Origin of the sequence: Neoaquamicrobium sediminum (assembly GCF_040970315.1) — a bacterium.
In the GTDB taxonomy this organism is placed as follows: domain Bacteria; phylum Pseudomonadota; class Alphaproteobacteria; order Rhizobiales; family Rhizobiaceae; genus Aerobium; species Aerobium sediminum.
In genome coordinates, this window is sequence record NZ_JAZHFV010000006.1 from 702,149 (window position 1) to 757,698 (window position 55,550).

The window sequence follows — 55,550 nt, forward strand, 5'->3', positions numbered from 1 at the left end:
GAGCGAGCCTGCCTCACCGTTCCAGTCGACGGCCTGTCCGTTCGAGGTCCAGACACGCTTGAGGTTGCCGGTGGATTCCAGCTCGGCTGCCTTGCAGGTTGCAGCGTCGGCGACGAGCCAGAGACCGTCGACATCATCGTGCTTGGCCAGCACGCTCGCGAGTTCGCCTGTGCGCCCGGTGACGATGTTGACAGCGCCTGCGGGAATATCCGACGTTTCCAGCACTTGGTAGAGGTCGGTCGCGACCAGCGGCCAGCGTGCTGATGGCACCGCGACGACGCTGTTGCCCATGGCCAGCGCCGGGGCAAGCATCGCGACGAGCCCGAGCAGCGGCTGCTCGTCGGGCGCGACGATGCCGACCACGCCGACCGGCTCGTTGAGCGCCAGTGTCACGGCGCGGGCAGGGGGATTGTGCACGGTGCCTTCGAACTTGTCGGCCATGCCTGCGGCTTCGAACAGGCGTTCGATCGAGGCGTCGACCTCTGCGCGCGCCGCCTTCGCCGATGCGCCGGTGAGGCTTGCGATGCGCGCGGCGAACTCGTCGGCGCGGATCGTCAGGTTCTCGGCCAGAAAATAGAGCACCTGCGCGCGATTGTAGGCCGTGGCGCCCGCCCAGCCCTTGGCGGCGCGTGCGGCGCTGACGGCGTCGCGGATGTCCTTGCGGCTGCCCAGCCCGGCTTCGCCGGCATGGCGGCCCTTGGCGTCGTGAACGGCCATGGAGTAGTTGCCGTCCGGACGCGTCTGCTTGCCGCCGATGAAAAGCTTCGGCGTGCGGTCGATGAAGGAGCCGTCGCCGTCGGAGCGCTCCGAGGTGCCGCCTGGCGCCTCATAGGCCTTGATCGGCTGGCTCTTGGCCTTTGGCAGGGCGAGATACTCGACCATACCCTCACGGCCGCCTTCGCGCCCGAATCCGCTTTCGCGATAGCCGCCGAAGCCGCAGGCGGCATCGAACATGTTGGTCCCGTTGATCCACACCACGCCGGCCTTGAGCTGCGGCGCGACATGCAGGGCGAGATTGACGTTTTCGCTCCACACGGAAGCGGCCAGCCCGTAGCGGGTGTTGTTGGCGAGCTCGATCGCTTCCTCCGTGTTGCGGAAGGTCATCGTCGCCAGAACCGGGCCGAACACCTCCTCCTGGGCGAGGATGTTGGCGGGGGCTACGTTGGTAGCAAGCACCGGCAGGTGATACCAGCCGGTCGCTGGCACTTCGCCAGCCGGCTGCCAGCATTGCGCACCCTGCTTTTCGCCCTCGGCGACTAGGCCACGCACGCGCTCGAGCTGGGTGCGGTCGACCAGAGGGCCGATATCGGTGTTCTTGTCAAGCGGGTCGCCAAGCCGCAGCTTCTCCATGCGGGCGCGCACCTTGGCGAGGAAGGCGTCGGCGATGCCTTCCTGCACCAGCAGCCGCGAGCCGGCGCAGCAAACCTGGCCCTGGTTGAACCAGATGCCGTCGACGAGGCCTTCCACCGCGGAATCCAGATCAGCATCCTCGAAGACGATGAAGGCCGATTTGCCGCCCAGTTCCAGCGACAGCTTCTTGCCCGAGCCGGCGGTTGCCTTGCGAATGATCTTGCCGACCTCGGACGAGCCGGTGAAGGCGATCTTGTCGATGTCGGGGTGATTGACGATTGCCGCGCCCGCTTCCGGGCCGCCATGAACGATGTTGACGACGCCCTTGGGTACGCCGGCTTTCTCGCAGATTTCGGCGAACAGCACCGCCGTAAGCGGCGTGAATTCGGCCGGCTTCAGCACTACCGTGCAGCCTGCCGCGAGCGCAGGCGCGATCTTCCAGGCGAGCATCAGCAACGGGAAATTCCACGGGATGATCTGGCCGGCCACGCCGACCGCTGCATAGCCCGGGAACTCCTTGCCCAGCGACTGCGCCCAGCCGGCATGATGGATGAAGTGGCGGACGGCCAGCGGCACGTCGATGTCGCGGCTTTCGCGGATCGGCTTGCCGTTGTCGAGCGATTCCAGCACGGCGAACAGCCGCGCATGGCGCTGCATGGCGCGACCGATGGCGTAGAGCACGCGCGCGCGCTCATAGCCGGAAGCGGCCTGCCACTTCGGCAACGCCTTGCGCGCGGCGGCCACAGCGGCGTCGATGTCGTCATGCCCCGCCTCGGCCAGGCTCGCCAGATGCTTGCCGGTGGCGGGCTCGGCCGTGTCGAACGTCTTGCCGCTCGCCGCCTTCTTCCACTGGCCGCCGATGAACAGGGACGCCGCGAAGTCGCGCGAGGCAAGCCACGCATCGGCTTCGTTGCGCGCCTCCGGGGCAGGGCCGTATTCCATGGCGTGATAGCGTTCGAGAATGTTCACGGTCGTTCCCCGTCAGGCCATGGCATGTCGATGGGCGGCCGAGTAGTGGCCGGTCAGGTGGTGTTCGAGCTGCCGCTCGATGTCGGTAAGCAGGCTCGACGCGCCGAAGCGGAAGAGGTCCGGTTCCAGCCAGCGGCGGCCGAGTTCTTCCTTCATCAGCACCAGCCAGTCCAGCGAGGCTTTGGCCGTGGAGATGCCGCCGGCAGGCTTGAAGCCGATCTTGAAGCCGGTGCGCTCCTCATAGGCTCGGATGGCGCGCGTCATGATGAGGCCGACCGGCAGGACGGCATTGACGCTTTCCTTGCCGGTCGAGGTCTTGATGAAGTCGGCACCCGCCATCATCGACACCATCGACGCGAGCATCACATTGCGCAGCGTCGACAATTCGCCGGTGCCGAGGATGACCTTCAGGTGCGCTTCCCCGCAGGCTTCGCGGAACTGCGCGACTTCGTTGTAAAGCACCTGCCACTTTGCGCCCAGAACCAGGCCGCGCGGGATGACCACGTCGATCTCGTCGGCCCCATCGGCGACCGACGCCCTGATTTCGGCGATCCGTGTTTCCAGCGGCGACAGCCCGTGCGGAAAGGCGGTGGAGACGGCGGCGACATGGATGCCGGTGCCTTCCAGCGCCTTGACCGCGGTCGCGACAAAGGGATGGTAGACGCAAACAGCCGCTGGCCGGATCACCGTTTCGCCCAGCCCGAGGCCGGCGACCAGATCGGCGCGCAGCGGGTTGCGCGCCTTGGCGCAGAGGCGGCGCACGCGCTCGTCGGTGTCGTTGCTGTTCAGCGTCGTCAGGTCCATCAGGCTGATTGAGCGGAGCAGCCATGCCGCCTGATTGTCGGCCTTGATCGAGCGGCGCTTGGTCAGCGTCGTCGCGCGACGCTCCAGTGCCGAGCGGTTCACATGCCGCATCTCTTCCAGCCAGCCCAGATCCAGCTTAATGCCGGGATTGCGCGGCAGGTCGGTATGCGCAGCCGCAGCCGCTGTCGGCAGCGTATGCAGGCTGGCGCCGGCAGCCTGTCGTGTCGAGGTGCTCGTCATGGCACTTTCTTTGTCCCGTTGGTCAAAGTTTATGCAGCTATCGCACGAATTCGAGCGAAACGAAACGGTGCGACGCAGCATGCCGCAGCGTTGTGAACCCTGTGTCGTCTTTGCGTCTGCACGGTGTCGCTTTCGCGTGTTTGCCGGCGATGCAGCCGTGGTTAGATGTGCGTGCCTGAGGTGCTGCTTCGTGTCGATCGAAGCGGAGAATTGGGAAGCCGGTCGAAATCCGGCGCTGCCCCCGCAACGGTAGCGGAGCTGAATGTCCCGACGGGAGACCACTGGACGACAATGTCCGGGAAGGTGTCGGGAAGGTCCTGCAAGGGACGGCTCCGGAGCCCGGAAACCAGCCTTCGGCATACGAAACCGACTGATCGCGGTGGGCGGTCAAGAGGCGAAGCGGCGCGGACAGGCCTGCATGGCCATGTCGCGGCTCCTCCTTCCCTCCATCACCACCAGTTCAGTCCTTGTGATGACGATGCGAGGACAGGACATGGATGCGCGCAACGAAATGCTGGGGCTGATCCGCAGCCGCAGATACGGCTATTCGCTGGAACAGCCCTTCTACACCGATCCCGAGTTCTTCCGGCTCGACATGGACCTGATCTGGTATCGCGACTGGCTATTCGTGGGCCACGATTGCGAACTGCCGAAGCCCGGCAGCTTCTTCACCGTTCAGGTTGGCCGGTATCCGGTCGTGCTGGTCCGCGATCGTGACGGGCAGATACGCGCCTTCCACAATTCCTGCCGGCATCGCGGCAGCCGCGTCTGCGCGGCCCAGAAGGGCCTCTCGGCGCGCCTCGTCTGCCCCTATCACCAGTGGACCTACGATCTCGACGGCAAGCTCCTGTTCGCACGCCAGATGGCGGATGATTTCGACCCGTCGCAGTTCTCGCTAAAGCCGGTCGCCTGTGAGAGCGCCGGCGGCTACGTCTTCATCTGCCTTGCGCCGGAGCCGGCCGACTTCGGGCCGTTCCGGGCCATGATGGAGCCCTATTTCCTGCCGCATCGGCTGGCCGATGCAAAGGTCGCCTACGAATCCACCATCATCGAAAAGGGCAACTGGAAGCTGGTCTGGGAGAACAACCGCGAGTGTTACCACTGCGCGGCCAACCATCCCGAGCTTTGCAAGACATTCCCGGAGGCCCCGACGGTGACGGGCGTCAACGGCGCCGAAAGCGACCCCGAGATGCTGGCGCATTGGGCGAAATGCGAGGCGGCCGGGCTGCCTTCGCGCTTCCGCATCGACGCGGGCGGCCAGTATCGCGCGACCCGCGCGCCGCTGCTGCGCGATGCGGTCAGCTACACGATGAGCGGCAAGCGCGCGGTGAACCGCAACCTTTCCGACACCGTCTCCACCGACCGCATCGGGTCGCTGCTGCTCTACCACTACCCGACGACATGGAACCACATTCTTGGCGACCACGCCGTTACCTTCCGCGTGCTGCCGATCAGCGCTACCGAGACCGCCGTCACCACCAAGTGGCTCGTGCACAAGGATGCGGTGGAAGGCATGGACTACGACCTTGCCGAATTGACCCATGTCTGGACCGAGACCAACGACCAGGACCGCAGGATCGTCGAGGAAAACGCCTTCGGCATCAACTCGCCCGCCTACGAACCCGGCCCCTATTCCGAGTTGCACGAGGGCGGCGTGATCCAGTTCGTCGAATGGTACGCCTCCTTCATCGAGCCGCGGCTGGCCGAGACGGAAACCCCGGCGCTCAGAAGCGTGGCGTGAGGCAACAGCGATGAACGCGATGACGGACGCCGCACTCTACCGCCACCTCGACGAGATGACGCCGTGGAACGACCGGCTTCAGGTGCTGGAGGTCATCGGCATCGCCGACGAGGCGCCCGACGTGAAGACCTTCACCTTCCGGTCCGACAACCAGACCTGGTTCCGCTACAAGCCGGGGCAGTTCATCACGCTGGAATTGCCGGTTGGCGACGAGCCGCTGCTGCGCACCTACACGCTGTCGTCGTCGCCGTCGCGGCCCTTCTCCATCGCAGTCACGGTCAAGGCGCAGGCCGGCAGTGTCGCAACGCGCTGGATGCTGGATCATCTGCGGCGCGGCGATCACATCAGGGCCTACGGCCCGGCCGGCGATTTCTCCCACCACGAATATCCGGCGGCGAAATATCTGTTCATCTCCGCCGGTTCCGGCGTCACACCGATGATGTCGATGCTGCGCTGGCTGAACGACTGCGCGCCATGGACCGACGTCGCTTTCGTCAACTGCGCGCGCCGGCCAGAGGAGATCATCTTCCGCAAGGAGCTTGAACTGCTGGGGAGCCGCATGCCCGGCCTGTCGCTGGGCTTCCTGATCGAGGAACGCTCCAGCCGGGAGAGCTGGTTCGGCCATATGGGCCGCATCGACGCGGTGCGGCTGCCGCTGCTCGCGCCGGATTTTCGCGAGCGGGAGATTTTCTGCTGCGGTCCGGAACCCTTCATGCGCGCCGTGCGAGAGATGCTGGAAACAGCCGGCTTCGACATGGCGCATTATCATCAGGAGAGCTTTGCCGCTCCCGTGGCCGAACCCGTGCCTGCACCGTTTACGCAGGACGGCGACGCCGCTGTCGGAGAAATCGCCCTGCCGGTCAGGTTCGCGGTGTCGGAGGTCGACGGCGAATGCGTTGCGGGACAGACCCTGCTGCAGACCGCGCGCGCGTCGGGTGTGCGGATCCCGGCCGCCTGCGAGTTCGGCCTGTGCGGCACCTGCAAGGTCAAGAAAGTCTCCGGCGCGGTCGAGATGAGCCACAATGGCGGCATACTCGATCACGAGATCGAGGAAGGCTTTATCCTTGCCTGCTGTTCGAAGCCGCTTTCGGCGCTGGAAATCGAGGCCTGACATGGGATCTTCTCCAATCCATGCCGACCTCAACAAGCCGACGTCACCGATTTCGCCGCGTCCGCCGCTGGCCCAGGCAAGCCCCGAGGAGGTTTTCCTGTCCTGGCTCATCGCATTGCCCGATGGAGAAGACGTCGCCGTTGCTGCGCGCAAGCAGATAAGACGGTTGGATGAGGCAACCACCGTATCGCCGCCGCTGCGCCGACTTCGCGCCTTGCTTGCGGAAGCGGCCGGAACACCGGATTAGATTTCCCCGTCAGGTGCTACGCTGCGTCAGACGCCGTCATGTTCATGTTACCCGCCGGTGTTAGCCGACGCTTGATCGATGTCGTGTTCGCGGGTCTTCTTGTGACCGGATGCGACGAATCTCTCGCGCGATGCGGCCGGAGGAACAAAGATGGATCACGACAGGGCGGGCAACGGTGCCGAGGAATGGCTCAAGGCCGAGCTCGAGGATACGCTCGACGAGGACTACGAGCTCGAACTGTCAGAACCGGCGCTGTCGCTCGAACTGTCCAAGATCTACAAGAAGGCCCACCCCCACGCGCTCGACCGTCATACCTATTTCCACGAGCTGATCCGCCTGCAGTCGGAACTCATCAAGCTCCAGGACTGGGTCGCGCACACCAAGGAAAAGGTGGTCGTCCTGTTCGAGGGCAGGGATTCCGCCGGCAAGGGCGGGGTCATCAAGCGCATCACACAGAGGCTCAATCCGCGTATCGTGCGCGTGGTGGCGCTGCCGGCGCCAAGCGACCGGGAAAAGACGCAGTGGTATTTCCAGCGCTACGTTCCGCATCTGCCGGCCGGCGGTGAGATCGTGCTCTTCGACCGGTCCTGGTACAACCGAGCGGGTGTCGAGCGGGTGATGGATTTCGCTTCGCCGCAGCAGGTGGAGGATTTCTTCCGCGACGTGCCGGAGTTCGAGCGCATGCTGCTTCGCTCGGGCATCAGGCTGATCAAATACTGGTTCTCGATCACCGACGAGGAGCAGCAGCTTCGCTTCCTGATGCGCATCCACGACCCGATGAAACAATGGAAGCTTTCGCCGATGGATCTCCAGTCTCGGGTGCGCTGGGAGCAGTACACCAAGGCGAAGGAGGAGATGTTCGCCCGAACCAGCATCCCGGAGGCGCCCTGGTACATCGTCGAGGGCAACGACAAGAAGCGTGCCCGGCTGAACTGCATGGACCACCTGCTACAGCAGATCCCCTACGAGCCGGTGCCGCACGAGGACATCGCCCTGCCGGAACGCGTCTTCAACCCGGAATACGAACGCGCAACCCTTCCGTACGACCTCTACGTCCCGCAAAAATATTGATCGCGCGCCTAATGCGGCTGGGTGGCCTACTGGGAAACCATCCATAGGCTGATCTGCGGAAAGAGGATCAGGAGTACCAGCGCGGTGATCTGCAGAAGCACGAAGGGAATGATGCCGCGGTAGATCGTGCCGATCGATATGTCCTTGGCCACACCGCGCAGGTAGAACAGCGCATAACCGAATGGAGGGGTCAGGAACGACGTCTGCATGTTGACGGCAAGCGCAATCGCGAACCAGGTGAGGGTCTCGGGTTGCGTCATGCCGAAGTCGAGGCTGGTCACGACCGGGGCGACCAGCGGCACGACGACCAGCGCAATCTCGACCCAGTCGAGGAAGAAGCCCAGCACGAAGACCAATGCCATGATGGTGAAAAGCACGAAATAGGGTCCGGTCCCCAGCGCATCGAAGGCATGGATCACCATCTCGTCGCCGCCAAGGCGCCTGAATATCACGGAAAAGATCGTCGCGCCGATCATCACGAAGATGATCATCGCGGTGGTTTTGGTCGTGTCTCGGACGGCCGTGCGTAATGTCGCGAGGTCGAGCTTTCCGGAAAACAGGGCGAGGATCATCGCGCCCGCCGCGCCGATGGCCGCGGCTTCCGTCGGTGTGGCGATACCGGCGACGATGGTGCCGAGCACCGAGACGACGAGGATGATCGGCGCCAGCAGGTCACGGGCGAGACCGAGCATCGCCGCCTTGCGGCTTTCCGCAGGGGCATGGTCGAGCGGCGGCATGCGGTGCGGCTGGAAGATGGCGATCGCGATCAGATAGAGAAAATAGAGCCCGGCCAGCAGCAGACCCGGCCCTATCGCGCCCATGAACAGGTCGCCGACCGAAACGCGGAGCTGGTCGCCGAGGACGATCAGCATGATCGACGGCGGGATCAGAATGCCGAGCGTGCCTGAAGCGGCGATCAGGCCTGTGGAAACCTTGGGATCGTAGCGGGCCTGCGTCATGGCGGGCAGAGCCATCATGCCCATGAGCACCACGGATGCGCCGATGATGCCCGTGGAGGCCGCCATCACCACGCCAATGATGGCGACCGCGAAGGCGTAGCCGCCGGGCAGCCGGCCGAACAGTGCCGCCAGCGACCGAAGCAGCCGCTCCGCGACGCCGGAACGTTCGAGCATCAGCCCCATGAAGACGAAGAGGGGAATGGCGATCAGCAGCCAGTTGGTCAGGATTCCGGAATAGATGCGCGATACGCCCGTCGACAGGAAGAGGATCGGCACGCCGGCCAGGAAAGCGAAGACGATGCCGATGCCCGAAAGAACGAACGCGACCGGGTATCCCGAAAAGATGCCCGCCACGAGCGCGACGAGCATGGCGAGCGGCCAGGCAAATTCAGTCATGGTTTTCGGCCGGGCCTTGATTGGATGCGGGAGAGAACAGCAGGCGCAGGGTCTGGGCCACGCGCGCCAGCGCGGCGATGCCCAGCAGCGCGAACCCGGCGGGGATCATGGCCTTGATGAGCCAGCGGTCCATCAGCCCGCCATAGGTCGAACCCTCGCCGGATGCGAACGAGGTCGCGGCGAACTTCCAGCCGTACCAGACGATGATGACGCAGAATGGGAGAAGAAAGACGATGTCGCCGAAAAGCGTCAGGCACAGGCGGGCACGCTGCGGCAAGCCCGCCACGAAAACGTCGACGCTCACATGCTGGCCGTCACGCAGGGCATAAACGCCGCCGAGAACGGCGATGATGGCGAAGATGTACCATTGCAGGTCGGCCAGGGTGTTTACGGTGATGCCGTTCCCAAGCACGGGAAGTGCATCTTCCCAGCGCCAGATCGCGTTCCAGCCCATCTTGGCGGCAAAGACCGTTAGTAGCACCGATGCGATCAGCGGCAGCACGAGCCATCCGACCACCTTGCCCGGCAGAACAACCGCGTCGAGCACGGCATCCGAAAGACGTTTCAACCTTCTCCTCCAGCGGTTTTACCGATGAAGCCTGTTACGCGAAATTCAGCGGTTGCGACAGCGCGCGACGGTTGCGGGTCCGGCTTTGTGCCGGACCCGCTCGTTTGCCTATCGCGGCAGGGCCTGGAGTTCCGACCAGCGCGACGTGCGCTCGATATAGGCGGTCAGGGAATCAAGCGCTTCCTTGAAGATGGGGTCTTTGGCCGCTTCTTCCTGAAGCACTTCGCCGGCTGCGGTGCGCATGGCTTCCAGCACTTCGTCGGGGAAGCGCTTGATGCTCACGCCGGCTGCCTCGATCTCCTCGACGGCTGCAACCTGCGCATTGAGCTGGTCGGCCATGTTTTCAGCGATGTTGGCCTTGCACGCCTCGACCATGATCTTCTGCTGATCCTCGGAGAAGCCGTTCCAGACATCCATGTTGACGATGATCGAATCCCAGCTCGATGGCTGGTGCCAGCCGGGGAAATAGTAGTTCTTGACGATTTTCTGGAAGCCGAACCCCTTGTCGAGCTGCGGCGCGGAGAACTCAGCCGCGTCGATGCGGCCGGTCTCGAGCGACACGTAGATTTCACCGGCGGGCACGAGCTGCGTGTTCGCGCCGAGTTTCGCCAGCGTCCGGCCGCCAAGGCCGGCGATGCGCATGTTGAGGCCCTTCAGGTCCTCGACTGTGTTGATCTCCTTGTTGAACCATCCGCCGGCCTCAGGCACGACGAGGTGGCACGGAATGACCTTCACGCCATGCGGGTCATAGGCCTTCTGGATGATTTCCAGACCGCCACCCTCGAACATCCAGCCGAGCGCGATATCGGGCGAGGGGCCGAAGGGCATCGAGCCGACTAGGTTGGCGACGGGAATCGACTCGGCCCAGTAGCCGATCCAGTCGAAGCCCATCGGGATCGCACCGCTCGATACCGCTCCGAAGACCTCGAAAGGTGGAACGAAGTCGCCGGCGCCGTGGACCTTGATGTCGACCTCGCCGTTGGTCATCAACCGCACCTTGTCGGCCCAGTTCACGGGGCTGGGGCCGATCGACGGAACGTTTAGTCCAAACACACTCTGCAGATCGAAGCTCTGGGCCATGGCCGACCCGGCAAATGCAACGGAAGCGGCCAGCGTGGCCGCGGCGATGTAACGTCTCATAAAAATCCTCCCAAGGCACCGCACAGCCGCGGCTCGTCTCCCTGCGACGTGTCCCGGCATCCGTGCCTGGCGTGTCTTCGCAGAATTGCAGTCTTGCAAATTCCGACGTTTGCCTCAATAAGAAAATTCGCGAATAGCAAACTCATTTGCAGATAACGAATGATTGGGAGGATGCATGCTGGGCATCGAGGGAGAGGTCGCGGTGGTGACCGGCGCGGCACAGGGTAACGGCCTGGCCATCGCGCGCGGCCTGGCAGAGGCCGGTGCCAAGGTGGTGCTCTGCGACATGGCGGGAGCGGCTGCCGAAGCTGCCGCAGCGGACATTCGCGCGAATGGCGGTGTGGCCATGGCGACTGAACTCGACGTGACCCAGCCCGAAGCGGTGACGCGATTCGCCGGTCAGGTAGAAGCCTGGCAGGGGCCGGCTGCAATTCTCGTCAACAATGCGGGCATCATCCGTCGTACGCCCATTGATGGCGCGAACTTCGATGCCGACTGGGCGGATGTCTTCCGGGTCAATGTCGACGGTGTTCGCACGATGGTAAGGGCATTCCTGCCCCAGCTTCGCAAGACACGCGGGCGGATCGTCAACCTCGGCTCGATCATGTCGGTCTCGGCCGGACCTGGTCTTGGCGCCTACGCAGCCAGCAAGGGCGCGGTTTTGCAGTTCACCCGCGCGCTTGCACACGATCTCGCGCCCGACGGCATCCGGGTAAATGCGATCGCGCCGGGTGTGATCGCGACGCCGATGACGAAAGTGACGCGCGAGACGCCCGAGGCGATCGGGCGCTTCATGGCGCATACGCCGCTGGGCCGCGTCGGCGAGCCGGAGGAGCTGGTGGGGCCGGTGCTTTTCCTCGCTTCGGCCATGTCGACCTACGTCACCGGAGCGCTGCTCCCCGTCGACGGCGGCTATCTCGCCTCGTGACCCGACTGGACGATTTCTCGGACGCTGTGGACATGACCATGAAAAGACATGAATGCGACGTGCTGGTTATCGGCTCCGGCGCGGGTGGCCTTTCGACCGCCGTATCGGCCGCGCACCGCCATCTGGATGTGCTGGTAGTGGAAAAGGAGCCTGTCTACGGCGGCACGACGGCGCGCTCGGGCGGCTGGATGTGGATCCCCTGCAACGCGCCCGCGCGCCGGGCCGGCGTCGAGGATTCCGCGGACAAGGCACGGACCTATCTCAGGCACGAGGCTGGTAGTCATTTCGACGAGCGCCGTGTCGATGCTTTCCTCGAAGCCGGCCCCAAGGCGGTCGACTTCTACGAGCAGAACACCGCGCTCCAGTTCGATCTCGGTCCGACCTTCGCGGACTATCACCCCGACGCGCCGGGCGGCATGGATGGCGGGCGCTCCATCGTGGCCCGCCCGTTCGACGGGCGCGAGCTCGGCCCCGAGATCAAGCGCCTGCGGCCGCCGCTGGCCGAGATTACCTTCCTCGGCATGATGATCGGCTCGGGCAAGGAACTGCTGCATTTCTTCAACGTTCTGCGCTCGCCGGTCTCGGCGTTCTATGTCGGCAAGCTGTTCGTGAAGTTCCTGCGCGACATGGCGTTTCACGGTCGCCCGATGCGCCTGATGAACGGAAACGCGCTGGTGGCGCGGCTGGCCAAATCCTGCTTCGACAAGGGGGTGCCGATCTGGACGCGCGCGCCGGTGCGGGAACTTGTCCGTGACGGCAAGAACAGGGTCTCCGGCGCAATTGTCGATACGGCGGAAGGGTCGGTGGAGATCGTTGCACGCCGTGGCGTGGTGCTCGCCGCAGGCGGCTTTCCGCAGGACCCCGTTCGACGGAAGGAACTTTTCCCGCATGCGCCTACCGGTTACGAACATGCCTCGCCGGCGCCTCCCGGAAACACCGGCGATGGACTGAGGCTGGGCGAAGCGGCCGGCGCAAGCGTGGACACGAGCCTGCCGCATGCGGCAGCCTGGGTGCCGATTTCGCGTCCTGTCAAGCCGGACGGAACGCTGGGCACGTTCCCGCATTTCGTCGATCGTTCGAAGCCCGGCGTGATCGCCGTCACTCGCTCGGGGCGGCGGTTCGTGAACGAGGCGAATTCCTATCACGATTTCTGCCAGGCGATGGTGGCCCGCTGCAACGACGAGAATGGCGAGGTCTGCGCCTTCTTCGTTGCCGACCATCATGTGCTGCGCAAATACGGGCTCGGCTACGTCAAGCCGGCGCCGGTGCCGTTCCGCCAGCATGTCCGATCGGGCTATCTCTATGAGGGCCGCACGCTGGAGGAGCTTGCAGAACGTATCGGCGCCGACCCGGCTGGGCTGAGACGCACAGTCGAGAATTTCAACAAACATGCCGAGCACGGGGAAGATCCGGAATTCGCCAAAGGCTCGACGTCCTACAACCGATCGCTCGGCGATCCCGACCACAAGCCCAATCCGTGCGTCGCGCCGATCCGGAAGGGGCCGTTCTACGCGGTCAAGCTGGTTGTTGGCGATCTCGGCACCTTCGCGGGGCTTCGCTGCAACGAGAACGCGCAGGTGCTCGCCGAAGACGGGCGGCCGATACCGGGCCTCTATTCGGTGGGCAACGACGCAGCGAGCATCATGGGCGGCAACTACCCCGGTGGGGGCATCACGCTCGGGCCCGCCGTCACGTTCGGCTACATAGCCGCGCGGCATATTTCCGGCGCGAACGACTGACGTGTCGCAAGCCCGGCGCCAATGGGCGGAAGGGGTGGCGCTGGGTTTTGCCGCCACCATCTTCTGGTCGTTCTACAATGTCGGCACGGCGATCGGCCGGGCCGACGGCTTTTCGAGCGCCGATCTTGCCATGCTGCGCTTTGGCGTCGCCGCGCTGGTTCTGGGGCCTTTGCTGGCTTTCAGAACCGATTGGCGTCCGGCCTTGCCGTTCAGGCGCGTGGCAGTGCTGACCCTGCTGATCGGTCCTCCGTTCGCATTCTTCATCAACACCGGCTACGGCATCGCGCCGCTGGCGCACGCAGTGGTGATTTCGCCCGGCGTCACGATGCTGACAGCCAACGTGATGGCAGCCGTCGTCGACCGTCGCGCGGTACCCATGCAGCGCCGCATCGGCATCGCTCTTCTCGTTCTCGGGCTCGTGGCCATCGCGGCGGACCAGCCGGCCGCGGCGCCATCCGGCGTGCCGGTCTGGCTGGGCGATCTGTGCTTTGTAGCCTCCGGCACGCTCTGGGGCATCTTCACATGGCTGGTCGGCCGCTGGAAGCTGCCGGCGATCGAGACGACTGCGGCCGTTTCCGTCTGCGCGGCGCTCTGCTTCCTCCCGGTCTATCTGCTTGCGTTCGGCGTCACGTCGCTGCCAGCAGGCCTTTGGGTTGAGCAGGTCGTCTATCAGGGGCTTTTCGGCGGTGCGCTTGCAATTGTAGCCTTTGCGGGCTGCGTCACGCGGCTTGGTGCTGGAACCGCCGCACTCTTTCCGGCGCTGTTGCCACCCATGGCCGTTCTTCTGGCTATTCCGCTTGCCGGCCAGACGCCGAGCGGCGTTCAGTGGCTGGGCATGGCGCTTGCCTCGGGCGGCCTGGTCGTCTCGCTCGAATTCATGCGTCGGCGGTGACGTCCTCGCGATAGCCGAGCTCATTCGAAAGCTGCCGGGTGAACCCAAGCAGGCCGGTGACCGCCGGGCCGTCCGGCGACAGGTCGATCATCGCCGTCGGACCGATGGCGGTCAGCGCGAGCTGCATCTGCCCGGTGTGATCGAACACCGGAGCCGCAACCGCGCTGACGCCCGGGATCGGCAGGTCGCGGGTCACCGCGTGGCCGTTTGCCGCGACGACGCCCACTTCCTCCCAGTAGCGGGCCTCGTCGAACTCGAAAGGCCCGCGCTCCAGCAAAGTCCGGTCGGAGCGTTCCTGCCGGATCATCGGCTGGGTGACGGGCCGGGGAAGGAAGGCGGCAAAGACCTTGCCTGTCGCGGTCGCCGTCATGAGGAAGATGTTGCCGACCTGGACGTTGGCATGGATGCGCGCGGACGATTCCTGAACATAGACGATGGTCGGGCCGTGAAGGCCCCAGACAGTGATGGCGATCATGAGTTGCAGGTCGTCGGCAAGAGCGGCGACGCGCTGCACGGTTTCCCGGTAGGCGTTCTGGTTGCGCAGCCGGGTCAGGCCCAGATGCAGGGCGAAGGAACCGAGCTGATAGTGGCCGGCTTCCGTCTGCTCGACCATGCCCATCTTGCGGAAGGAAACGAGATAGGGATGGAGCTGTGCCGCGGCCATTCCCGTTTCCTGGGCAAGATCGCGCAGTTTCAGCGGCCCCCGGGCGCGCGCCAGGGCGTTGAGCACCACGCCGCCAGTGTCGATCGACTGGACGCCCCGCGAGCCGTTCTTCTTTTCCGTCGAAGCCATCGCCCTCTCGTTCCGTTTGGATGGAGGTAAACCAGAAGATCGGGAAGCACAACGACACCGGGACGCTCGCCTGTGTCCGACCTGTCATGCTTGACGTTGGGGGCGGCTATCGTGTTGCTTGCTGACACCCCCGTTTCTCTCCATTCCCAAAAATCTCCATCGAAAGCCAGAACAGCATGAAGTGTGTTTTTCACGAAACCCAGCGCAGACACGATCCCAGGCACTTCCTTTCCTCAGGTGCGCAGAAGCCTAACCCGGAGGTGCCGGAGCGGGTCAACCGGCTGCTTGCCGGCGCGGAAAACGCAGGACTTGAACGCGTTGCGCCCCGGGATCGGGGGGTGGCGCCGGCGGCGGCGGTTCACTCGCCCGAATATCTTCGCTTCCTGGAGACGATCTACGAAAGGTGGCGGCGCATCCCCGATGCCTCCGAGGAGGTTGTGCCGAACATCCACCCCGACCGCCGCGACTTTTCCTACCCTGCATCGGCCGTCGGCCAGGCTGGATACCACATGGCCGACACCGCCTGTCCGATCTCGGCTGATACCTGGGAATCGGCCTACTGGAGCGCGCAGACGGCAGCCGAGGCCGCCGCGATGGTGCTCGACGGTGAAAAGGCCGCCTATGCGCTGTGCCGCCCGCCCGGCCATCACGCTTTTGCGGACATGGCCGGCGGCTTTTGCTTTCTCAACAATTCCGCGATCGCCGCTCAGGTCCTGCGCAGCCGGCACGAACGCGTCGCCATCCTCGATGTGGACCTGCATCACGGCAACGGCACGCAGGGCATTTTCTATGCACGCGGTGACGTTTTGACGGTCTCGCTGCATGCCGATCCGGCGCGATTCTATCCCTTCTTCTGGGGGCATGCGTCGGAACGCGGGGAAGGGGCGGGGCTTGGCTACAACCTCAACCTGCCGCTGCCGCGCCATTCCGGCGACGAGGTGTTTCTCGATCAGCTCGACGTAGCATTGACGCGCATTGCAGCGTTCGCGCCGGGCGCCGTCGTCATCGCGCTCGGGTTGGATGCGTTCGAAGGCGATCCGTTCGGCGGGCTTTCCGTTTCGACAGACGGGTTCCGCATGATCGGCGAGCGCTGCGCCAGCATCGGGGTGCCAACTGCCATCGTGCAGGAAGGGGGCTATCTGTGCGATGCGCTCGGCGACAACCTTGCGGCGTTCCTCCAGGGCTTCCGGCACGCCGCCGCAATCTGAGAAGGGTATTCGTCGGCGATGATTTCCACAGACGTTCTGGTGATTGGTGCCGGCATTGCCGGCGCCGGTGTGGCGGCCGCCATCGGCGGTCGGCGTGATGTTGTGCTGATCGAGCAGGAGGCGCGCCCCGGCCATCATTCCACGGGACGGTCGGCTGCGATCTTCATCCAGAACTACGGCAACGCGGTCATACGCGCGCTCAGCGCTGCCAGCCGGCCGCTGTTCGATGCGCCGGACGACGAGTTCTTTCCATCGCCACTCCTGTCGCAAAGGGGGATCCTGTTCGTTGCGGACGAGGAGGACCGGCCTCACCACGACGAGCTGCTTGCGCTTTCCGAGGGCCTCGTCCCGATGCTACCGGCCGATGCAGCGACGATGGTGCCGCTGCTCAGGCCCGAACGCATTGCCGCGGCTGGATACGAGCACGATGCGAGCGACATCGACGTGAACGCGTTGCATCAGGGCTGGCTGAAGAAGGCTCGTCGCGCCGGCGCGCGTGTGATGACCGATGCGGCGCTGCTGCAAGCGCACAGGGTCGGCAATCGCTGGAAAGTGGAGACTACGGCGGGCGAAATCGAGGCCGAAACGATCGTCAACGCCGCCGGCGCGTGGGCCGACGTGGTGGCCCGAAACTGCGGCGTTGCTCCCAAGGGGCTCGTTCCCCACCGGCGCTCGATGGCGGTCATTGCCTGTCCCGCCGGCTACGATTGCGAGCGCTGGCCGCTCGTCTCCAATTCCGCCGACCGCTGGTACTTCAAGCCCGATGCGGGGCGGCTGCTGATTTCGCCTGCCGATGAAGACCCCGTGGAGCCTCACGACGCCTTCGTGGACGATATGACACTCGCCGAAGGCCTCGACCGCTACCAGCAGGCGGTTCGAGAGGAGATCGTGCGGGTGGATGGGAACTGGGCCGGCCTGCGAACCTTCGCCCCCGACAGGACACCGGTGGTGGGCTTCGACGCCGACGCCGAGGGGTTCTTCTGGCTGGCGGGGCAGGGCGGCTACGGTATCCAGACGTCGCCCGCGCTGTCGGCAGTCGCCGCCGCGCTCATCCTTGGCGACGAGCCAGGCCTGGCGCTCGACCCGGCAATGATGTCGCCGCACCGGGTGATGATCTGATCCTGACGGCCGGTAGCGAATCTCGCTGCCGGCCTCGACTTCACTATCACGCGCAATCCACGATTGCGTTGCCGCGAGCACGACGCCGCTTGAGAAGCGAACTTACCGCGACACTAGGTTGATCCCCAGTTGTCGGCAGAGGCAGCGAAGGCCGGCCGCGCGTGTAGCCGTTCCCGGTACGCGACAAGCGCGCTGCTCAGTTCAATGTCATCGCGCACGGCCCAGTCGAGGACGTAGAGTGCAGCGGCGTCCGGTACGCCGAAACGTCCCAGCAGGAACGGCTTGCCGCCAAGCGTCGCCTCGAGCTGCGCCAGCCCGTTGGCGACCTGCTGGCGGCCATGGGCTTGAAGCGCTGCGTGACATGCTGGGTCGTCCACGAATTTGTGCGGCATCCTGATGAATGTGCGACCGCGCATGTGCACCGAGCCGACAATGAAATCCAGGAGTTCGAGCGTGCGCGCCTGCTCCATTGTGTTCTCCGGCCAAAGGCCCGCCTGCGGGAAGGACCGCGCGAGCCAGAACGCGATCGTCTGCAATTCGGTCAGCACCTCACCATCATCGAGCCGCAGCGCCGGAACCTTCCCCTTCGGGTTCAGGCTCAGATAGGCCTCCCTCCTCTGGTCGCCGGTGAGAACGTTGACCACGGAGACGTCATGCTCGGCCCCGATTTCATTGAGGAGATAGAGAATGCCGTTCGAGCAGCTTCCCGGCGAATGAAACAGGGTCAGCATTGCGTGTCTCCGATCTGTGTGGCTGGAAGGGCGGATGCGTGGGCGAATGCCGCTACGGGACGTCGCCAATCGTGAGGACGAGCTTTCCGAAGTGATCGTTCTGCTCCAGCGTACGATGCGCTTCGCCCACGTCTTCGATGTCGAAGGTGGCGTGAATGTGCGGGCGCAGCCTTCCTTCGGAAAGAATGGGCAAGACGTCGCGCACGAGCCGCGCGGCGATGGCCGCCTTCGTCTCGGGAGGCAGCGGGCGCAACGTGGAGCCTACCAGCGTCAGGCGGCGGCGCAGTACCGGTTCGAGATTGACCGCCGCTTTCGCGCCGCCCTGGAGCGATATCAGTGCATAGCGCCCGTCCACGGCCATGCAAGCCAGATTGCGGTCGGTATAGTCGCCGCCAACCATGTCGAGAACGACATCGACGCCGCGGCCCCCCGTAAAGTCCATGACCTCGTCGACCCATTCCCCGGCCGACGAGTCGATCGCCAACGCGGCCCCTGTGTGTCGGCAGAAGGCGGCTTTCTCGGCACCGCGCGAGGTGGTGATTGCGGTCGCGCCGAGACTGCTCGCCCTCGCTATCGCATACGACCCGATCCCGGACGATCCGCCATGGATCAGGACGGTCTCTCCCTCTTTCAAACCGGCCCGCATGAGCATGTTGAATTCGACGGTCATCGCAACTTCGGGGAACCCGGCGGCCTCGACGAAGGAAAGGCCGTCCGGCATCGGCATGACATGCCGCGCGTCCGCCCGGCAGAATTCGGCATAGCCGCCGCCATGGACGAGCGCCATGACCCGGTCGCCGGGCTTGAAGGTCTGCACGCCGCCGCCGACTTCGGCCACCACGCCCGCAACCTCCAACCCCAGGATCGGACTGGCATCCGGTGGCACCGGGTAGCGGCCGAGACGCTGCGAGACATCCGGACGATTGACCCCCGCGGCGCTGACCTTGATGACGATCTCGCCACGGCCCGCGACCGGTATGTCGGCGGTTCCGACATACAGGACGTCCGGACCTCCGGGGACATCGAAACGAACGGCGCGCATGGAGTTACCTAGCCTTCGTCGACGATCGAGTTGGCGAGCGTGCCGATGCCGCTGATCTCGACCTCGACGCGATCGCCAGCCTTCATGAAAAGCTTGGGTTCGCGGAAGAGGCCCACCCCGCTTGGCGTGCCGGTGGCGATGATGTCCCCGGGCAGCAGTTCGGTGACCGTGGAGATGTATTCGATTAATGCCGGCACGTCGAAAGCCAGGTCGGAGATAGGCGTCGACTGCATCACCTCGCCATTGAGCCGGGTCTCCATGGACTGGGCGGCGGGATCGCCGAATGCGTCGGCGGTCACCAGCCACGGGCCCATGGAGCCACTTCCGTCGAAGTTCTTGCCCGCCCAGAACTGCGTGGTGTGGCGCTGGAAATCGCGAATCGATCCGTCGTTGAAACAGCTATAGCCGGCAACATGGGCATAGGCGTTCGCCGCGGAAATCGCACGGCCCGGCTTTCCGATCACGACTGCAAGCTCGCCTTCGAAATCGAACCAGTCGGAAACCTTCGGACGCACCAGATCGACGCCATGACCGACGACCGACGACGGATAGCGTGTGAAGATGGAAGGCTTCTTCGGCGCCTCGCGTCCCGTCTCCTTGATGTGGGTCATGTAGTTGAGGCCGATGCACAGGATCTTGTCCGGGTTGGGGATCGGCGAAAGGAGTGTCACATCGGAAAGCGCCATCCGTTCGCCGCCCGCGTCCTTGCCCAGCTCGGCAAGCGCTCCCGCTGCGATGACGGCGCGCAGATCGGCATAACGGCCGCGAAGCGCTTCTCCGGCGTCGATCAGCGTTTCGCCGTCGGCGATGCCGTAGGATCGGGTTCCGTTAGGCATGATGTATGAACAGACACGCATGTCATGTCTCCTGGCAGGTGTTGATGTGTCGGGGTTAAGTCTAGTGCTTCGTCACTCGTTGCTGACGATGCTGTCGAGCCAGGCGCAGTTGGAGGCGGGGTCGGCGGCGCGCATTCCGCGCCTGGCCGCATCGAGCCGCATCTCGCGCAACCGCGCGCGGTCGGGTGAATCCTCAGGCATGTATAGGCGGTCGTGCCCCCAGTAACTTGGTCCGTCGAACGTTTCGTGAGGCTCCCAGGTGGCCGGGTCGATGACCCGCGCGCCCCAGCCATATTCCACGAAGAAGCCGGATGGCGAATTGGCGTAGAAGCTCGTCATGTGATCGTTCGAATGGCGGCCCAGCGTATAGGCGACCCGGCCTTCGTCCTGCTGGGCAAGATCGTAGCCCTGCCCGACATCGTCCAGCGAAAGCAGTTCGACCATGAAGTGGTGCATGCCCCTGCGGCCGGTCCCGACCATGGCGAAGGAATGGTGCCGACCGTTGAGGTGGAAGAAATAGAGCTTGAAAGGCTTGAGCCCGTAGTCGGTGACCTGGAAGCCCAGCAGATCGCGATAGAATGGAAGGAGGACGTCGACGTCCCTTGCGTGAAGCACCGCATGGCCCATCCCCAGCGATCCCGTCTTGAAGCCGGAGATCGGCCTGCCGGCGAGGAACGGTTCCGAAGCGACCTCGGGTCCGCAGAACACTTCGAGCCGATTGCCCTCCGGGTCCGCGAATGAGATCAGCCGCGTCACATGGCGCTGGTCGGCCAATGAAACCGCTTCAAGCCGCACCGCAACGCCAGCATTCTCGAGACGGCTGGCGAGTGCATCGAGAGCTTCAGCGCTTTCGATTTCCCAGCCCATGAAGTCCAGGCCCTCGTCGCCTTCCGCCGACACGATCAGGCGCTGCTTGCGGTCGTCCATGCGGAAGGCACGAACCTTGCCACCGGCATCGACCTGCTGCATGCCGAGAAGATCGGTCGCGAAGCTCTGCCAATCAGCCGTACGCGAGGAGCGGACGCCTATGTATCCGAGCGATGCGAGTGCCATTGTTCCTATCCTTGGAGCGCCGCCGCCATCGTCCGGCGGCGGCAATCGAGTTGAGGGGCCGTCAGTTCGTCCCTTGAGCCTCGGCAACCGCCTTGACGAAGGCGTCGTGGATCGCCTGGCCGTTCTCGTTCTGCTCGATCCATTGCTGCGTGGCGATCGCAACGGCTTCTTTCCATTGCTCGAGCTGCGTCTCATCGGGCTCGACGACGGTAATCGTGCCCTTTGAAAGCAGTTCGTCGCGGGCCTTGGCGATGTTGGCATCGAAGGAAGCGCCGAAGCGTTCCGAGAATGTCGCGCCGGAGAACTTGTCGATCGCCGCCTTGGCCTTGTCGGACAGACTGTCGTACTTGGCCTTGTTCATGACGACCAGCATCGGCGTCGCGCCCAGCGGTGCCGTATTGAAATGCGTGATGACATCGCCCATCCGGAACGTCTCGATCGCGCCCCACTGGGTGAACGTTCCGTCGATCAGGCCGCGGCTGATGCTTTCGGCGACGGTCGGACCGGTAATGCCGCCGACCGGCACCGAACCGAGCGCCTCGAGCGCCGACAGCATGGTCGGCCCGGGTGCCCGCATCTTGAGACCGTTCATGTCCTCGGGGACCGTCACCTCTTTCCTCGAGGCGATCGAATTGGGATAGGAGACGAAGATGCCAAGCATCTTAAGCTTGTCGAAGTCACCCTTGAAGTGGCCGTCCTCGTACATTTTCCACATCGCCGGCGACCCTGCCGTCGAGCTTGGAATGAGGAACGGAAGCTCGGCCACGGTGCTCTCCTGGAAACGACCGGGCGAATAGCCCGGGATCACCCAGGCGATATCGGCGACGCCGTCCTCGACGAGCTGGAGCTGCTGGGCAGGATTTCGGCCGAGCGACCCGCCCGCAAACATCTGGATCGTGAGTTCGCCGTCCGACGCTGCGGAGACATCTTCGGCCCACGGCGTAAGGATCTCTTTCGTCACATGCGCGACGGGTGGCTCGAAGCTTGAAAAACGCAACGTCTCCGCCGATGCGGGAACCGCGATGATACCGAGCGCGGCAGCGGCGCCAAGCAGCCTGGTCATGAACGTCATTGCATCCTCCCTGCTGGTTCGTTCCATGATGGATTGACGCTAATGCGCGGCCCCCGGCATGGCATTGCATCCATTCGAACTGTCCACTTAGCGGACATCGCTAGTGCAGCACGCTGGGCAGCCAGAGGGTCAGCTGCGGGAACAACGTGAGCAGAAGTAGCCGGGCCAACTCGGCGATCAGGAAGGGCATTATGCCGCGATAGATCGTGCCCAGGCTGATTGATCGATACATCGAATTCAGCACCATGACGTTGATGCCGATCGGAGGCGTCATCATGCCGATCCCGATCACGACGACGTTGATGATGCCCCACCAGACAAGGTCGTAGCCGAAGGACAGGATGAGCGGGATCACAAGCGGCAGCGTGATCACCATCGCGGCGACTTCATCGAAGAACGCGCCGAGGAAAATATAGAGCACCAGCAGCAGCACGAGGATCGCGATAGGCGGGACAGGCAGCCCGGAAATCGCTCCGACCATGAAGGCGGCCGCGCCGGAGACCGCCATGAAATAGGAGAAGATGGTTGCGCCGAAGACCATGATGTAGATCATCGCCGTCCCCGCACTTGCCTCGGCCAGCACGCCGATCAGCGTATTCCATGTGAAGCGGCCTTTGGCGACCAGCAGCAGGAATGAGAACACGACGCCGACGGCGGCGGCCTCGTGGACGGTGAAGATGCCAGAATAGATGCCGCCCATGACCACGACGAAGAGGACGATGACACCCCAGGCCTGACCGGCGGCATGAAGCCGCTGGCGCATCGTTGCGCGCTCGCCGCGCTGTGCGGCTTCGGGGTCCATCGTCAATTTCACCTGAATGGCGATCATGTAGAAGATGACGGCGAGGGCGGCCGGAACGATCGCTGCCGAAAAGAGGTCGAGTACCGACTGCTCCGTTAGCACGGCATAGAGGATCATCATGCTCGACGGCGGCACGATGATGCCGAGCGTACCGCCGGCTGCGATCGAGCCTGCTGCAAGATCGGGCCGGTATCCGCGTTCGAGCATCTCGGGCATCGCAACCCGCCCGAACGTTGCCGTGGTCGCAACGCCCGAGCCGCATATGGCGCCGAAGCCGGCGCTCGCCACGATCGTGGTCGACGCCAGGCCGCCGCGCCGGTGGCCGATCAGCGCATTGGCGAGGTTGTAGACATCGGACGCCAGGCCCGCGGCAGCGGCAAGGCTGCCCATCAGCATGAACAGCGGGATCACCGCGAGGTCGAGATTGGCCATCGCCGAGGCCGGCTCGGTTGCCATCAAGGTGACCGCAGGCCCCCAGCCCACGATCGAGGCAAAGCCGGTGACGCCGACAAGCGCCATCGCCACGCCGATCGGCACGTGAACGACGATCAGCACCATCATCGCGAGGAAGCCCACCAGGGCAATCAGTAGCGGATCCAAGTGATATTCCTTCGCTGGAGGGCGATCGGGTCAGAGGATGGCATCGCCGCCTGTCGGCTCGGATGGCTCGGCCTCGTCGGGCCCGCCCAGAATGAGGGTGGCGATGTCGGAGATCGTGACCAGAACCTGAACGATGGCGGCGGCGATCATCAACGCGGATGCGGCCATCCACCACGGCCAGATGGGCCAGCCCAGCACCCAGGTCCGGTCGCCGGTCTCGCGCAGACCTTCCGCGTAAGGCACAAAGCGCCAGGCCATCAGAATGATGAACACGAGCGTGAACAGGCTGGCCACGACGTCGAGCACGCGCCGCGTGCGCGCACCGCCGATCGAACCAAGGACCTCGACCGATATGTTCTGCTTCATTGCAAGGTTTGCCGGGATGCAGGCGGCGATAACGATGGCCATGACGACGGAACTCACGTCGTTGACGCCGTGGAGCGGCGCGTTGAAAAGCCACCTCAACAGGATGTCGAGCGTGGTCATCGCCGCCAGCAGAAGCAGGCCGAAGAAGCCGATGAGCGCAACGACGCGCGCGACGCCCTTGATGCGCCTTTCGATGTTTTCCAAGTGTTTCCTCCCACCGCGGCCAGAACCGAACGGACAGGCGGACACTCTTGACATGCAGGCGGCTCGTTGCAACGTAGCCCCCGCGATTGTCCGTATCGTGAACATCAGGAGGCCAGCACCATTTCGACTTTCGGCGCAGTTCGCTCCCTGCAGCGTGGACTGGAGGTGCTCCAGGCAATCAACTGCAATAACGGGCTGAGGGCTGCCGAAGTCGCCCGTATCGTCGGCATCCCGCGGCCGACCGCATACCGTTTGCTCGAAACCCTGGAGGGGCTGGGTTTCGTGGTGCGCGGCCCGTCGGAGGATGCGTGGCGTCCGACGTTGCAGACCAAGTCGCTCAGCTCCGGATTCCGCGACGAGGACTGGGTAGCGCAGGTTGCAGTGCCGAGAATGATGAAGCTCGGCCGCAAGATTCTCTGGCCGCTCGACCTCGTCACCTTTCACGACTACCGCATGGCCATTCGCGAATCGACCCACAACATCAGCCCGTTCTCGGTCGATCACGGCATGGTGGGGCGCGAGCTACCCGTGCTCGAGACTGCCGGCGGGCGGGCGCATCTCGCCTTCGTGCCAGACCAGGAACGTGCACAGATCATCGAGGGCCTGAGGGAGCGGCTCGGCAGCGACGCGGTCGATTTCCACGACGACGGACCGCTGGACTATATTCTTGCCCGCACATCAGAACTTGGCGTCGGCTTTCGGATCAAGGGCTTCAATGCGCGTACGATGAGCATCTCGGCGCCGATCTACAGCGGCGAGCGGCCCATCGCCTGCCTCACCATGATCTGGATCGGCACGGCCTTGAAGTTCGACGAGGCGCTAAGGCTTCACAGGGATGCGCTCATCTCGACCGCGGCGTCCATCTCGGACGATCTCGCCCGGGTGGCCGCCGAACAGAGCGAAGAGTAGCGGTCGAGTTCGGCTCGCAACCGGTCAGGCGCGAAGGCTGCCGCGCAGTAACGATCCGGGCGTATCAGCATGATCTGGTCTCGGTGCGTCAGCAGCGGTCTTGCTATGCGCGCGTGGTCCGCGGTGCCTGACAAGGCCTTGCGATCGAAATGCACCTTGCTGAGCGGAAGGCTCATCAGTCGGCTCTGCTGGAGCTGCTCGATGGCGCGCCGGCCAGGCTCGTCCTGGGCAACCAGTGCAAAACCTTCACCGAGATGGTCGTCGAGAAGCCGTGCATCGCTGCCGATGCGTGGCTGCGGAACCATTTCGCCGACCAGGCTCGCCTCGAATGTCGGCTGGTCGAGGTCGAGGAAAAGGCCGGCATTGTAGCGCGGCTTCGGCTTGAAGCGCATCTGGATCAGGTAGTCGCGCACCCCCGGAAACGGTTCGAGCGCCTTCAGCAGCAAGTCGCGGAACTTCAGCTCCTCGCTGCTCGACGGCATGACGAAGCTGCCCATCGTCACCGCGAGAAGGATCATGTCCCAGGCGGGGCCGCGGCGCTCGGCGTCATAGGTGTCGAGCATCGCCGCATCGGCGCCGCCGACCGCCGCCGCTATCTTCCAGGCAACGTTATGTGCGTCGCGCAGGCCGGCATTCATGCCTTGTCCCGCGAATGGCGGCGTCAGGTGTGCGGCGTCTCCCATCAGCAGGATGCACTCATGCCGGAAGCGCTCGGCAATGCGTGCATGGAAGGTGTAGACGGTCTTGCGCAGCACGTCGCGCTCATCGTAGCGCCGGAACGGCTTCAGCAGTTCTGCCAGGAAATCCGGGGTCAAAACCTTTTCGCGATCCTCTCCCGGCAGCACCATGAATTCGTAACGCCGGCCGCCATTGGGTGCCGGCACGCTGACTGCGGGGCGGATGCTGCTGCAGAAGAATTTCGAGAACAGCGAACGGTCGGGATCGTCGCTCACGTCGATGACGATCCAGTCCTGCCGATAGGTGTTGCCGCTGAGCGCGATGCCGAGACGCTCACGGATCGGGCTGCGGCCGCCGTCGCAGGCAAGCACCCACTGGGTTGCAATTCGGTGGCGCGTCCGGTCCGCAGCCTCGACGGTCACCACCGCGCCGTCGGAACTGGTTTCCACGTCAACGACGTTGGATGAAAATCGCAGGCTGCCCGGCGCCTGCTCCTCGAGCCGGTCCCGCAAGGCCGCTTCGAATTCGGGTTGATAAATATACTGGCGCTTGGGGAAGCCGTAGCTCTGCACACCGGCGCCCGTCTCGGCGAAACACGTTCCGTCGTCGGCGAAATACTTGGAGCCGATCGCCGGCGTGGTGTTTGCGATATAGGTACGATCAAGACCGAACACCTGCATGGTGCGCGCGCCCTCGTCGTCGATCACGATCGCACGCGGCAGGTTCATGGGGCCGGGCTCGCGGTCGAGGACGATTGCCTCGACGCCATAGGCGGCAAGCAGATTTGCGGCGGTCAGGCCCGTGGGGCCTGCTCCGACAATCACCACCGGAACTTTGGCCGGGTATGTCGACATTGCCAGCGTTCTCCTACCTTCTCCTGGCCTAACTCGAGCGACTTAAAGCGCTCGCCCGCAACGCGTCCACGCTCCGCATCCCGCCGTCCGCATCGCGGACAGCTTGCGCCGCAAAGCTGCGCCCGCCGTTGCGAGCGACAGAATGGACCGTAAGGAAAAGCAGGAGACCGCCATGACACGCGCCGAAGACACATTGCTCATCATCCAACTCATCCAGGCCTGGGGGCTATGGCGCGACCAGGGCCATTGGGATCGACTGGCGGAGACCTTCGCGCGCGACGGCATCATCTCCGTCTCGTGGTTTGCCGGCCTTCATGACGATTTCGTCGCGCGCTGCCGTGCGACCCACAAGAAGACCTCGCCGCGCAGCAAGCACCTGATCGGAACACCCTTCGTGCAGGTGGGGGAAGGCAGGGCTCTGGCCGAGACGAGCGTCCAGATTCTCGGTCGCGCCACCTTGTCCGGCGTCACGGTCGACAACACGAGCTACGCCCGTTTCCTCGATCGCCTGATCCGCCAGGACGGCATCTGGCGTATTGCCGAACGCATCGCCATCTATGAGAAGGACCGGCTCGATCCGGTTGTCCCGTCTCCTGCATTCGATCGCTTCATGAACGAGACGGACTTTTCGTCCATCCCGGAAGCCTATCGTTATCTCGGCTACCGGCTCGTCGAAGGCGGCCGCACCTTGCGGCCCGACATCGTCGTCGACGGCTCGCCCGAGGCGGATCGCATACTCGGCGAAGCGAAAGCCTGGCTCGTGGACGGCTAACCGGCCGGCTTGCGGATCGCGGCCTTCCGGTTGCGATAGTGCACCGTCAGTTCCAGCGGCATGTCGTTCTCATCATAGGCGCCGAGCACCACGCCGCGACGCCGTATCGCGGTGCGCATCTCCTGCAGTTGAGCCTCGCTGCGCGTCGTCCGCTGCGATATGCGGCGCGTCCATGCGAACAGGCGTTCGTACATCTCCTCGATGATTGCGGCGTGCTGCTCGCTGTCGCCGAGGTCGTGCAGTTCGTCCGGATCGGCTTCGAGGTCGAAGAGGATCGGCCGGAACCCGCCTTCGCAGTGGATCAGCTTGTACCGCCTGTCGGCGACCATGAAGATGACCGCCTCGCGCGCGCCGACCCCCAGCCGCTCGGCGATGGGAGTGGCAGCGTAATCATATTCGCAGATGACGCGGTCACGATGCGCGCCGTCCGCCCTGCCATGCAGGATGGGCACCAGCGACTTGCCTTCCACGATGTGGCCGACAGCTTGCGGATCGCCCCCCGCGATTTCAAGAAATGTGGGCAACAGGTCGATGCTTTCGACAAGCTCGTCGCACACCGTGCCTCGCGTCGCATCCGCATCGCTTGATGGATCGAAGATGATGAGGGGGATCTTGACCGAGGTGTCGTGAAAGAAGGTCTTTTCACCCATCCAGTGGTCGCCGAGGAAATCGCCATGATCGGAGGTGAGCACGATCATGGTGTCGTCCATCCGTCCGGTCTGATCCAGCCATTCCAGCAACAGGCCGATCTGGTCGTCGCACTGCTTGATGAGGCCCATATAGGCCGGGATCACCGCTTCACGCACCTCGTCGCGGCTGAATGCCTTGCCGACGGGCGACGTCATGAACGCCTTGAGCACGGGATGTGCGTTGTCGAACTCCTCGTTCGTCCGCACGGCAGGCTTGATGTGCGAGGTGTCGTACATCGTGTGATACGGGGCCGGCACGATGTATGGCCAGTGCGGCTTGATGTAGCTGAGATGACATAGCCACGGCGCGGAAGCCTGCTCGATGAACTCCATCGCCCGGCGCGTGAGATAAGGCGTTTCGCTGTCGGGTTCCTCGATGTTGGCTGCCTCGGCAGCGTTTTTCATGAACCAGCCGGATAGCACATTCCCAGCGGCATCCACGCCGGAGTTTGCGTGGTCGTGCCAGGGGTTGTCGCCCGCGTAGCCCCGCTCTCTTAGATAATGCGAATAGCGATGATCATCGGGGTTTTCGAGCGGTCCGTCAGGCCCGATGGCGACCATCCCGTCATCGCGCTCGAACACGTCGAAACCGCACTCGGCCACGCGGGCGCCGATGATGCTGTCAGGATCGAGGCCAAGCCGACGCATGCCTTCGGCGTCCGCACGCATATGGGTCTTGCCCACCAGCCAGCAGCCCATGCCGGCCGCCCGCAGATGGTCGCCCATCGTCATCTCACCGACCTTGAGCGGGATGCCGTTCCATGACGCACCGTGACTGTGGACGTAGCGCCCGGTATAGGTCGACATCCGCGAGGGACCACAGATCGGCGATTGCACGTAAGCCCGCGTGAACCGCACTCCGCGCGAAGCCAGCCGGTCGATGTTGGGCGTCTTGAGGTGCGGGTGGCCGTAGCAGCTCAGGTAGTCCCAGCGAAGCTGGTCGAACATGACGAACAGGATGTTCTTCGGCTTCGGCTTCATTTGCGCTCCTAGACCCGGTGTCCATTCGAAACTCGTCGCTCACCGCAATCGGGGAATGCGTCGTTGCGGCAAGGTGAACGATACCAGCCTAGGCCAGGCATCACACCGCGACACCGCGCGGCCGCAACTGTCCGCTCCATGAACACGACGGGCTGGGCAATTGCCTTTGACCTTGCCCGTGGCCTGAATGAACGAACCGTCGGAGGAGCCAATGACTGCAGCAACCTCGCCATCCGTCGTTCGGGACGACGTTCCCGCCTACGACGTAGACATCTATTCCGACGCGGTGATCCGCGACCCTTACCCGCACTACTCCCGCATTCGCGAACTCGGCGCGGCGGTCTGGCTGCCGGCCAACGGCATGTGGGCGATCGGGCGGCATGCCGACGTTCGCGCATGTCTTTCAGACCACGACACGTTTCGTTCCGGCATGGGCGTAGCCGGAAACGACAGGGCCAACGGCATCGCTCCGGGCAACCTGCTCGCTTCCGATCCGCCGCTCCACGAGGAGCTTCGTCGCATCGTCGCCGCGCCGCTGAGCCTGCGCGCCCTCAACGACGTCAAGGACCGCATCACGGAGACCGCCGACGCCCTGGTCGAGCGCCTCGTGGAGCGGGGCAGCTTCGACGGAATGGCCGATCTTGCCCAGTACCTGCCCGTGTCGATCGTGTCGGAACTGGTCGGCATGCCCGAACACGGTCGGGAAAACATGCTGCGCTGGGCCAGCGCCGTGTTCGACATGCTCGGCGGCGCCAACGAACGCGCGGAGGCCGCCTTTCCCGTCATCAAGGAAATGCGCGCCTACACGGTCAACGAGGCGACGCGCGATAACGTGCGGCCGGGCGGCTGGGTGGCGATGCTCTATGACGCCGCCGACCAGGGCCTCATAAGGCCGGAACAGGTCCAGATGCTGATGCGCGATTATCTCGGACCCAGCCTCGACACGACGATCTATGCGACCGGCCACCTGCTCTATCTGCTCGGCGCGAACCCGGGCCAATGGGAACGACTGGTGCAGGAACCCAAGCTCGTTCCCAACGCGATCAACGAGGCGGTCCGGCTGGAATCGCCCATTCGCGGGTTCACCCGGACGGTCGCGGTCGACACGGTCGTCGGCGACGTCGCGATACCGGCTGGCGACCGGGTGCTGATCCTCTACGCCTCGGCGAACAGGGACGAGCGGCAATGGGATCGCCCGGAGGCGTTCGACGTAGGACGCGTCCTGATCGACCATGTCGGTTTCGGCCACGGCATCCACGCCTGCGCCGGTATGCAACTGGCCAGACTGGAAATGCGCTGCATCCTCACGGCAATGGTCGAGCGGGTCGCGCGTATCGAGGTGGGAGAGCCTGTTCTGGCGATGAACAACGTTCTGAGGGGATATGAACGGCTGCCGGTGCGATTTCTGAAGAAGGGTGGCGACCCTGCCGTCGGATGAGCGCTAGGTTTGCTCGAGGCGACACTATGCCCGCCGCTTCCTTGTCTATTGACCTGCCGCCCGCCATGTCTGCGACGCGCCAGCAGCGAGGCACACCGAGCAAAGAGCGGTCACGGGTTCTGCTTTCGAGCGACGAGGAGGCTTGCCGACTGCGGCCATATCCATGATATGGAGATCAACCAAATCACCGAAGGTGCTTAGGCGCGCTACTGGCGAACGCGTCGGTGTTTCGCCACGATCAATCTTGACCTCCGTTCGAGTGCCCACCTGCGAGCATCGTCCTTTCGCAAGAACGTTCGCTGATACAGCGGCGCTTGTGCCTAACTTGGACGCGCCAGTTGCCAGATTGGAGTTTGGTGAATGTTGCCATTTTCCATGTGCGCTCTGTGTGCACTTGGATGTAAAAGTGTGGCGTTCCGGGTCGCTTGAAGGCGTGTAATGGCGTACAGGAACCGGTGCTTACGTATCGAATTGTATAAAAATGCTGCAATACCAAAACAATAAGATAGCCGTCGCCCCGATGATGGACTGGACGGATCGGCATTGCCGGTTCTTCCATCGCCTGCTCACGCGGCGCGCTCTGCTTTATACGGAGATGGTGGTTGCCGATGCGGTGATCCACGGCGATCGCGAGCGACTGCTGGGCTTTGACGCAGCGGAGCATCCCGTTGCGCTGCAGCTCGGCGGGTCCGATCCGGCCAAGCTGGCGGAGGCGGCGCGGATCGCTGCCGGCTACGGCTATGACGAGATCAACCTCAATGTCGGCTGCCCGTCCGACCGCGTGCAATCGGGCACATTCGGCGCCTGCCTGATGCGGACCCCGGCGCTGGTGGCGGACTGCGTGGCAGCCATGAAAGGTGCCGTCTCGGTTCCGGTCACGGTCAAGTGTCGCATCGGGGTAGACGATCAGGACGTCGAAGAAGCGTTGGACAAGCTGGCCGACGGCGTCTTCGCGGCGGGGGCGGACGCGCTGTGGGTACATGCGCGAAAGGCGTGGCTGGAGGGGCTTTCACCTAAGGAAAATCGCGACATCCCGCCGCTCGACTATCCGCGCGTCTATCGCCTGAAAGAGCGTTTGCCGAATCGATTCATCGGCATAAACGGTGGAATTCAGACGCTGGACGAGGTTTCGGCCCATCTGGAGCGGGGCGTGGATGGAGCGATGCTCGGTCGCGCCGCCTACCACAATCCCGGGCTACTCACCGAGGTCGATGCGCGTTTCTACGGCGATCCGGTTTCTGCTGCGGACTGGCCGTCGATCATCGATGCGATGGCAGCGCACGCAGCCCGCCATATCGAGAGCGGTGGCAGGCTGGTGCATGTCACCCGTCACATGACGGGCCTCTTTCACGGGCTGGCCGGCGCGCGGCGTTGGCGGCAGGTGCTTTCGACCGATGCCACGCGGCCAGGGGCGGGGCCGGAGGTACTGTACCAGGCGCTGTCGCATGTTCGTCTGGACGAAGCCGCGGTGGCTGCCTGACCCGATTTACTTTGTGGTCCAAGGCGGCTAGTGGTCCGTTTCCGCACTTCGCATCGGCCTTTGGGGAGGAGCGGAAACGCAGGACTGTCAGCAACCTCAGGGTTTCGCCCGAACGTTCGAGGTTGACATTCGGTCGGTAAGACCAGCGTCAGCCGGAGATCGAATGTCCAATTCGCTTCATTCGACAGTTCATCCGCATCGAGAGAGGGAATTCTGATGGCCGGACTTGACCTGCCGATGGGCGAACTCGCCACATTCGCACTCGCCATCGCCGCATCCGGCGTTGTTTCCGGCCTGATGGCCGGCATTTTCGGTATCGGCGGCGGCGCCGTTCTGGTGCCGGTGTTCTATCAGGTCTTCGGCCTGCTCGGCGTCGACGAAGTCGTGCGCATGCACCTTTCCGTCGGTTCGTCGCTTGCCATCATCATCCCGACCTCGATCCGCTCCTTCACCGGGCACCGCGCCAAGGGCGCGGTCGACATGTCGCTGCTGAAGAGCTTCCTGATTCCCGTGCCGATCGGCGTCATCCTGGCCTCGCTTACGGCGGCCTACATCTCGAGCGGCGGCCTGCGCGTCATCTTCGCCGTCATTACGCTGCTGGTCGCCTTTCGGCTGCTCTTCAATCGCGAAAGCTGGCGTGTCGGGGCGGATATTCCGGGAAATCCGGCACGCGCCATCATCGGCGCCGTTATCGGCTATTTCTCAACGCTGATGGGCATTGGCGGTGGCGTCATGAACAACACGTTCATGACCCTTTTCGGCCGACCCATGCACCAGGCCGTTGCCACGTCTTCCGGCGTTGGCGTACTGATCGCCATTCCTGGTACGATCGGCTACATTTGGGCCGGCTGGGGCAACCCTCTGCTGCCGATCGCGTCGACCGGCTACATCAACTGGATAGCGGTGGCGCTTGTCATTCCGATTGCGCTGCTGGTCACGCCTTACGGCGTGCGGATCGCGCATGCGCTGTCGAAGCGTCAGCTTGAAGTCGGCTTTGGCCTGTTCTGCATCTTCGTGTCTGCGCGCTTCTTCTGGAGCCTGCTTTAAGCGTCAATCGCGCAGGATCAGCCTTTCGCCGCGCATGTCGAAGCCGGACAGCGTGCCGATGAAGTTCATGCCGAGCAGGCTGCGGTCGAGCCGCCCCCGTTCGGCCACCATCACCGGTACGCGGTTGCGGACAATGTCGCCGATGCGGATTTCGTCCGCCACCACGCGCGCGGCGCGCGCCTCACCATTGGCGGTCATGATAGGGATGGTGAAGGAGAGCGTGTCGGGTTCATAGCCGGCGCGGCTCGCGTCGTCGTAAGTCAGGACCGTGCTGGTCGCGCCGGTGTCAACCATTGTCATGACCGGCGTGCCGTCGATCTGTGCACGGACCTCGAAATGACCGTTGGAAAGCCTGTCCAGCATGACGGCGGCGCGTCCGTCGGCATCACTTACCGATAACGGGCTGCCGGGGACCAGCCCCGCTGTTACACGGCTGGCGATGTCCTGCAATTCGTAGCGGTACTGATACCCACCCATCAGCAGCAGGATGATCAGCAGCCAGATGGCGCCGGTACGCACGGCGTGGCTGAGGCGAATACCGGAACCGACGATACCGGCCGCGATAACCGCGCCCAGCACGCCGAGATAGAGCGTACGGGCAAATGCCTCGTCCTCGAAGCCGAACACGGTGCCGCTGTCACCCGAAGCCAGGAGCAGGATGAGCCCGACGGCCAAAACGCCGAGGACGATCCAAAGGAGCCTGTCGCCCTTCATTGCGTGGTTTCACCCTTTTCGCGGGCTAGTCTGGTCCGGCGGGTTTCGCGGCGCGGCCTGCGTTCGACGGTCTCGAGGCGGGCCGGCAGGGCAGCCATGACGGCGCGCCGCGTCTCCGGCGTCATCGTCAACCACGCCCCGATCTCCTCGCGCGTGCGCCCGCAGCCGAAGCAGTAGCCGGTCTTCATGTCGATGGAACAGACCAGGATGCAGGGAGATTCGATCGCCGTCATAAAGTTTCCTTGGCTCGTCAGTTTCCACATGGGACAGGCGCGAAAGCAATGCAAGTGTGTGTGCCCTTGCGCCTTTTGCGCCTCTTGATCTTTCCTTGCTGCAACGCCAACTAAGCATCGACCCGGTCGCTCGGAAATCCGCGCTGAAAGGCGCCGAAAGAGCTTCGGCGGTAGGCGGATGGCCCGGCGATCGCTAATATGAGATTCGCAGTCGGCCCATGTGCGGCTGCGAAATGAAAGGTTGGACAATGACCAAATCATCCCGGTCCTCTGACGCAGGCGTGTTCGCGGTTCTCCCGCTGCGTGACATTGTCGTGTTTCCCCACATGATCGTGCCCCTGTTTGTCGGGCGCGAGAAGTCGATCAGGGCGCTGGAAGACGTCATGGGGGCTGACAAGCAGATCCTGCTTGCAACCCAGATGAACGCAGCCGACGACGACCCGGCAGCCGATGCGATCTACGATGTCGGTACGCTGGCGAACGTGCTTCAGCTTCTCAAGCTGCCGGACGGCACCGTGAAGGTGCTGGTCGAGGGCACTGCGCGCGCGAAGATCAGCGCGTTTACCGATCGCGAGGATTTCCACGAGGCCAAGGCGGAAACGCTTCTGGAGCCCGAGGAAGAGGAAGTCGAGATCGAGGCGCTGGCGCGCTCGGTGGTCTCCGACTTCGAAAATTACGTCAAGCTGAACAAGAAGATTTCGCCGGAGGTGGTTGGCGCCGCCAGCCAGATCGACGACTATTCCAAGCTTGCCGACACCGTCGCCTCGCATCTTGCCGTCAAGATCGGCGAGAAGCAGGAGATGCTCGCCACCTTGTCGGTACGTGAGCGGCTCGAAAAGGCGATGGGTTTCATGGAAGCCGAGATTTCGGTGCTCCAGGTGGAAAAGCGCATCCGCTCGCGCGTCAAGCGCCAGATGGAGAAGACGCAGCGCGAGTACTACCTCAACGAGCAGATGAAGGCGATCCAGAAGGAGCTCGGCGAAGGCGAGGACGGTCGCGACGAGGCTTCCGAGCTGGAAGAGCGCATCAAGAAGACCCGCCTGTCGAAAGAGGCGCGCGAAAAGGCCGACGCCGAGCTGAAGAAGCTGCGGACAATGTCGCCGATGTCTGCCGAGGCAACGGTCGTGCGCAACTACCTCGACTGGCTGCTTTCGATACCGTGGCAGAAGCCGTCGCGGGTCAAGAAGGACCTGAGCTTCGCCGAGGAAGTGCTCGATGCCGATCACTTCGGCCTCGACAAGGTCAAGGAGCGCATCGTCGAGTATCTTGCGGTTCAAAGCCGCCAGAAGAAGCTGAAGGGGCCGATTCTCTGCCTCGTCGGCCCTCCCGGCGTCGGCAAGACCTCGCTCGCCAAGTCAATCGCCAAGGCCACGGGCCGCGAATATGTTCGCATGGCGCTGGGCGGCGTGCGCGACGAGGCCGAGATCAGGGGCCACCGGCGCACCTATATCGGCTCGATGCCCGGCAAGGTCATCCAGTCGATGAAGAAGGCCAAGAAGTCGAACCCGCTGTTCCTGCTCGACGAGATCGACAAGCTCGGACAGGATTATCGCGGCGATCCGTCTTCGGCGCTGCTCGAGGTGCTCGATCCCGAGCAGAACATGACCTTCATGGATCACTATCTTGAGGTCGAATACGATCTGTCGAGCGTGATGTTCGTGACCACTGCGAACACGCTTAACATTCCGGCCCCGCTGATGGACCGCATGGAGATCATCCGCATCGCCGGCTACACCGAGGACGAAAAGGTCGAGATCGCCAAGCGGCACCTTCTGCCCAAGGCTATCCGCGATCATGCGCTTCAGCCGAAGGAGTTCTCGATCACCGACGAAGCGCTCAGGGCGGTCATCCAGCTCTACACGCGGGAAGCCGGTGTGCGTAATCTCGAACGCGAGCTGATGAAGCTCGGCCGCAAGGCGGTGACCGAGATCCTGCGCACCAAGAAGAAGTCTGTGAAGGTGACCGAGAAGAACCTTGCCGATTATCTGGGCGTGCCACGCTTCCGCCACGGTGAGATCGACGGCGAGGACCAGGTCGGAGTGGTCACCGGACTTGCCTGGACCGAGGTCGGCGGCGAACTGCTGACGATTGAGGGTGTCATGATGCCCGGCAAGGGCAAGATGACCGTCACCGGCAACCTGCGTGACGTGATGAAGGAATCGATCTCGGCGGCGGCGTCCTATGTCCGTTCGCGGGCGGTCGATTTCGGCATCGAGCCGCCACTCTTCGACAAGCGCGACATCCACGTCCACGTGCCGGAGGGTGCTACGCCGAAGGACGGCCCGTCTGCCGGCACTGCGATGGCAACGGCGATCGTTTCGGTGCTGACGGGCATTCCGGTGCGCAAGGATGTCGCCATGACCGGCGAGATCACCTTGCGCGGCAGGGTGCTGCCCATTGGCGGCCTCAAGGAGAAGCTGCTGGCGGCCCTCCGCGGCGGCATCAAGAAGGTGCTTATCCCCGAGGAGAACGCCAAGGATCTGGCGGATATCCCGGAAAACGTGAAGAGCGGGCTCGAAATCGTGCCGGTTTCGCGCGTGGGAGAGGTACTAGGCCATGCGCTGGTGCGCATGCCTGAGCCGATCGAGTGGGTCGAGCCCGTCGAACCTGCGGCTGCAAAGACCGAAGCCGGCTCTGCTGCACTCGCTCACTAACGCTCGCGGGCGCAAAATCGATAAAAAGGCCAGGCGATTGCCTGGCCTTTTTATCTCAAACCCGCAGAAAACCGGGAAAAACCGGGGTCCGAAACGCTTTTCATACTTGGTCGGCAAGGCGGGATTTCCTACACTCCGCATCCTGCCGGTTGAGTCGAATGGCCGGCCTTTCACAGGGAAGGGAATTTTTTTAATGAACAAGAACGAACTCGTATCCGCCGTCGCGGAGTCCGCAAAGCTCTCCAAGGGCGACGCCCAGTCCGCCGTCGACGCGGTGTTTTCTGTCATCACCGGGGAACTGAAGAAGGGCGGCGACGTCCGTCTCGTTGGCTTTGGCAATTTTTCCGTTTCCAAGCGTGAGGCTTCCACCGGTCGCAACCCGCAGACCGGCGCCGAGGTGCAGATTCCGGCCCGCAACGTGCCGAAGTTCTCCGCCGGCAAGGGCCTGAAGGACGCAGTCAACTGAGACTGCCCCAAGGCTGAACTTTGAAAAGCCGGGCTTGCCCGGCTTTTCTTTTGCCCGCGCAAGGTCGTCCGCGAGGCGGGCGGCAGGCATGAAGCGCCGAGACGTCAATGCCGCGCTCGCAGCCACGTCGGGGTTACACGCCCCGAAGCCATCACCCCGCCCAAAGACGACGGTTGAGCTTATGGATGCGCTACAGGTTCAGCAGGCTTGGTAATGGTGGGCGATGACAGGCTCGAACTGCCGACATCTTCGGTGTAAACGAAGCGCTCTACCAACTGAGCTAATCGCCCTTCCGGGGCGGACGTGTAAGCGTTCGCAGCGGGTTTCGCAAGCGAAAATAGGGCGCTTTCAGCACGGCTGGCCAGTCGTGGGCGCCGCGATCCACAGGTGCTCCAAATGCTTTTGAAGATTGTCGAAAATCGGTTGCCGCTGTGCTTGACACCAATGGGAGAAGCGCTTAATTCACGCCCACGACAAACGCCGCTGACGGCGAAAGTCGCTGCGCGGGTGTAGCTCAGTCGGTTAGAGTGCCGGCCTGTCACGCCGGAGGTCGCGGGTTCGAGCCCCGTCACTCGCGCCATCTTCCCAAGAGATTTGCAGCCCATTTCCGTTTGCCGGCACATTGTGCCGGCGGGTAAGCGCGTCGCACGTGTTCCGGGCCACGATACCAGTCACTCAGACTGAATGAACACCGACGTCAGCTCGACAGGTTGCCCGACCTTTTCCGCAACAGATAGGTATCCATGATCCAGCCGTGCCGTTCACGCGCCTCGGCGCGGGTTGCCCTGATTTTTCCGGCCACCTCGGCCAGCGGTCCAGAAATGGCAATCTCGTCTTTAGAGCCGAGATAGGCTCCCCACCAGATCTCGAAGCGGTCGAGTTCGAGTTTGTCGAACGACAGGCCGCCATCCAGCATGACGAGAACGCTCTCGGCGTCATCCGGGAAGCCGTGTTCGGCCAGCCGCCGGCCGGTGGTGATGTGGACGCTGCCCGCGACCTCGTTCAGCGGGATCGCGTGGCTTGCGGCCAGCGCCTGAATGCTCGAAATGCCCGGAATGACTTCGATCCTGCAGGGCGGGTCGTCGCGCAAGCGCTCCAGGATGCGCAGCGTGCTGTCGTAGAACGCCGGGTCGCCCCACACCAGAAAGGCGGCCTTGCCGTCGACTGCCGTGTGCCGTTCCAGCAGGGTTCGGTAGGTGTCCGCGATGGCTTGATGCCACTCGTCGACAGCCTCCCGATAGGGCATGCTGCCGTCACGCGCGGGCAGGTCGAACTCGATCAATCTCGTGTCCGGATCGGTCAGGTAGCGCCGGCATATCTCCAGCCGCAGCTCCGCGAGTTCGGCCTTCTCTTCGCCCTTGCGCGGCACCAGCACGATGTCGGCGCGGTTCAGCGCGCCGATCGCCTGCATCGTCATATGCTCGGGATTGCCGGTGCCGATGCCGATGACGAGCAGGGTTCGCATGCCGTCAGCCTTGGGAGACGCCGGCTTCGGCAAAGGTGGCCATGCCGGCGTGGCAGGCCAGCGCTCCCCGCAGCACGTGGATGGCCAGGCAGGCACCGGAGGCTTCGCCGAGGCGCATGCCAAGGTCGAGCAGCGGTGCGAGCTCCAGATGCGCCAGCAGCTTTTTGTGCTGCGCCTCGGCCGAGACATGGCCGGCCAGCGCATGCGCAAGGCCGTCCTGCGAAAGCCGCGCGAGGGGCGCGGCGGCGGCCGTCGCCACGAAGCCATCGAGAAGGACGGGAATGCGGTTTAGGCGTGCGGCCAGCGTCGCACCGAAGATTGCCGCCAGTTCCCGCCCGCCGACACGCCGCAACGCCTCCAGCGGGTCGGCAAGTGCTTTGCCGTGCAGGGCGATCGCGGCATCGACCGTCTCGGCCTTGCGGGCAAGTCCCGCATCGTCAACGCCTGTGCCGCGTCCGACCCAGTCGTTGCCGGTGCCGCCGAAAAGGGCCGCTGCGAGCGCTGCGGCCGCTGTCGTGTTGCCGATCCCCATTTCGCCGACACAGATCAGCCCGGCGTCGGTCGGCACGGCCTCCATGCCGGCGCGCACGGCGGCGACGAACTCGTTGTCGCTCATCGCCGGCGCCTTGGTGAAGTCTGCCGTGGGCCTATCGATTTCCAGCGGCGTCACCTTCAGCGATGCGCCTGCCTGCTTCGCGAGTTGATTGATCGCTGCTCCGCCTGCGGCGAAGTTGGCGACCATCTGCGCGGTCACCTCCGCCGGGAAGGCCGAGACGCCGCGCGCAGTCATGCCGTGCGAGCCGGCGAAGACGAGGACGGATACCGGATCGAGAACCGGAACCGCCTGTGCGCGCCAGCGGGCCATGAAGATTGCCAGTTCCTCAAGCCGGCCAAGGCTGCCGGGGGGCTTCGTCAGCATACCTTGTCGTTCGGTCGCGGCCTGCGCTGCCTCCTCGTCACCCCCTGGCAGGCTTGCGGAAAGGGAGCGTATGGCGTCGATGCTCTCGGGAAGGGGTGTCATCAGGTCTCCGTCAGATGAGAATGGTCACTGCGGTCGCCAGTACTGCGATCTCGCAGCCTTGCTGAAGCGTGCCCAGCACGTCGCCGGTCTGGCCACCGATCTGCCTCCTCGCCAACTGTTCCAGCCCGAGCGAGAGGACAATCACAAGCAGGGCAGACACAAGCGCGAATGCAAATCCGCCCGGCAGCAGCAGCGCGAAGCCGATTGCAGCGGCGTACAGGGCGGGTTGGCTGGTGACGCGGCCGACACCGGCCGACAGCCCGTTCGGTCGGGCTGCCGGCACGCGCGCCATGAACATCGGGATCGCCGCGCGCGAAGCCGCATGCGCGCCGACGACTACGGCGATCATCGTGAACGTGCCGGATGCCGCCAGCGCAGCGAGCGCCGACCAGCGCATCAGCAGGGACAGCACCAGCGCGATCACGCCGTATGTGCCGACGCGGCTGTCCTTCATGATCTCCAGCTTGCGCTCCCTCGTCTGTCCGCCGCCGAACCCGTCCGCGACGTCGGCCAGGCCGTCCTCGTGCAGCGCGCCCGTCAGCACAGCACCTGCCGCCAGCGCTACTGCCGCCGCCAGCGTGGCCGGCAGACCTGTCGCCAGCGACAGCCACAGCGTCACGCCAATCACCAGCCCAACCACTGCTCCGGCAACCGGTGCGGCCCATTGCGCCGTGGCGAAATCGCGCTCTCCCGGATCAGGGATCGGCAGGCGGGTGTAAAAACCGACGCAGCACCCAATATCGGCCAGAAGCGCTTTCGGATCGGGCGGGGATGAGGCCATGCTCAGTTGCCCGCGATCGCGTGGAAGAAGGCACCGGTGACCAGGCCGCGCCTGCCGCCCGAGGCGCCGAGCGCGTTGCCGGCAGCATCGAACAGTTCGGCCAGCGGCTCGTCGTTGCCGGTTTCGATCACGCGCGAATAATGGAACTCGTGGCCGCGCAGCTCGGTGCCGGCTTTCGCGACCGGGGAGTCGGCGATGAGGTGGGCGCGGCGATAGCCCAGGTTGATCTTGCGCTTGGCGAAGCTGGTGACATGGCCGAGCAGGCCCGCCATTTCGTGCATCACGCCTTCGGCGTCCTCCAGTGCTGCGCCGAGAACCATGTAGCCGCCGCATTCGCCATGAACAGGGCGGTTGCGGGCGAAGGCTGCCAGTCCCCTCTTGAAACCCGCCGCAGCCGCGAGCTTGCCTGCGTGAAGCTCGGGATAGCCGCCCGGCAGCCAGCAGACATCGCAGGATAGGTCCGGTGTCTGGTCCGCCAATGGCGAAAAGGGGACGAACTCGGCGCCAGCAGAGTGCCACTGGCGCGCCAGATGCGGGTAAACGAAGCTGAAGGCCGCATCGTCGGCTATCGCGATCCGCTGGCCGGGCGGCGGAAGCGCCGGCGCGCCTATATCGCTCGCTGCGATGGGACCGGCGCATGCGATGACGGCTTCAAGGTCGATGGACTGCTCCATGACATCGGCCAGGCGTTCGATGAAGGCTTCCAGCGCTTGATGCTCACGCGCCTGCACGAGGCCCAGATGGCGCTCCGGCATGGCCATATCCGGGTTGCGCCGGATAGCGCCGACGACCGGGATGCTGCGCTCTTCGATCGCCGCTCGCGCCTGGGTCTCGTGCCGTTCGCTGGCGACCTGATTGAGCACCACACCGCCGATGTGTACTGCCGGGTCGAAGCTGGTGAAGCCATGGGCGATCGCTGCCGCTGTCTGTGACTGCCCCGACACGTCAAGCACGAGCAGCACCGGCAGCCCGAAGCGTCTTGCGAGATCGGCGGCGGAGCCGGTGCGGCCGTCGTCACCGCGTACACCATCGAAAAGGCCCATGGCGCTTTCGGCGATCAGGATGTCCGCCCCGTTGACCTGCCGCGCCAGCAGCGTCTCCAGCAGCGGCGGATCCATCGCCCAGCTATCCAGGTTTACGCCCGGCCGCCCCGTTGCTGCGGCATGGAAACCGGGGTCTATATAGTCCGGCCCCGATTTGGCGCCGGCCACGACCAACCCGCGCCGCTGCAATGCGCGCATCAGGCCAACCGCGACGCTGGTCTTGCCGGATCCGGATCGGGCCGCGCCAACGATGAGACCGCGCGCACTCATCGGCCAAGTCTTTCGCGCATGGCGACAATGTCGCCGATGATCACCAGCCCCGGTGAAGCCAGGCCGACCTGAGCCGCGCGCGCGGCGATCGTGCCGAGTTCGGCGACGACGATCCGCTCGCTGGCCGTCGTGGCGGATACGATGGCTGCTGCGGGTGTGCCCGGCGCAGTCCCGCCCTCAATCAACGCATCGGCGATGCGCGCCAGCCGGCTCATGCCCATGTAGACGACGATCGGCTGACCGGTCGCGGCCAGTGCTGCCCAGTCGAGATCGTCGTCCTCGCCCGCCAGATGGCCCGTCGCCAGTATGATCGCTGTGTTGGTGCCGCGCATCGTGGCCGGTATGGACGCGGCCGCCAGTGCACCGAAGGCCGCCGTTATGCCGGGCAGGAAGCGGAACGCCATGCCGGCCTCGGCGAGCGCCAGCGCTTCCTCGCCGCCACGGCCGAAGAGGTTCGGGTCGCCGCCCTTGAGGCGCAGCACCCGCTTGCCCGATCTGGCCAGCGAGACCAGCAGTGCGTTGATTTCGGACTGTGGCGTCGATGGCTGGCCGCCGCGCTTACCGACGAAATGCAGCTCGGCGTCTTGTGCGGCCTCCAGTATCGCCGGTTCGACGAGTGCGTCGTAGACAACCGCATCCGCGCATGAAAGCGCGTGCAGAACCTCCAGCGTCAGGCAGCCGATGCCGCCCGGGCCAGCGCCCGCGAGCCAGACGTCGCCTGGTGTGAACGTGGGCCCGGCGAAGTCGAGCCGCTCGATAGCTGCGGCGAGGCTCATAAACTCTCCCGTCCGCGGAAGCGGCGCTGGTAGGCGGCGTCATAAAGCGCGCTTTCGCGAAAACCTTCAGCGGCAAGGCCACGGCCAACGAAAACGATCGCCGTGCGGTCGATGGGGTTCTCTGCAAGCAGGGCTTCGATTGTCGCCAGCGTGCCGGTGACGACGCGTTCCTCCGGCCATGTTGCGCGCGCCACCACGGCGACCGGACAGTCAGCGCCATAGACGGGCGTCAGCTCCGCCACGATCCTGTCCAGCGCATGGACCGCCAGATGAATGGCCATCGTTGCCTGCGTGCGCCCGAACGCCGCCAGCGTCTCGCCTTCGGGCATCACGGATGCGCGGCCGGACACCCGCGTCAGAACGAGGCTCTGCGCCACCTCCGGGATCGTCAGTTCGCGGCCGAGCACGGCTGCCGCTGCTGCAAAGGCGGGAACGCCGGGCGTAAGCGTATAGGGTATGCCAAGCCGGTCGAGCCTGCGCATCTGCTCGGCCACCGCGCTCCAGATCGAAAGGTCGCCGGAATGCAGCCGCGCCACGTTGTGCCCGGCGGCATGCGCGGCGACATACTCGGCCTCGATCTCGTCGAGGGACAGCGGGGCCGTGTCGACGATGCGGGCACCTTCCGGGCAGTAGGCGAGCAGTTCGCTCGGGACCACCGAGCCCGCATAGAGGCAGACGGGGCAGGCAGCCAGCAGATCGCGCCCGCGAACGGTTATAAGGTCTGCCGCGCCCGGTCCCGCGCCGATGAAGTGAATGGTCATGGCTGGCGCTCCGTGCTGGCCAGCGCGCATGTCGCGCCGCTGGCGATCACGCGGGGGCCGAGCAGATAGGCGCCTTCGCCCGCCCCGGCGAGTGCGGCCGCCTCGGATGCCGAGCCAGTGCCGGTCGCGGCCAGCGAATGCGGAGACTTCGTAAGCGTTTCCTTACCGATGGCGGGGGAGACGATCACGTCGATACCGAGCGCCCGCGCTGCCGCACCGATTGCCGGTTCATTCTGTTTCTGCGGTAGCACCGCCAATGCCCCCAGGGCGGCCCGGCTGAGGCCATGAGCGGCGAGTGCGGCGTCGATCGCTTCAAGCACCTCGGCTTCTTTCGTGCCTTTTTTGCATCCCATGCCGGCGACGATCATGGCTTCGTCCATATCCATTGCGTCACCGGCATCGCGGGACGCCAGCCGGTCATGGTGCCGACGGGTGCCGCCCGCGAGAGCGCGATGCGGATGAGGTCGCCGCCCAGCCGCGCGTGCAGACCGGCAAGAAGGATCTCCGTCTCCACCGTCACGGCATTCGCGACCAGCCGGCCACCGGGCTTCAGCGCTTCGATGACTGCTTCCGCCACGCCATCGTCGGCACCGCCGCCGCCGATGAAGATCGCGTCCGGGACAGTGAGGCCGGCGAGGGCGATCGGCGCGGAGCCCTCGATCACCGAAAGTTCCGGCACGCCGAGGGTGTCGGCATTGAGGCGAATGCGTTGCGCGCGATCCGCGTGCTGCTCGATGGCGACTGCGCGCATGGAGGGATGTTTGAGCATCCACGTTATCGCAATCGAACCGGATCCGGCTCCGACATCCCACAGCAACTCCCCGCGGCGCGGCGCCAGGGCGGAAAGCGTCAATGCGCGGATCTCGCGTTTGGTGATCTGGCCGTGATGCTCGAAGAGGTCGTCGCCGATGCCCGCGAGTGGCAGGACCGATGCGCCGTCGTCGGCGACCACCTCGATGCCGAGCACATTGAGCGGTCCGAATTGCCGATCGCCTGTTTGGCTGGCCTCAATATCGGTTCGCTGCTCGTTCGGCCCGCCCATGGCTTCCAGTACGCAGACGCTTGAGGCGCCGAAGCCCAGCTCCGTCATCATTCGCGCAATGGCCGCCGGTGCGGCACCGTCCGAAGTCAGTGCAAGGACGCGCGTTGCGGGATGCAGCAGCGGTCGCAGGTGCTCGATCCGCCGGCCGTGCAGGGAAATGGTCGCGACGTCCTGCAGCGGCCAGCCGAGGCGTGCGGCAGCGAGGCTGAAGGCTGAAAGGGCGGGAAAGACCGTATATTCCGAAGGATGCAGGTCGCGCGCCAGCGTTGCGCCGACACCGTGGTGAAACGGGTCGCCGGAAGCCATCACACAGACCTTGTCTCCTGCCAGACCGAGCACCGCGCCGACATCGAACGGGGAGGGCCATTGCCGTTTTTCCCCGGCGATCAGCGGTGCGGCCAGTTCGATGTGCCGTGCCCCACCGAACACGAATGCAGCTTCAGCGATTGCAGTACGAGCGGCCTCGCCGAGCCCGGCTAGGCCATCCTCGCCTATGCCGACGATGCTCAGCCAGGGTTTTGCGGTTGCGCGTGCGGCGCTGTCTTCTCTAGATGGCGTCATGGCCATCCCGCATGTTCTCATCCTCGGCGGCACCAGCGAGGCACGCGTGCTTGCCCGACGCCTCGTCGCGCGGGGAGATATGCGCGTGACGCTGTCGCTCGCCGGGCGAACGGAAAATCCGCTGCAGCAGCACGGAGACGTACGCGTCGGCGGCTTTGGTGGCGCGCAGGGGTTGGCGCAGTGGCTGCGGGCAGGGCAGGTCGATTTGCTCGTCGATGCCACCCATCCGTTCGCCGCACGTATCACCGCCAATGCCGTTGAGGCGTCGCGTGCGGCCGCCGTGCCGCTCGTGCGGCTGGAGCGAGCGCCATGGGAGCCGCAGCCCGGCGACGACTGGATCGCCGCCCGGGACATCGATCACGCGGCGGCTCTGCTCGGCGAAGCGCCGCGCACGGTGTTTCTCGCCATCGGACGGCAGGAAGCCGGTCGCTTCGTTATCCGTCCGCAACACCGCTACATCGTGCGAAGCGTCGAGCCGGTGGACACGGTCGAGCGGATCGCCGGCGCGCATTACATCCTCGGCCGCGGCCCCTTTGCGGAAGCCGACGAACACGCGCTTTTGCTTGAGCACGGCATCGAGATCATCGTTGCAAAGAACAGCGGCGGCGAGGCCACCTACGGCAAGATCGCGGCTGCGCGCCAGCTTGGCCTGCCTGTCGTCATGGTCTCTAGGCCGCAGCCGCCGGTTGGGGATGCTGCGGCGACCCTGGATGAAGCTATTGTTCGCATAGGCGATCATGTCGGCCTGCCTGCCGATCGCGGCGAATAGACGAGCGGCGGCAACCCATTGCGCGCGACCGTTCTCGTTTCGGGCGAGCCGATAATCACGCAGGTCGCCATGTCGGCGAGCGCGCCCTCGGCACTCGCCAGATCGGTCAACGTCATTTTCTCGTCAGCCCTGCCGGCTGCGCGACCGAAGACAACCGGCACGGTCTCGGGCAACTCTTCTCGCAGGATCGTGAACGCCCTGTCGAGCTGCCAAGGTCTTGCGCGGCTGACCGGATTGTAGATCGCGATCACGAAGCCGGCTGAAGCAGCCGCGCGCAGGCGCTGTTCAATCGTTTCCCAGGGCTTGAGGTTGTCGGACAGCGACAGCGCGCAGAAATCATGGCCGAGCGGTGCGCCGACACTGGCAGCCACGGCAAGCATCGCGGTCACGCCCGGCACGATCGAAATTTCCAGTTCCCGCCAGGCTTCTGGCCCTGCCTCGATGGCCTCGCACACGGCTGCTGCCATGGCGAAGACGCCGGCATCGCCGCCGGAAACCACGGCTACTTGGCGGCCGCTTGCCGCCAGTTCGAGTGCCGCCGAAGCACGCGCAATTTCTTCCCGGTTGTCGGAGCGGTGTGCAGTCTGGCCCGGCAGCAGCGCGATGCGGTCGAGATAGGGACCGTAGCCGAACAGGTCGCTGGATGCTTCGATCGCCGCGTGAGCTTCGGGCGTGAGCTGGCGCGGACTGCCCGGCCCAAGCCCTACCACGGTCAGCCGGCCTGTGGTCGTTTGCTCATTCATCGTCGCCCGCTCCATCCCGGCACGAGCACGATGGAAAAGTAGGGAGCCGCATCGTCCGGCCGTTCGGACAGCCGGGCAAACGTCATTTCCGCCATCGTGGCGCGCTCGACATAGATTGCCTCGTCGAGCCGTCCGGCGATGTCGAGCGCGCGACGGATACGCGGCAGGTTGCGCCCGACCTTCATGATGACGCACGCCTCGGAAGCCGAAAGGCGCCGTGCGAGCTCATCGTCAGGCAGGGTGCCGGGCAGCACGCATAGGACGTCGTCGCCCTGGGCGATGGGCGCGCCAACCGCCGACCAGGCGCCGGACATGGCCGTGACGCCCGGAATCACCTCGGTCGGAAAACGGTTCGCAAGGCGCACGTGGAGGTGCATGTAGGAGCCGTAGAAAAGAGGATCGCCCTCGCTCAGCACGGCGACGCTGCGGCCGGCTTCCAGATGTGCGGCAACCGAGGCTGCGGCTTCCTCGTAGAACGTGCCGATCGCCGAGCCGTAAGCGTCGTCACTGCGCGCGATTTCGGTGGTGACGGGATAGAGCAGCGGCAGTTCCACCACGCCCAGTCGCAAGTGCCCCGCCACGATGCGGCGCGCATTGCTGGAATTGCCGCGCTTGGCGAAATGGGCGATCACGTCGGCCTCCGCCAGTGCGCGCACCGCCTTCAAGGTTAGCAGTTCCGGGTCGCCCGGACCGGTCCCGACGCCGATGAGTCTTCCCGTCACAGTCCCGGCCTCGCGAGTGCGTTGATCGCAGCGGCCGTCATCGCGCTGCCGCCCAGCCGTCCGCGCACGATGGCAAACGGCACGCCGTGGCTGCCTTCGGCCAGTGCGTCCTTGGATTCGGCAGCACCGACGAAGCCGACCGGCATGCCGATGATCGCAGCGGGTTTCGGCGCGCCGGCCGACAGCATGTCGAGTAGATGAAACAGTGCCGTCGGCGCGTTACCGATGGCGACGACCGCTCCGGCAAGGTGATCGCGCCAGAGTTCAAGTGCGGCGGCAGAGCGCGTATTGCCCATGCTTGCGGCAAGCTCGGCGGTGCGCGGATCGCGCAGCGTACAGATCACGGCATTGTCGGCCGGCAGGCGGGCACGGGTGACGCCATGGGCCACCATTTCGGCGTCGCACAGGATCGGCGCGCCGCCCGTCAGGGCTTTGCGCCCGTCAGACACGAAATCCGGCGAGAAATGAAAGGCTTCGGCTGCCTCAACCAGCCCGCAGGCATGGATCATGCGAACCGCGATATCCGATTCCGCGACGCTGAAACGCGACAGGTCGGCTTCTGCGCGGATGATGGCGAAGGATTTTTCGTAGATCGCCGTTCCATCGCGTATGTAGTCGTTCGCTGCCGTCATGCACTCCGTCTCCGCGCCGCAGCGCCATGGCTTTCGGCGATGCGCTTAAGCCGCGCGCGCATTGCGTCGTCCTTCGTTTCAATTTCGTAGCCTTGCGCCCCGCCGATCAGGGTCGCGGCCGCCCGTCGCGGGTTGGCGCACTGCTTGGCACAGCCGGAAAGATGAACGATCCCGCTTCCATCCGGTATCTCCATTGCCAGGGCAGCGGCGATCGCCTTGGTAGCCAGATGAGCGGAGGCACACGCTGGCGCCCCGGCGCAGGTCACGATGCGCAGCCTGGGATCGCTCGCTTCGGTCACGAGACCAAGCCGGGTGGCGGTCTCGACCAGCGTGCGTTCTTCGGCCTCTGACATGTTCAGCACCAGCAGTCCACGGCCGGGCGCAAGCCGGAAGACCGTTTCCGATTCCGCCGCTTGTGCAAGGGTTCCGAGGCTGCTCGCATCGATCTGGCCGAAAGCCAGCGCGATGCCGCGTGCCATCCTGCCGTCGCGCAACGGAAAGCGCCCGACCGGCAGCGTCGCTTGCGCCGAGGCTCTTTGCGGGGCGGGTTTCAGGCTGGCGGAAACCGCGCTGATCGCGGCGTCGTCCAGGTCGCGACCGCGCGCGCCGGGGCCGCGTTGGGATAGATGGTCGAGCACGAAGATCGCCGCATCGACAGCCGCGTCCGGCCCACCGGTGCCGGCCACCGTGCGGCCTGCTTCCACTAGCCACTCGCGTGCCGAGATGGCGCGGAGCCGCACATCCGCAACAAGTTCATCGAGAGGCAGGGCGCCGCCGCCATCGATCACCACCGACAGCTTGGGCGCGAGCCGGTCGGCAAGCGGCAGTGCCCGTTTTCGGATCGCTTCGGCGAGCGGGCGGGGGTCTGCAATCTCCGCGGTGTCGAGTCCGGCCAAGGCTCCCGTCCGCACCTCTATGCCTGGGTGAACCGCGATGCCCAACTCCGCAACCGCATCTGCAAGGACACCCGCCGAAGCGCGCGTCAGTCCCCTGATCTGCAGGTTGCCGCGAGCGGAGATTTCAAGCTGGCCGTTTCCGAACGCTTGGGCTGCATCCGCCACACCGGCAAGCTGGTCTCCTGTCAGCGCGCCGTCGGCGGGGTTGAGCCGTGCAAGCAGTCCGTCGCCCGTCTGCATGGGCGCGGAAAGGGAAGGGCAGGCACCCCGGTGCAGGTCGGTGCTCATGCGGCCTGCTCCAGCGCCTGCGCCTCGGCGATGAGCGCGGCCAGATCCTCGTCGACCGAATTGCGCAGCGGATGCCAGAGTCCGCGCCGGCGTGCCGTCGCGAACCGCTCGGCGATGGCGCGCGCGGCTGCCGGGTTCTGGTCGAGCAGGAAGGCGCGCACCGCAGGGTCGCCGAGATAGGCGTCGTGCACATCTTCCAGCAGGTTGCTGGGGATCGCTTCCGTCGTTTCGGCAAAACCCACCAGACGATCCACAGTCTCGGCAAATTCCGCGCCGCCGCGCGGGCCGTGGCGCATCTGGCCAGAGATGAAGCGCGGATTGAGCGCGCGGGCGCGGACGGTACGCGTCACGGCGGAAACGACGGAGCGGGCGCGTGGCCGCACCGGATCGGTGACGTCGAGCATGACGATGTCGGCCTTGCCGCCGAGTGCGGCGACTGCCGCCGCGAAGCCGCCGACAAAGGCGACGTCCGCAGACCCTTCGAGTATGTCACGTCCGGGGTCGTCGCTGACATGCACGAGCAGGTCGGCGCCCGCGATACGGTCCGCGAACGCACCGGGCGCGGCCAAGCCCTCGCCATCCGCGCCGCCATAGGCATGGCTGGCGGCGTCGAGGTAGGCGCGGCCAAGTTCCGCCCGCTCGTCCCATGCGCCGCTTGCGAGCTTCTCCTCGATGCCGGAGCCATAGGTACCGGGTGCGGACCCAAAGATTCGAACGGGCCGCGCATCACCAGAGCGGCGGCCAGCGGCCAGCGGGTTCTCCGAAGCGGCCTCGTCGCGCGCCGCGACGGCCGCGACCGCTGCGTCGATCAATGCGATCTGGGTCGGGAACATGTCGCGGAACAGGCCGGAAATACGCCAGGTCAAGTCGACGCGCGGGCGCCCGATAGCGGCAGGCGGCAGCACCTCGATGCCGGTGACGCGCCCGGTCGCATGGTCCCATTGCGGGCGGCAGCCCATCAGCGCCAGCCCCTGCGCGATTTCCTCGCCGCCGGTACGCAGGGAGGCCGAGCCCCACAGATCGATCACCATCGCGCGCGGATAGTCGCCATGGTCCTGCATGTAGCCGCGCACGACCTCTTTTGCCGCTGCCTCGCCGAGCGCGGCGGCGGTCGGCGTCGGCAGCGTGCGCGGATCGGCCGTGAACAGGTTGCGGCCGGTGGGGAAGACATCGGTGCGGCCGCGCGCCGGCGCACCGGAGGGGCCGGCGGCAATGCGTCGGCCGTCGAGTGCGGCGAACAACGCTTTTCGCTCCGCTTCGGCGCTGGCCTTGCGCACCGTGTCGACTTCCCCGTCCGGGCTGCGGCCATAGATGTGCAATCCGTCCTTGACCGCGAAGTCCTTGAGGTCGCAGAGCCACGCATCGATCTGCAGCAATGCCTCGTCGGGATTGTCGGTGGAAACCCCAGCATCGCGGGCAAGGCCGGTTTCGGCTGCGGTTTCCACGATGAGCTTGGCCAGCCGGTCGCGCCGCCGCCGGTCGAGCCCGTCGGCCTGTGCGTACTCGTCGACCAGCCGCTCAAGCATCTGCTGCTCTTGTGTCAGTCCCGCGCCGACCAGCGCAGGAGTCAGGTGCCCGAGCGTGACTGCCGCGATGCGCCGCTTGGCCTGTGCGGCCTCGCCGGGATTGCTGACGATAAAGGGGTAGATGACCGGCAGCGCGCCGGCAACGATCTCGGGGAAGCAGCCGTTCGACAGCGCGACCGTCTTGCCCGGCAACCACTCGAGCGTGCCATGCGCACCCACATGCACCAATGCGTGGCTGCCAAGCGCTTCGCGCAGCCAGACGCCGAATGCAAGGAGGGCATGGCGTGGCGGAAGAGCCGGATCGTGATAATCGACGCGCCTGTCGGCGGAGCGGCCGCGATCAGGTGCAAGCGCGACGGTGACATTGCCGAACCGGGCTGCGCGGAAGCCGAACATGCCGTTCGGCGCATCGTGTTCGGGATCACCCCATGTTTCCTGTAGCGCCTGCGCGGATTCGGAAGGCAGGCTCGCAAGTGCGCCCCGATAGACATCAAGCGCAAGTGCATCGCTTTCGCGCTTAAGCAGCCGCATCAGCTCGCGCGCTGAAGCGGGAATCTTCTCAACCGCATAGCCGGCGTTCTTCAGGTTGTGCAGCATCTCCAGCACGCTTTGCGGCACATCGAGGCCGACGGCATAACCTGTACGGCCGGCCGCCGCCGGGTAGTCGGGAACGAGGATCGCCACACGGCGCTCGGCGGGCGGGGTCCGTTGCAGCGTGACGAATGCCTCGATGCGGGCGGCCACCTGCGCGACCCGGTCAAGCTCCGGCCGGTTGACCGTGGGTCTCAACGCCAGTTGGGCGTCTGGTTCGGCCGCCTGCTTGAAGGAGATTGCGCCGGCCATAAGCCGCCCGTCGAGTTCCGGCAGGACCACATGCATCGCAAGGTCTGGCGGCGCCAGACCGCGCTGGCCTTCCGCCCAGGCATCCCGCCTCGTCGTGGCAATCGCTACCTGAAACACCGGAAGGCCGATCTCGTCGAAGATGTTCTGCTCGCCGGGTTCGGCACCGGTGGCGAAAGCCGTCGCGGTGACCAGTAGCGACGGGGCGAAACGCTTCACCGCGTCCTTGAGCAGAGCCCGCGCCGCGTCGTCGCGTAGGCTCGCAACGAAAATGGGCAGAGCACAGATACCGCGCCCCGCAAGCGCATTCGCCAGCGCAACGATGGGCGCGACGTCGTCCGCCAGCAGCATCGATCGATAGAACAGCAGCGGCACGACGGGCCTGCCATCCGGAACGACCTGCTCGGGCGTAACGACACCGTCGCCCGGCAGATAATAGCCAGCCTTCGCGATGGGTGCCGCCGTCGCCGCCTCGACAGCGTGGCCGGCCAGCCGCGCCATATGGCGCAGCGCCGATGCGAGATTGTCCGACCCTCCCTCGCGGAAACAGGCCAGCAGGGCGTCATACTCGACGTCGGAAATAGTCGAGAGCCCGGCCAGCCGCTCGTCGCGCTCGCGGCATTCGCCCGGCAGCAGCGCAAGTGCGATGCCGTTTCGCCGCGCGGTTTCCGCCACCCTGTCGCAGCCGTAGCGCCAGTAGTCGTGGCCGCCGAGCAGGCGCACCACCACCACCTTCGCCTTCCCGCCGGCGCCATCGAGCCACAGGTCGACGGACATCGGATGCCGCAAGTCGCGCAAGGCCGCCAGCCGCAGCGAGGGCAACGCGCCGTCGGCGGCCTTCCAAGCCCGTGAAAGTGCAGCAAGGTCGCTGTCGGAGAAGGACAGCGCGATCATCTCCGCCGGCTGCATGGCCAGATCGACGGGATCGATCAGGTCGTCCAGAGAGGCCGAAGATGTCGCGAGGATGTGCATGGTTCAGGCGGCCAGCAGGCGCTCCACCGCCGCGCGGTCGAGCCCTTTCAGGCCGATCACGACGAGCCGTGTCGCCTTCTCTTCGCCGGCTTCCCAGGCGCGGTCGTAGTGATGCGAGACGCGCGGCCCAACAGCCTGTACCAGCAGGCGCATCGGCTTGCCCTCGACATGGGCGAACCCCTTCAGGCGCAGGACGTTCTCAGCCTCAGCAGCGCTTGCAACCTTGCGGGCAAGCTCCTCGGGGCTTGCGATCGCCGGAAGCTCGATGACGAAGGAGTCGAAATCGTCGTGCTCGTGATCTTCCTCGTCATCGTGGTGCGTCTTGCGGTTCTCAATGTCGTCTTCGACGGCGAGGCCGAGACCGAGGACCGCTCCGGCATCAATGCGGCCGTTTGCGACGGCTACGATCTTGACCGCGCGCGGCAGGTGCTCGGCCACCGCTGCTTCGGCCCGGCGTCTGGCGGCATCGTCCAGCAGGTCGCTCTTGGACAGCACGATCAGGTCCGCGCAGGCGACCTGATCCTCGAAGACTTCCTCTACCGGGTCTTCGTGGTCGATCGATTCGTCCGCGGCCCGCTGCTGTTCGAGCGCGTTGCGGTCGCCGGTCACCTCGCCCGCGGCAAGCGCGGGTCCGTCGACGACCGCCACCACGCTGTCCACCGTGACGCGGTTGCGCACGGCAGGCCACTGGAACGCCTGCACCAGCTGCTTGGGCAGGGCGAGGCCCGACGTCTCGATCAGTATGTGGTCGACCTGCGTGCCGCGCGACAGGATCTTGTCCAGAGCCGGCACGAAATCGTCGGCGACGGTGCAACAGATGCAGCCATTCGCCAGTTCGACGATGTCCTCCTCGGAGCAGTTCTCGACGCCGCAGCCGCGCAAAATTTCGCCGTCGATGCCAACATCGCCGAACTCGTTGACGATGACGGCGAGTTTCCTGCCGCCGGCATTCTCGATCAGGTTGCGGATAAGCGTGGTCTTGCCGGCGCCGAGAAAGCCGGTGATGACCGTGCAGGGGATGCGCTGGACCGAAGTGTTCATTTGAGATCCTGAAGGTTGGCTGCTGTGGGGACGCGGGCGATGAGGCCGCGCTTGAGCGCTTCGGGCCGATTGCGGAACGGCATGAAACCATCGGATGAGCCGGCAAAGAGCTCCGCGCCCGCAACGAGGTCTGCGGCGTTGTCGGTGTCGAGTTCACCGAAGATGTAGCTCCACGAGCCGGCGCGCAGCACGGCGGCGCTCAGGCCTCGCTTGCAGTTGCCGAGACAGGCGACCTGCCTGACGTCGACCGTGCTGTCTGCTGCGGCCTCGCGGGTGGCGTCGGCCAGCGCCGATCCGGGTCGTGGAAAGGTTTCGGCCGGCGTGCCTGGATAGCGGCAGGAACTGCAGACGATGATGGTGACCGCGGACGCGGTCTCGCTATCTGCCGAAGAGGCATCGAGGTCCGGCTTCAACTCGCCGGAAATTATGTCCGTCACATTGCGCTCCTTGCCCGGGAACACCCGCCGGGCGGTCAGGATTGGGTCTGCGACGGCAGGTCTCCTGGCTCACGGATCGCTGCTCCTGCCGCCTTCCCGAAGCACCCGCTTCAGTGGCATTCGACAGGAACTATCCGTCTACAGTTGCGGGGACAGCTACGGATTTGCCCGAAAGCGCACCGTATTCCCTCTTAGCCTGTCACCTCGCGGCGACAGGACCGTCGGCGTCCATTTAGGTCGCCCGAGGTAAGGCTGTCAACGCGGCTCGATTGAAGGTTGCGGCAGCCGATGATTGCGCTATGGTGAATACGTCGTCGGTTCCCGCAAGGGACCAGAGGGAATGCGGTGAGGGCCAACAGCGCCCGATTCCGCGGCTGCCCCCGCAACTGTAAGCGGAGAGCCTTTCCCCAAAAGCCACTGGAGCATTCGCTTCGGGAAGGCGGGGAAGGGCTGTGACCCGCGAGCCAGGAGACCTGCCGCCGGCCATCGAAACACGTTCCCTCGGGTGGAGGGGAAAGGACGAATCATGGCTACTTCATCTGGTGCAATTGCTGCGACATCGTCGCAGTCGCGCCTATTGCAACTCTCGCTCGCAGGTTTTCTAGGCCTTTTCATCACCGGCTTTGTGGGCTTCTCCCACATGGAGGTGGTGCACAATGCCGGCCACGACTACCGCCATTCGATGGCATTTCCCTGCCACTGAGACGAGAGTTAAGCCATGACCATTTTTCGTAACGTCGTGTTCGTCGCGGCGCTCGCCGGCCTGCTCGCAGGTCTCGTCATGACTGCCATGCAGGTTGCCTTCACGGTTCCCCTCATTCTCCAAGCCGAAGCCTATGAAGGCACCGGCGAAGAAGGTGCTGCGGCTGAAGAATCACACGATCACGGTGCAGCCGGGCACAGCCATGGCGACGAGGCCTGGATGCCCGCCGACGGGCTGGAACGAACCCTCTACACCGCCCTTGCAGCCATTGTGACCGGCATTGGCTTCAGCCTGCTGCTGGTTGTTGGATCCGAACTGGTTGGCGGGATCGCCGGCTGGCGGCAGGGACTATTCTGGGGGTTCGCTGGTTTCTCGGTGTTCACGCTTGCGCCCGGACTAGGCCTGCCGCCCGAACTGCCGGGCATGCCTGCCGCCGATCTCTTCGCGCGGCAGGCATGGTGGATCGGTGTCGTCATTGCCACGGCCGGTGGCCTCGCGCTTATCGCGCTGACGCGGTCGGCGGCGCTGGCGGCCCTGGGTGCCGTGCTGATCGTGCTGCCGCACGTCATCGGCGCTCCGCAGCCGGAGAGCCACGATACGCTGGTCCCGGCCCATCTCCACCACAGCTTTGTTGTGGCGGTGACCGTGACCAACCTCGTCTTCTGGCTGGCTCTCGGCGCCATGGTTGGCGTGCTGCGGCCGCGTTTCGCGCAGGGGCTCGGCGAGCCGCAAAGCAGCCTTGCCTGACCCGACTGGTACGCTGACTTTCGTCCTCGGCGGCGCGCGCTCGGGAAAGAGCCGCCACGCCGAGGAACTGCTGTCCGCAGAACCCACACCGTGGACCTATATCGCTACGGCGCAGGCCCTCGACGCGGAAATGGCGGAGCGGATCGCCCATCATCGCGCGCGCCGAGATTCTCGATGGCACACCGTCGATGCGCCACTGGACCTCGTCGACGCGCTGGAAGCGTTGCCCGGGGGTCGTCCGGTTCTTCTGGATTGCCTGACCCTGTGGCTGACGAATGTGATGCTGGCCGAGCGTGACGTCGAGGCCGAATCGCAGCGGCTGGCTGATGCCCTCGCCAGCCCGCATGGGCGCTGGGTTGTCGTCGCAAACGAGGTCGGGCTCGGCATCGTGCCGGACAACGCGCTTGCGCGCCGGTTTCGCGATGCTGCAGGTCGCCTCAACCAGATGGTTGCGGCGCGCGCTGATAGCGTGGTCTTCATGGTCGCCGGCCTGCCGATGAAAGTGAAGTGATGCGCGAGATCGACGAAAAGCAAGCCGAGCGCCACAAGGCCAAGATGGAGAAACGCAAGGCCGTGCAGGACGCCGAGGTCGCCGGCAAGACGGTCGAAAAGGGTCTT

General features: G+C 64.9%; 53 protein-coding genes, 2 tRNA genes and 3 riboswitches (2 of these 58 running past the window's edge). Of the genes, 22 read left to right on the forward strand and 33 right to left on the reverse strand.

All coding sequences use genetic code 11. From position 1 onward, the window contains the following. Together V1479_RS20140 and deoC are read right to left on the reverse strand one after the other, a co-directional pair. Positions 1-2,319, reverse strand: partial view of an aldehyde dehydrogenase family protein gene (locus V1479_RS20140; RefSeq protein ID WP_368804510.1) — the 5' portion only. 60 nt of this gene lie to the left of the window's left edge; 2,319 of the gene's 2,379 nt are visible here — the first part of the coding sequence; its start codon is at positions 2,317-2,319; its stop codon lies off the left edge, out of view. 12 nt (positions 2,320-2,331) lie between these two features. After that, on the reverse strand, positions 2,332-3,363 hold the full coding sequence (gene deoC, locus V1479_RS20145) for a deoxyribose-phosphate aldolase (RefSeq protein WP_368804511.1): 1,032 nt from the start codon (positions 3,361-3,363) through the stop codon (positions 2,332-2,334). Between the two features lie 161 nt (positions 3,364-3,524). Continuing rightward, positions 3,525-3,732: riboswitch (cobalamin riboswitch) on the forward strand. A gap of 124 nt (positions 3,733-3,856) precedes the next feature. Here deoC and V1479_RS20150 point away from each other — a divergent pair. The 4 genes from V1479_RS20150 to ppk2 all read left to right on the forward strand — a co-directional run bounded on the left by V1479_RS20150 (position 3,857) and on the right by ppk2 (position 7,533). Further along, complete coding sequence (locus V1479_RS20150) at positions 3,857-5,104, forward strand: aromatic ring-hydroxylating oxygenase subunit alpha (RefSeq protein ID WP_368804512.1); 1,248 nt, start codon at positions 3,857-3,859, stop codon at positions 5,102-5,104. 19 nt (positions 5,105-5,123) lie between these two features. Next, positions 5,124-6,215, forward strand: a complete 1,092-nt coding sequence (locus V1479_RS20155) for an FAD-binding oxidoreductase (RefSeq protein ID WP_368804588.1) — start codon at positions 5,124-5,126, stop codon at positions 6,213-6,215. A 1-nt stretch (position 6,216) separates the two neighbouring features. Then, on the forward strand, positions 6,217-6,462 hold the full coding sequence (locus V1479_RS20160) for a hypothetical protein (protein ID WP_368804513.1): 246 nt from the start codon (positions 6,217-6,219) through the stop codon (positions 6,460-6,462). Between the two features lie 150 nt (positions 6,463-6,612). Beyond that, entirely contained in the window at positions 6,613-7,533 is a 921-nt protein-coding gene (gene ppk2, locus V1479_RS20165) for a polyphosphate kinase 2 (protein ID WP_368804514.1), read from the forward strand. A 26-nt stretch (positions 7,534-7,559) separates the two neighbouring features. Here ppk2 and V1479_RS20170 read toward each other — a convergent pair whose 3' ends face one another. The 3 genes from V1479_RS20170 to V1479_RS20180 form a co-directional block, all read right to left on the reverse strand. Continuing rightward, positions 7,560-8,888, reverse strand: coding sequence for a TRAP transporter large permease (locus V1479_RS20170; protein WP_173191967.1), 1,329 nt, complete (start codon positions 8,886-8,888; stop codon positions 7,560-7,562). After that, positions 8,881-9,456, reverse strand: coding sequence for a TRAP transporter small permease subunit (locus tag V1479_RS20175; protein WP_368804515.1), 576 nt, complete (start codon positions 9,454-9,456; stop codon positions 8,881-8,883). Before V1479_RS20175 ends, V1479_RS20170 begins: the two co-directional genes overlap by 8 nt. 108 nt (positions 9,457-9,564) lie before the next feature. Beyond that, entirely contained in the window at positions 9,565-10,596 is a 1,032-nt protein-coding gene (locus V1479_RS20180) for a TRAP transporter substrate-binding protein (RefSeq protein ID WP_368804516.1), read from the reverse strand. A gap of 175 nt (positions 10,597-10,771) precedes the next feature. Here V1479_RS20180 and V1479_RS20185 point away from each other — a divergent pair, with 175 nt between their 5' ends. From V1479_RS20185 to V1479_RS20195, 3 genes are read left to right on the forward strand one after another with little or no spacing between them, the layout of a single operon-like run. Next, positions 10,772-11,524 carry an SDR family NAD(P)-dependent oxidoreductase gene (locus tag V1479_RS20185; protein WP_173191962.1) on the forward strand — a complete coding sequence of 251 codons (753 nt, stop codon included), beginning with the start codon at positions 10,772-10,774 and terminating at the stop codon, positions 11,522-11,524. Between the two features lie 38 nt (positions 11,525-11,562). Then, positions 11,563-13,263 carry an FAD-dependent oxidoreductase gene (locus V1479_RS20190; protein ID WP_368804517.1) on the forward strand — a complete coding sequence of 567 codons (1,701 nt, stop codon included), beginning with the start codon at positions 11,563-11,565 and terminating at the stop codon, positions 13,261-13,263. Between the two features lies 1 nt (position 13,264). Next, positions 13,265-14,155 carry a DMT family transporter gene (locus V1479_RS20195; RefSeq protein ID WP_368804518.1) on the forward strand — a complete coding sequence of 297 codons (891 nt, stop codon included), beginning with the start codon at positions 13,265-13,267 and terminating at the stop codon, positions 14,153-14,155. On the opposite strand, the gene V1479_RS20200 is transcribed toward V1479_RS20195, so the two are convergent. Then, positions 14,139-14,948: an IclR family transcriptional regulator gene (locus V1479_RS20200; RefSeq protein WP_368804519.1), complete on the reverse strand. Its 810-nt coding sequence runs from the start codon at positions 14,946-14,948 to the stop codon at positions 14,139-14,141. The genes V1479_RS20195 and V1479_RS20200 overlap by 17 nt on opposite strands. Before the next feature lie 176 nt (positions 14,949-15,124). Between V1479_RS20200 and V1479_RS20205 the strand changes: the two genes are divergently transcribed. Both V1479_RS20205 and V1479_RS20210 read left to right on the forward strand, forming a co-directional pair. After that, positions 15,125-16,156, forward strand: a complete 1,032-nt coding sequence (locus tag V1479_RS20205; RefSeq protein ID WP_368804520.1) for a histone deacetylase family protein — start codon at positions 15,125-15,127, stop codon at positions 16,154-16,156. Between the two features lie 18 nt (positions 16,157-16,174). Then, entirely contained in the window at positions 16,175-17,275 is a 1,101-nt protein-coding gene (locus V1479_RS20210; RefSeq protein ID WP_368804521.1) for an NAD(P)/FAD-dependent oxidoreductase, read from the forward strand. A gap of 113 nt (positions 17,276-17,388) precedes the next feature. Here the strand turns inward: V1479_RS20210 and V1479_RS20215 are convergent, their stop codons facing one another. From V1479_RS20215 to V1479_RS20245, 7 genes are all read right to left on the reverse strand, one after another. Then, a complete protein-coding gene (locus V1479_RS20215) occupies positions 17,389-18,006 on the reverse strand; it encodes a glutathione S-transferase family protein (RefSeq protein WP_368804522.1) in 618 nt (205 codons plus the stop codon). A gap of 52 nt (positions 18,007-18,058) precedes the next feature. Continuing rightward, positions 18,059-19,048, reverse strand: a complete 990-nt coding sequence (locus V1479_RS20220; RefSeq protein ID WP_368804523.1) for an NAD(P)H-quinone oxidoreductase — start codon at positions 19,046-19,048, stop codon at positions 18,059-18,061. An 8-nt stretch (positions 19,049-19,056) separates the two neighbouring features. Continuing rightward, a complete protein-coding gene (locus V1479_RS20225; RefSeq protein ID WP_368804524.1) occupies positions 19,057-19,905 on the reverse strand; it encodes a fumarylacetoacetate hydrolase family protein in 849 nt (282 codons plus the stop codon). Positions 19,906-19,956: 51 nt separating this feature from the next. Further along, the gene (locus tag V1479_RS20230; protein ID WP_368804525.1) at positions 19,957-20,937 is read right to left on the reverse strand and encodes a VOC family protein; all 981 of its coding nucleotides are present in this window, start codon (positions 20,935-20,937) and stop codon (positions 19,957-19,959) included. 61 nt (positions 20,938-20,998) lie between these two features. Beyond that, positions 20,999-22,009 carry a TRAP transporter substrate-binding protein gene (locus V1479_RS20235; protein WP_368804526.1) on the reverse strand — a complete coding sequence of 337 codons (1,011 nt, stop codon included), beginning with the start codon at positions 22,007-22,009 and terminating at the stop codon, positions 20,999-21,001. Between the two features lie 100 nt (positions 22,010-22,109). After that, positions 22,110-23,411 carry a TRAP transporter large permease gene (locus V1479_RS20240; RefSeq protein ID WP_368804527.1) on the reverse strand — a complete coding sequence of 434 codons (1,302 nt, stop codon included), beginning with the start codon at positions 23,409-23,411 and terminating at the stop codon, positions 22,110-22,112. Positions 23,412-23,441: 30 nt separating this feature from the next. After that, positions 23,442-23,981 (reverse strand): TRAP transporter small permease, encoded by a 540-nt coding sequence (locus tag V1479_RS20245; protein WP_368804528.1) that lies wholly within the window; start codon positions 23,979-23,981, stop codon positions 23,442-23,444. A 147-nt stretch (positions 23,982-24,128) separates the two neighbouring features. On the opposite strand from V1479_RS20245, the gene V1479_RS20250 reads away from it, so the two are divergent. Beyond that, the gene (locus V1479_RS20250) at positions 24,129-24,890 is read left to right on the forward strand and encodes a helix-turn-helix domain-containing protein (protein ID WP_438620747.1); all 762 of its coding nucleotides are present in this window, start codon (positions 24,129-24,131) and stop codon (positions 24,888-24,890) included. Here V1479_RS20250 and V1479_RS20255 read toward each other — a convergent pair. Then, positions 24,809-26,422 carry a bifunctional 3-(3-hydroxy-phenyl)propionate/3-hydroxycinnamic acid hydroxylase gene (locus tag V1479_RS20255; protein ID WP_368804530.1) on the reverse strand — a complete coding sequence of 538 codons (1,614 nt, stop codon included), beginning with the start codon at positions 26,420-26,422 and terminating at the stop codon, positions 24,809-24,811. The two genes, V1479_RS20250 and V1479_RS20255, sit on opposite strands and share 82 nt — an antisense overlap. A gap of 172 nt (positions 26,423-26,594) precedes the next feature. Here V1479_RS20255 and V1479_RS20260 point away from each other — a divergent pair, with 172 nt between their 5' ends. Then, entirely contained in the window at positions 26,595-27,194 is a 600-nt protein-coding gene (locus V1479_RS20260; RefSeq protein WP_368804531.1) for a nuclear transport factor 2 family protein, read from the forward strand. Here V1479_RS20260 and V1479_RS20265 read toward each other — a convergent pair. After that, positions 27,191-28,864: a sulfatase-like hydrolase/transferase gene (locus tag V1479_RS20265; protein ID WP_368804532.1), complete on the reverse strand. Its 1,674-nt coding sequence runs from the start codon at positions 28,862-28,864 to the stop codon at positions 27,191-27,193. The two genes, V1479_RS20260 and V1479_RS20265, sit on opposite strands and share 4 nt — an antisense overlap. Positions 28,865-29,075: 211 nt before the next feature. On the opposite strand from V1479_RS20265, the gene V1479_RS20270 reads away from it, so the two are divergent. The 3 genes from V1479_RS20270 (at position 29,076) to V1479_RS20280 (ending at position 32,829) form a co-directional block, all read left to right on the forward strand. Further along, a complete protein-coding gene (locus tag V1479_RS20270) occupies positions 29,076-30,302 on the forward strand; it encodes a cytochrome P450 (RefSeq protein WP_368804533.1) in 1,227 nt (408 codons plus the stop codon). 481 nt (positions 30,303-30,783) lie between these two features. Further along, on the forward strand, positions 30,784-31,782 hold the full coding sequence (gene dusA / locus V1479_RS20275) for a tRNA dihydrouridine(20/20a) synthase DusA (RefSeq protein WP_368804534.1): 999 nt from the start codon (positions 30,784-30,786) through the stop codon (positions 31,780-31,782). Positions 31,783-31,998: 216 nt separating this feature from the next. After that, on the forward strand, positions 31,999-32,829 hold the full coding sequence (locus V1479_RS20280) for a sulfite exporter TauE/SafE family protein (protein WP_368804535.1): 831 nt from the start codon (positions 31,999-32,001) through the stop codon (positions 32,827-32,829). A gap of 3 nt (positions 32,830-32,832) precedes the next feature. On the opposite strand, the gene V1479_RS20285 is transcribed toward V1479_RS20280, so the two are convergent. Next, positions 32,833-33,543, reverse strand: coding sequence for a TIGR02281 family clan AA aspartic protease (locus V1479_RS20285; RefSeq protein ID WP_368804536.1), 711 nt, complete (start codon positions 33,541-33,543; stop codon positions 32,833-32,835). Continuing rightward, the gene (locus tag V1479_RS20290; protein ID WP_368804537.1) at positions 33,540-33,776 is read right to left on the reverse strand and encodes a DUF1289 domain-containing protein; all 237 of its coding nucleotides are present in this window, start codon (positions 33,774-33,776) and stop codon (positions 33,540-33,542) included. The genes V1479_RS20285 and V1479_RS20290 overlap by 4 nt, the downstream gene beginning before the upstream one ends. A 248-nt stretch (positions 33,777-34,024) precedes the next feature. Between V1479_RS20290 and lon the strand changes: the two genes are divergently transcribed. Next, positions 34,025-36,430, forward strand: coding sequence for an endopeptidase La (lon, locus tag V1479_RS20295; RefSeq protein WP_368804538.1), 2,406 nt, complete (start codon positions 34,025-34,027; stop codon positions 36,428-36,430). Positions 36,431-36,623: 193 nt separating this feature from the next. Continuing rightward, positions 36,624-36,896: a DNA-binding protein HupB gene (gene hupB / locus V1479_RS20300; RefSeq protein WP_368804539.1), complete on the forward strand. Its 273-nt coding sequence runs from the start codon at positions 36,624-36,626 to the stop codon at positions 36,894-36,896. Between the two features lie 214 nt (positions 36,897-37,110). Here hupB and V1479_RS20305 read toward each other — a convergent pair. Beyond that, a tRNA-Val gene (locus V1479_RS20305) sits at positions 37,111-37,186 on the reverse strand. 213 nt (positions 37,187-37,399) lie between these two features. Between V1479_RS20305 and V1479_RS20310 the strand changes: the two genes are divergently transcribed. After that, positions 37,400-37,476 (forward strand) — tRNA-Asp (locus tag V1479_RS20310). Positions 37,477-37,593: 117 nt separating this feature from the next. Here V1479_RS20310 and cobF read toward each other — a convergent pair. From cobF to cbiE, 8 genes are read right to left on the reverse strand one after another with little or no spacing between them, the layout of a single operon-like run. Then, entirely contained in the window at positions 37,594-38,361 is a 768-nt protein-coding gene (gene cobF / locus V1479_RS20315; protein ID WP_368804540.1) for a precorrin-6A synthase (deacetylating), read from the reverse strand. Between the two features lie 4 nt (positions 38,362-38,365). Next, the gene (gene cobT, locus V1479_RS20320) at positions 38,366-39,382 is read right to left on the reverse strand and encodes a nicotinate-nucleotide--dimethylbenzimidazole phosphoribosyltransferase (protein ID WP_368804541.1); all 1,017 of its coding nucleotides are present in this window, start codon (positions 39,380-39,382) and stop codon (positions 38,366-38,368) included. Between the two features lie 10 nt (positions 39,383-39,392). Then, positions 39,393-40,163, reverse strand: coding sequence for an adenosylcobinamide-GDP ribazoletransferase (gene cobS / locus V1479_RS20325; protein WP_368804542.1), 771 nt, complete (start codon positions 40,161-40,163; stop codon positions 39,393-39,395). Between the two features lie 2 nt (positions 40,164-40,165). Then, a complete protein-coding gene (locus V1479_RS20330) occupies positions 40,166-41,476 on the reverse strand; it encodes a cobyrinic acid a,c-diamide synthase CobB (protein WP_368804543.1) in 1,311 nt (436 codons plus the stop codon). Continuing rightward, positions 41,473-42,252, reverse strand: coding sequence for a uroporphyrinogen-III C-methyltransferase (gene cobA / locus V1479_RS20335; protein WP_368804544.1), 780 nt, complete (start codon positions 42,250-42,252; stop codon positions 41,473-41,475). The genes V1479_RS20330 and cobA overlap by 4 nt, the downstream gene beginning before the upstream one ends. Then, positions 42,249-43,013, reverse strand: coding sequence for a precorrin-4 C(11)-methyltransferase (gene cobM, locus V1479_RS20340; protein WP_368804545.1), 765 nt, complete (start codon positions 43,011-43,013; stop codon positions 42,249-42,251). Before cobM ends, cobA begins: the two co-directional genes overlap by 4 nt. Continuing rightward, positions 43,010-43,399, reverse strand: a complete 390-nt coding sequence (locus tag V1479_RS20345; protein WP_368804546.1) for a cobalamin biosynthesis protein — start codon at positions 43,397-43,399, stop codon at positions 43,010-43,012. The genes cobM and V1479_RS20345 overlap by 4 nt, the downstream gene beginning before the upstream one ends. After that, complete coding sequence (gene cbiE / locus V1479_RS20350) at positions 43,378-44,616, reverse strand: precorrin-6y C5,15-methyltransferase (decarboxylating) subunit CbiE (protein ID WP_368804547.1); 1,239 nt, start codon at positions 44,614-44,616, stop codon at positions 43,378-43,380. The genes V1479_RS20345 and cbiE overlap by 22 nt, the downstream gene beginning before the upstream one ends. Between cbiE and V1479_RS20355 the strand changes: the two genes are divergently transcribed. Beyond that, on the forward strand, positions 44,615-45,385 hold the full coding sequence (locus tag V1479_RS20355; protein WP_368804548.1) for a cobalt-precorrin-6A reductase: 771 nt from the start codon (positions 44,615-44,617) through the stop codon (positions 45,383-45,385). The genes cbiE and V1479_RS20355 overlap by 2 nt on opposite strands. On the opposite strand, the gene V1479_RS20360 is transcribed toward V1479_RS20355, so the two are convergent. Genes V1479_RS20360 through V1479_RS20390 form a run of 7 tightly spaced genes read right to left on the reverse strand, consistent with a single transcriptional unit; the run spans position 45,352 to position 53,482 of the window. After that, positions 45,352-46,128 (reverse strand): precorrin-3B C(17)-methyltransferase, encoded by a 777-nt coding sequence (locus tag V1479_RS20360; protein ID WP_368804549.1) that lies wholly within the window; start codon positions 46,126-46,128, stop codon positions 45,352-45,354. The two genes, V1479_RS20355 and V1479_RS20360, sit on opposite strands and share 34 nt — an antisense overlap. Then, positions 46,125-46,850, reverse strand: coding sequence for a precorrin-2 C(20)-methyltransferase (locus V1479_RS20365; RefSeq protein ID WP_368804550.1), 726 nt, complete (start codon positions 46,848-46,850; stop codon positions 46,125-46,127). Before V1479_RS20365 ends, V1479_RS20360 begins: the two co-directional genes overlap by 4 nt. Continuing rightward, positions 46,847-47,482, reverse strand: a complete 636-nt coding sequence (locus V1479_RS20370) for a precorrin-8X methylmutase (RefSeq protein WP_368804551.1) — start codon at positions 47,480-47,482, stop codon at positions 46,847-46,849. Before V1479_RS20370 ends, V1479_RS20365 begins: the two co-directional genes overlap by 4 nt. Next, on the reverse strand, positions 47,479-48,666 hold the full coding sequence (gene cobG, locus V1479_RS20375) for a precorrin-3B synthase (protein ID WP_368804552.1): 1,188 nt from the start codon (positions 48,664-48,666) through the stop codon (positions 47,479-47,481). Before cobG ends, V1479_RS20370 begins: the two co-directional genes overlap by 4 nt. Next, the gene (cobN, locus tag V1479_RS20380; RefSeq protein ID WP_368804553.1) at positions 48,663-52,004 is read right to left on the reverse strand and encodes a cobaltochelatase subunit CobN; all 3,342 of its coding nucleotides are present in this window, start codon (positions 52,002-52,004) and stop codon (positions 48,663-48,665) included. The genes cobG and cobN overlap by 4 nt, the downstream gene beginning before the upstream one ends. Positions 52,005-52,007: 3 nt before the next feature. Beyond that, entirely contained in the window at positions 52,008-53,045 is a 1,038-nt protein-coding gene (gene cobW, locus V1479_RS20385) for a cobalamin biosynthesis protein CobW (protein ID WP_368804554.1), read from the reverse strand. Next, positions 53,042-53,482 (reverse strand): DUF1636 family protein, encoded by a 441-nt coding sequence (locus tag V1479_RS20390; RefSeq protein WP_368804555.1) that lies wholly within the window; start codon positions 53,480-53,482, stop codon positions 53,042-53,044. The genes cobW and V1479_RS20390 overlap by 4 nt, the downstream gene beginning before the upstream one ends. Before the next feature lie 37 nt (positions 53,483-53,519). After that, positions 53,520-53,720: riboswitch (cobalamin riboswitch) on the reverse strand. A 60-nt stretch (positions 53,721-53,780) separates the two neighbouring features. Then, positions 53,781-53,977, forward strand: a riboswitch (cobalamin riboswitch). Between the two features lie 31 nt (positions 53,978-54,008). Here V1479_RS20390 and V1479_RS20395 point away from each other — a divergent pair. The 4 genes in view from V1479_RS20395 to cobO are tightly spaced (at most 15 nt apart) and all read left to right on the forward strand, a layout consistent with a single transcriptional unit that may run on beyond the window. Further along, complete coding sequence (locus V1479_RS20395; protein WP_368804556.1) at positions 54,009-54,185, forward strand: CbtB domain-containing protein; 177 nt, start codon at positions 54,009-54,011, stop codon at positions 54,183-54,185. A 15-nt stretch (positions 54,186-54,200) separates the two neighbouring features. Further along, entirely contained in the window at positions 54,201-54,932 is a 732-nt protein-coding gene (locus V1479_RS20400) for a CbtA family protein (protein ID WP_368804557.1), read from the forward strand. After that, positions 54,925-55,443, forward strand: a complete 519-nt coding sequence (gene cobU / locus V1479_RS20405) for a bifunctional adenosylcobinamide kinase/adenosylcobinamide-phosphate guanylyltransferase (protein ID WP_368804558.1) — start codon at positions 54,925-54,927, stop codon at positions 55,441-55,443. Before V1479_RS20400 ends, cobU begins: the two co-directional genes overlap by 8 nt. Next, positions 55,443-55,550, forward strand: the 5' end (the start) of a protein-coding gene (gene cobO, locus V1479_RS20410; protein ID WP_368804559.1) for a cob(I)yrinic acid a,c-diamide adenosyltransferase. It continues 507 nt past the right edge of the window; 108 of the gene's 615 nt are visible here — the first part of the coding sequence; its start codon is at positions 55,443-55,445; its stop codon lies beyond the right edge, outside the window. Before cobU ends, cobO begins: the two co-directional genes overlap by 1 nt.

Excerpts from the sequence above, each read along its gene's own strand:
- deoC (WP_368804511.1), bottom strand. The coding sequence starts at position 3,363 with ATGACGAGCACCTCGACACGACAGGCTGCCGGCGCCAGCCTGCATACG.
- V1479_RS20150 (WP_368804512.1), top strand. The coding sequence starts at position 3,857 with ATGGATGCGCGCAACGAAATGCTGGGGCTGATCCGCAGCCGCAGATAC.
- V1479_RS20155 (WP_368804588.1), top strand. The coding sequence starts at position 5,124 with ATGACGGACGCCGCACTCTACCGCCACCTCGACGAGATGACGCCGTGG.
- V1479_RS20160 (WP_368804513.1), top strand. The coding sequence starts at position 6,217 with ATGGGATCTTCTCCAATCCATGCCGACCTCAACAAGCCGACGTCACCG.
- ppk2 (WP_368804514.1), top strand. The coding sequence starts at position 6,613 with ATGGATCACGACAGGGCGGGCAACGGTGCCGAGGAATGGCTCAAGGCC.
- V1479_RS20170 (WP_173191967.1), bottom strand. The coding sequence starts at position 8,888 with ATGACTGAATTTGCCTGGCCGCTCGCCATGCTCGTCGCGCTCGTGGCG.
- V1479_RS20180 (WP_368804516.1), bottom strand. The coding sequence starts at position 10,596 with ATGAGACGTTACATCGCCGCGGCCACGCTGGCCGCTTCCGTTGCATTT.
- V1479_RS20185 (WP_173191962.1), top strand. The coding sequence starts at position 10,772 with ATGCTGGGCATCGAGGGAGAGGTCGCGGTGGTGACCGGCGCGGCACAG.
- V1479_RS20190 (WP_368804517.1), top strand. The coding sequence starts at position 11,563 with ATGAAAAGACATGAATGCGACGTGCTGGTTATCGGCTCCGGCGCGGGT.
- V1479_RS20200 (WP_368804519.1), bottom strand. The coding sequence starts at position 14,948 with ATGGCTTCGACGGAAAAGAAGAACGGCTCGCGGGGCGTCCAGTCGATC.
- V1479_RS20205 (WP_368804520.1), top strand. The coding sequence starts at position 15,125 with ATGAAGTGTGTTTTTCACGAAACCCAGCGCAGACACGATCCCAGGCAC.
- V1479_RS20210 (WP_368804521.1), top strand. The coding sequence starts at position 16,175 with ATGATTTCCACAGACGTTCTGGTGATTGGTGCCGGCATTGCCGGCGCC.
- V1479_RS20215 (WP_368804522.1), bottom strand. The coding sequence starts at position 18,006 with ATGCTGACCCTGTTTCATTCGCCGGGAAGCTGCTCGAACGGCATTCTC.
- V1479_RS20220 (WP_368804523.1), bottom strand. The coding sequence starts at position 19,048 with ATGCGCGCCGTTCGTTTCGATGTCCCCGGAGGTCCGGACGTCCTGTAT.
- V1479_RS20225 (WP_368804524.1), bottom strand. The coding sequence starts at position 19,905 with ATGCGTGTCTGTTCATACATCATGCCTAACGGAACCCGATCCTACGGC.
- V1479_RS20230 (WP_368804525.1), bottom strand. The coding sequence starts at position 20,937 with ATGGCACTCGCATCGCTCGGATACATAGGCGTCCGCTCCTCGCGTACG.
- V1479_RS20235 (WP_368804526.1), bottom strand. The coding sequence starts at position 22,009 with ATGACGTTCATGACCAGGCTGCTTGGCGCCGCTGCCGCGCTCGGTATC.
- V1479_RS20255 (WP_368804530.1), bottom strand. The coding sequence starts at position 26,422 with ATGTCGACATACCCGGCCAAAGTTCCGGTGGTGATTGTCGGAGCAGGC.
- V1479_RS20260 (WP_368804531.1), top strand. The coding sequence starts at position 26,595 with ATGACACGCGCCGAAGACACATTGCTCATCATCCAACTCATCCAGGCC.
- V1479_RS20265 (WP_368804532.1), bottom strand. The coding sequence starts at position 28,864 with ATGAAGCCGAAGCCGAAGAACATCCTGTTCGTCATGTTCGACCAGCTT.
- V1479_RS20270 (WP_368804533.1), top strand. The coding sequence starts at position 29,076 with ATGACTGCAGCAACCTCGCCATCCGTCGTTCGGGACGACGTTCCCGCC.
- dusA (WP_368804534.1), top strand. The coding sequence starts at position 30,784 with ATGCTGCAATACCAAAACAATAAGATAGCCGTCGCCCCGATGATGGAC.
- V1479_RS20280 (WP_368804535.1), top strand. The coding sequence starts at position 31,999 with ATGGCCGGACTTGACCTGCCGATGGGCGAACTCGCCACATTCGCACTC.
- V1479_RS20285 (WP_368804536.1), bottom strand. The coding sequence starts at position 33,543 with ATGAAGGGCGACAGGCTCCTTTGGATCGTCCTCGGCGTTTTGGCCGTC.
- V1479_RS20290 (WP_368804537.1), bottom strand. The coding sequence starts at position 33,776 with ATGACGGCGATCGAATCTCCCTGCATCCTGGTCTGTTCCATCGACATG.
- lon (WP_368804538.1), top strand. The coding sequence starts at position 34,025 with ATGACCAAATCATCCCGGTCCTCTGACGCAGGCGTGTTCGCGGTTCTC.
- hupB (WP_368804539.1), top strand. The coding sequence starts at position 36,624 with ATGAACAAGAACGAACTCGTATCCGCCGTCGCGGAGTCCGCAAAGCTC.
- cobF (WP_368804540.1), bottom strand. The coding sequence starts at position 38,361 with ATGCGAACCCTGCTCGTCATCGGCATCGGCACCGGCAATCCCGAGCAT.
- cobT (WP_368804541.1), bottom strand. The coding sequence starts at position 39,382 with ATGACACCCCTTCCCGAGAGCATCGACGCCATACGCTCCCTTTCCGCA.
- cobS (WP_368804542.1), bottom strand. The coding sequence starts at position 40,163 with ATGGCCTCATCCCCGCCCGATCCGAAAGCGCTTCTGGCCGATATTGGG.
- V1479_RS20330 (WP_368804543.1), bottom strand. The coding sequence starts at position 41,476 with ATGAGTGCGCGCGGTCTCATCGTTGGCGCGGCCCGATCCGGATCCGGC.
- cobA (WP_368804544.1), bottom strand. The coding sequence starts at position 42,252 with ATGAGCCTCGCCGCAGCTATCGAGCGGCTCGACTTCGCCGGGCCCACG.
- cobM (WP_368804545.1), bottom strand. The coding sequence starts at position 43,013 with ATGACCATTCACTTCATCGGCGCGGGACCGGGCGCGGCAGACCTTATA.
- V1479_RS20345 (WP_368804546.1), bottom strand. The coding sequence starts at position 43,399 with ATGGATATGGACGAAGCCATGATCGTCGCCGGCATGGGATGCAAAAAA.
- V1479_RS20355 (WP_368804548.1), top strand. The coding sequence starts at position 44,615 with ATGGCCATCCCGCATGTTCTCATCCTCGGCGGCACCAGCGAGGCACGC.
- cbiE (WP_368804547.1), bottom strand. The coding sequence starts at position 44,616 with ATGACGCCATCTAGAGAAGACAGCGCCGCACGCGCAACCGCAAAACCC.
- V1479_RS20360 (WP_368804549.1), bottom strand. The coding sequence starts at position 46,128 with ATGAATGAGCAAACGACCACAGGCCGGCTGACCGTGGTAGGGCTTGGG.
- V1479_RS20370 (WP_368804551.1), bottom strand. The coding sequence starts at position 47,482 with ATGACGGCAGCGAACGACTACATACGCGATGGAACGGCGATCTACGAA.
- cobG (WP_368804552.1), bottom strand. The coding sequence starts at position 48,666 with ATGAGCACCGACCTGCACCGGGGTGCCTGCCCTTCCCTTTCCGCGCCC.
- cobN (WP_368804553.1), bottom strand. The coding sequence starts at position 52,004 with ATGCACATCCTCGCGACATCTTCGGCCTCTCTGGACGACCTGATCGAT.
- cobW (WP_368804554.1), bottom strand. The coding sequence starts at position 53,045 with ATGAACACTTCGGTCCAGCGCATCCCCTGCACGGTCATCACCGGCTTT.
- V1479_RS20395 (WP_368804556.1), top strand. The coding sequence starts at position 54,009 with ATGGCTACTTCATCTGGTGCAATTGCTGCGACATCGTCGCAGTCGCGC.
- V1479_RS20400 (WP_368804557.1), top strand. The coding sequence starts at position 54,201 with ATGACCATTTTTCGTAACGTCGTGTTCGTCGCGGCGCTCGCCGGCCTG.